Origin of the sequence: Streptomyces sp. NPDC029216 (assembly GCF_040648015.1) — a bacterium.
GTDB lineage: Bacteria > Actinomycetota > Actinomycetes > Streptomycetales > Streptomycetaceae > Streptomyces.
Genome location: NZ_JBEZWL010000030.1, coordinates 1 through 57,418 on the forward strand (window position 1 = coordinate 1; position 57,418 = coordinate 57,418).

General features: G+C 72.3%; 49 protein-coding genes and 2 pseudogenes (1 of these 51 cut by a window edge). 23 read left to right on the plus strand and 28 right to left on the minus strand.

Translation table 11 applies throughout. The features are described from left to right. The 4 genes and pseudogenes from AB0F18_RS14165 to AB0F18_RS14180 all read left to right on the plus strand — a co-directional run. Positions 1-438, plus strand: a pseudogene (locus AB0F18_RS14165) (2-oxoacid:ferredoxin oxidoreductase subunit beta); the annotation flags it as partial. A gap of 157 nt (positions 439-595) precedes the next feature. Next, positions 596-1,450, plus strand: coding sequence for an SDR family oxidoreductase (locus AB0F18_RS14170; protein ID WP_362059252.1), 855 nt, complete (start codon positions 596-598; stop codon positions 1,448-1,450). 147 nt (positions 1,451-1,597) lie between these two features. Next, positions 1,598-2,569, plus strand: a complete 972-nt coding sequence (gene rarD, locus AB0F18_RS14175; RefSeq protein ID WP_362059255.1) for an EamA family transporter RarD — start codon at positions 1,598-1,600, stop codon at positions 2,567-2,569. Positions 2,570-2,805: 236 nt separating this feature from the next. Further along, positions 2,806-4,143, plus strand: a complete 1,338-nt coding sequence (locus AB0F18_RS14180) for a M28 family metallopeptidase (protein ID WP_362059257.1) — start codon at positions 2,806-2,808, stop codon at positions 4,141-4,143. Here the strand turns inward: AB0F18_RS14180 and AB0F18_RS14185 are convergent. The 4 genes from AB0F18_RS14185 to AB0F18_RS14200 form a co-directional block, all read right to left on the minus strand. Continuing rightward, complete coding sequence (locus tag AB0F18_RS14185; RefSeq protein ID WP_362059260.1) at positions 4,133-4,522, minus strand: hypothetical protein; 390 nt, start codon at positions 4,520-4,522, stop codon at positions 4,133-4,135. The genes AB0F18_RS14180 and AB0F18_RS14185 overlap by 11 nt on opposite strands. Continuing rightward, positions 4,519-4,722 carry a ribbon-helix-helix domain-containing protein gene (locus tag AB0F18_RS14190; protein ID WP_344163314.1) on the minus strand — a complete coding sequence of 68 codons (204 nt, stop codon included), beginning with the start codon at positions 4,720-4,722 and terminating at the stop codon, positions 4,519-4,521. Before AB0F18_RS14190 ends, AB0F18_RS14185 begins: the two co-directional genes overlap by 4 nt. Positions 4,723-4,819: 97 nt before the next feature. Beyond that, complete coding sequence (locus AB0F18_RS14195) at positions 4,820-6,019, minus strand: DUF2092 domain-containing protein (protein WP_362059263.1); 1,200 nt, start codon at positions 6,017-6,019, stop codon at positions 4,820-4,822. A 227-nt stretch (positions 6,020-6,246) separates the two neighbouring features. Further along, a complete protein-coding gene (locus AB0F18_RS14200) occupies positions 6,247-7,257 on the minus strand; it encodes a polyprenyl synthetase family protein (RefSeq protein WP_362059266.1) in 1,011 nt (336 codons plus the stop codon). 299 nt (positions 7,258-7,556) lie between these two features. Here AB0F18_RS14200 and AB0F18_RS14205 point away from each other — a divergent pair, with 299 nt between their 5' ends. Continuing rightward, positions 7,557-9,557, plus strand: coding sequence for a CocE/NonD family hydrolase (locus AB0F18_RS14205; protein ID WP_362059269.1), 2,001 nt, complete (start codon positions 7,557-7,559; stop codon positions 9,555-9,557). Between the two features lie 143 nt (positions 9,558-9,700). On the opposite strand, the gene AB0F18_RS14210 is transcribed toward AB0F18_RS14205, so the two are convergent. Further along, on the minus strand, positions 9,701-10,507 hold the full coding sequence (locus tag AB0F18_RS14210; RefSeq protein ID WP_362059275.1) for an HAD family hydrolase: 807 nt from the start codon (positions 10,505-10,507) through the stop codon (positions 9,701-9,703). 159 nt (positions 10,508-10,666) lie between these two features. Here AB0F18_RS14210 and fahA point away from each other — a divergent pair, with 159 nt between their 5' ends. The 9 genes and pseudogenes from fahA to AB0F18_RS14255 all read left to right on the plus strand — a co-directional run bounded on the left by fahA (position 10,667) and on the right by AB0F18_RS14255 (position 20,997). Next, positions 10,667-11,893, plus strand: coding sequence for a fumarylacetoacetase (gene fahA, locus AB0F18_RS14215; protein ID WP_362059278.1), 1,227 nt, complete (start codon positions 10,667-10,669; stop codon positions 11,891-11,893). A 139-nt stretch (positions 11,894-12,032) separates the two neighbouring features. Then, entirely contained in the window at positions 12,033-12,803 is a 771-nt protein-coding gene (locus AB0F18_RS14220) for a GntR family transcriptional regulator (protein ID WP_362059281.1), read from the plus strand. A gap of 55 nt (positions 12,804-12,858) precedes the next feature. Beyond that, on the plus strand, positions 12,859-13,086 hold the full coding sequence (locus AB0F18_RS14225) for a ferredoxin family protein (protein WP_362059284.1): 228 nt from the start codon (positions 12,859-12,861) through the stop codon (positions 13,084-13,086). Between the two features lie 14 nt (positions 13,087-13,100). Continuing rightward, the gene (locus AB0F18_RS14230; protein WP_362059287.1) at positions 13,101-14,456 is read left to right on the plus strand and encodes an ABC transporter substrate-binding protein; all 1,356 of its coding nucleotides are present in this window, start codon (positions 13,101-13,103) and stop codon (positions 14,454-14,456) included. Continuing rightward, positions 14,453-15,223 (plus strand): annotated as a pseudogene (locus tag AB0F18_RS14235) (ABC transporter permease); the annotation flags it as partial. The gene AB0F18_RS14230 and the pseudogene AB0F18_RS14235, both read left to right, overlap by 4 nt. A 323-nt stretch (positions 15,224-15,546) precedes the next feature. Continuing rightward, entirely contained in the window at positions 15,547-16,359 is an 813-nt protein-coding gene (locus AB0F18_RS14240; RefSeq protein WP_362059290.1) for an ABC transporter ATP-binding protein, read from the plus strand. A 14-nt stretch (positions 16,360-16,373) separates the two neighbouring features. Next, positions 16,374-19,256: a fumarate reductase/succinate dehydrogenase flavoprotein subunit gene (locus AB0F18_RS14245; protein ID WP_362059292.1), complete on the plus strand. Its 2,883-nt coding sequence runs from the start codon at positions 16,374-16,376 to the stop codon at positions 19,254-19,256. Positions 19,257-19,676: 420 nt separating this feature from the next. Further along, the gene (locus AB0F18_RS14250) at positions 19,677-20,288 is read left to right on the plus strand and encodes a hypothetical protein (protein WP_362059295.1); all 612 of its coding nucleotides are present in this window, start codon (positions 19,677-19,679) and stop codon (positions 20,286-20,288) included. Positions 20,289-20,382: 94 nt separating this feature from the next. Further along, positions 20,383-20,997, plus strand: a complete 615-nt coding sequence (locus AB0F18_RS14255; protein ID WP_362059298.1) for a hypothetical protein — start codon at positions 20,383-20,385, stop codon at positions 20,995-20,997. Between the two features lie 63 nt (positions 20,998-21,060). On the opposite strand, the gene nuoN is transcribed toward AB0F18_RS14255, so the two are convergent. From nuoN to AB0F18_RS14325, 14 genes are read right to left on the minus strand one after another with little or no spacing between them, the layout of a single operon-like run. Next, positions 21,061-22,716 carry an NADH-quinone oxidoreductase subunit NuoN gene (gene nuoN / locus AB0F18_RS14260; protein WP_362059301.1) on the minus strand — a complete coding sequence of 552 codons (1,656 nt, stop codon included), beginning with the start codon at positions 22,714-22,716 and terminating at the stop codon, positions 21,061-21,063. Then, a complete protein-coding gene (locus AB0F18_RS14265) occupies positions 22,713-24,314 on the minus strand; it encodes an NADH-quinone oxidoreductase subunit M (RefSeq protein WP_362059304.1) in 1,602 nt (533 codons plus the stop codon). Before AB0F18_RS14265 ends, nuoN begins: the two co-directional genes overlap by 4 nt. Position 24,315: 1 nt before the next feature. Beyond that, on the minus strand, positions 24,316-26,256 hold the full coding sequence (gene nuoL, locus AB0F18_RS14270; RefSeq protein WP_362059307.1) for an NADH-quinone oxidoreductase subunit L: 1,941 nt from the start codon (positions 26,254-26,256) through the stop codon (positions 24,316-24,318). A 12-nt stretch (positions 26,257-26,268) separates the two neighbouring features. After that, complete coding sequence (gene nuoK / locus AB0F18_RS14275; protein ID WP_045946785.1) at positions 26,269-26,568, minus strand: NADH-quinone oxidoreductase subunit NuoK; 300 nt, start codon at positions 26,566-26,568, stop codon at positions 26,269-26,271. Next, the gene (locus AB0F18_RS14280) at positions 26,565-27,386 is read right to left on the minus strand and encodes an NADH-quinone oxidoreductase subunit J (protein ID WP_362059310.1); all 822 of its coding nucleotides are present in this window, start codon (positions 27,384-27,386) and stop codon (positions 26,565-26,567) included. The genes nuoK and AB0F18_RS14280 overlap by 4 nt, the downstream gene beginning before the upstream one ends. Beyond that, positions 27,383-28,003, minus strand: a complete 621-nt coding sequence (gene nuoI, locus AB0F18_RS14285; protein WP_362059313.1) for an NADH-quinone oxidoreductase subunit NuoI — start codon at positions 28,001-28,003, stop codon at positions 27,383-27,385. Before nuoI ends, AB0F18_RS14280 begins: the two co-directional genes overlap by 4 nt. A 3-nt stretch (positions 28,004-28,006) precedes the next feature. Then, positions 28,007-29,392, minus strand: coding sequence for an NADH-quinone oxidoreductase subunit NuoH (nuoH, locus tag AB0F18_RS14290; RefSeq protein ID WP_362059316.1), 1,386 nt, complete (start codon positions 29,390-29,392; stop codon positions 28,007-28,009). Then, positions 29,389-31,899, minus strand: a complete 2,511-nt coding sequence (locus tag AB0F18_RS14295) for an NADH-quinone oxidoreductase subunit G (RefSeq protein ID WP_362059319.1) — start codon at positions 31,897-31,899, stop codon at positions 29,389-29,391. The genes nuoH and AB0F18_RS14295 overlap by 4 nt, the downstream gene beginning before the upstream one ends. Next, the gene (gene nuoF, locus AB0F18_RS14300; RefSeq protein ID WP_362059322.1) at positions 31,896-33,260 is read right to left on the minus strand and encodes an NADH-quinone oxidoreductase subunit NuoF; all 1,365 of its coding nucleotides are present in this window, start codon (positions 33,258-33,260) and stop codon (positions 31,896-31,898) included. Before nuoF ends, AB0F18_RS14295 begins: the two co-directional genes overlap by 4 nt. Next, entirely contained in the window at positions 33,260-34,015 is a 756-nt protein-coding gene (gene nuoE / locus AB0F18_RS14305; protein ID WP_362059325.1) for an NADH-quinone oxidoreductase subunit NuoE, read from the minus strand. The genes nuoF and nuoE overlap by 1 nt, the downstream gene beginning before the upstream one ends. After that, complete coding sequence (locus tag AB0F18_RS14310; protein WP_362059328.1) at positions 34,012-35,349, minus strand: NADH-quinone oxidoreductase subunit D; 1,338 nt, start codon at positions 35,347-35,349, stop codon at positions 34,012-34,014. The genes nuoE and AB0F18_RS14310 overlap by 4 nt, the downstream gene beginning before the upstream one ends. Beyond that, positions 35,349-36,080, minus strand: a complete 732-nt coding sequence (locus AB0F18_RS14315; RefSeq protein ID WP_362059330.1) for an NADH-quinone oxidoreductase subunit C — start codon at positions 36,078-36,080, stop codon at positions 35,349-35,351. Before AB0F18_RS14315 ends, AB0F18_RS14310 begins: the two co-directional genes overlap by 1 nt. Continuing rightward, positions 36,077-36,631 (minus strand): NADH-quinone oxidoreductase subunit B, encoded by a 555-nt coding sequence (locus AB0F18_RS14320; RefSeq protein ID WP_045946776.1) that lies wholly within the window; start codon positions 36,629-36,631, stop codon positions 36,077-36,079. The genes AB0F18_RS14315 and AB0F18_RS14320 overlap by 4 nt, the downstream gene beginning before the upstream one ends. Before the next feature lie 15 nt (positions 36,632-36,646). Continuing rightward, complete coding sequence (locus AB0F18_RS14325) at positions 36,647-37,006, minus strand: NADH-quinone oxidoreductase subunit A (protein WP_045946775.1); 360 nt, start codon at positions 37,004-37,006, stop codon at positions 36,647-36,649. 708 nt (positions 37,007-37,714) lie between these two features. Here AB0F18_RS14325 and AB0F18_RS14330 point away from each other — a divergent pair. Together AB0F18_RS14330 and AB0F18_RS14335 are read left to right on the plus strand one after the other, a co-directional pair. Next, on the plus strand, positions 37,715-38,575 hold the full coding sequence (locus tag AB0F18_RS14330; protein WP_362059333.1) for an NlpC/P60 family protein: 861 nt from the start codon (positions 37,715-37,717) through the stop codon (positions 38,573-38,575). A 197-nt stretch (positions 38,576-38,772) separates the two neighbouring features. Further along, positions 38,773-39,033 carry a hypothetical protein gene (locus AB0F18_RS14335; RefSeq protein ID WP_362059336.1) on the plus strand — a complete coding sequence of 87 codons (261 nt, stop codon included), beginning with the start codon at positions 38,773-38,775 and terminating at the stop codon, positions 39,031-39,033. Positions 39,034-39,083: 50 nt separating this feature from the next. Here the strand turns inward: AB0F18_RS14335 and AB0F18_RS14340 are convergent, their stop codons facing one another. Then, positions 39,084-40,376: a geranylgeranyl reductase family protein gene (locus tag AB0F18_RS14340; protein ID WP_362059339.1), complete on the minus strand. Its 1,293-nt coding sequence runs from the start codon at positions 40,374-40,376 to the stop codon at positions 39,084-39,086. A 97-nt stretch (positions 40,377-40,473) separates the two neighbouring features. Between AB0F18_RS14340 and AB0F18_RS14345 the strand changes: the two genes are divergently transcribed. Further along, positions 40,474-41,010, plus strand: a complete 537-nt coding sequence (locus tag AB0F18_RS14345; RefSeq protein ID WP_362059341.1) for a GNAT family N-acetyltransferase — start codon at positions 40,474-40,476, stop codon at positions 41,008-41,010. 48 nt (positions 41,011-41,058) lie between these two features. Here AB0F18_RS14345 and AB0F18_RS14350 read toward each other — a convergent pair whose 3' ends face one another. The 6 genes from AB0F18_RS14350 to AB0F18_RS14375 all read right to left on the minus strand — a co-directional run bounded on the left by AB0F18_RS14350 (position 41,059) and on the right by AB0F18_RS14375 (position 47,822). Further along, a complete protein-coding gene (locus tag AB0F18_RS14350; protein ID WP_362059385.1) occupies positions 41,059-41,970 on the minus strand; it encodes a glutaminase in 912 nt (303 codons plus the stop codon). 24 nt (positions 41,971-41,994) lie between these two features. Beyond that, positions 41,995-42,690 (minus strand): demethylmenaquinone methyltransferase, encoded by a 696-nt coding sequence (locus tag AB0F18_RS14355; protein WP_362059344.1) that lies wholly within the window; start codon positions 42,688-42,690, stop codon positions 41,995-41,997. Between the two features lie 170 nt (positions 42,691-42,860). Then, positions 42,861-43,505, minus strand: a complete 645-nt coding sequence (locus AB0F18_RS14360) for a hypothetical protein (RefSeq protein WP_362059347.1) — start codon at positions 43,503-43,505, stop codon at positions 42,861-42,863. A gap of 25 nt (positions 43,506-43,530) precedes the next feature. Beyond that, the gene (gene mqnC, locus AB0F18_RS14365; protein WP_362059349.1) at positions 43,531-44,730 is read right to left on the minus strand and encodes a cyclic dehypoxanthinyl futalosine synthase; all 1,200 of its coding nucleotides are present in this window, start codon (positions 44,728-44,730) and stop codon (positions 43,531-43,533) included. A gap of 106 nt (positions 44,731-44,836) precedes the next feature. Further along, the gene (locus tag AB0F18_RS14370; protein ID WP_362059388.1) at positions 44,837-46,615 is read right to left on the minus strand and encodes a serine/threonine-protein kinase; all 1,779 of its coding nucleotides are present in this window, start codon (positions 46,613-46,615) and stop codon (positions 44,837-44,839) included. 343 nt (positions 46,616-46,958) lie between these two features. Next, positions 46,959-47,822: a menaquinone biosynthesis protein gene (locus AB0F18_RS14375; RefSeq protein WP_362059352.1), complete on the minus strand. Its 864-nt coding sequence runs from the start codon at positions 47,820-47,822 to the stop codon at positions 46,959-46,961. Between the two features lie 236 nt (positions 47,823-48,058). On the opposite strand from AB0F18_RS14375, the gene AB0F18_RS14380 reads away from it, so the two are divergent. Then, entirely contained in the window at positions 48,059-48,262 is a 204-nt protein-coding gene (locus tag AB0F18_RS14380; protein ID WP_007265804.1) for a cold-shock protein, read from the plus strand. Positions 48,263-48,515: 253 nt separating this feature from the next. Here the strand turns inward: AB0F18_RS14380 and AB0F18_RS14385 are convergent, their stop codons facing one another. Next, positions 48,516-50,207: a lytic transglycosylase domain-containing protein gene (locus tag AB0F18_RS14385; RefSeq protein WP_362059354.1), complete on the minus strand. Its 1,692-nt coding sequence runs from the start codon at positions 50,205-50,207 to the stop codon at positions 48,516-48,518. Positions 50,208-50,476: 269 nt separating this feature from the next. Between AB0F18_RS14385 and AB0F18_RS14390 the strand changes: the two genes are divergently transcribed. The 4 genes from AB0F18_RS14390 (at position 50,477) to AB0F18_RS14405 (ending at position 55,232) form a co-directional block, all read left to right on the plus strand. Continuing rightward, positions 50,477-50,713, plus strand: a complete 237-nt coding sequence (locus tag AB0F18_RS14390; protein ID WP_362059356.1) for a hypothetical protein — start codon at positions 50,477-50,479, stop codon at positions 50,711-50,713. Between the two features lie 276 nt (positions 50,714-50,989). Continuing rightward, complete coding sequence (locus AB0F18_RS14395) at positions 50,990-51,712, plus strand: hypothetical protein (protein WP_362059359.1); 723 nt, start codon at positions 50,990-50,992, stop codon at positions 51,710-51,712. A 102-nt stretch (positions 51,713-51,814) separates the two neighbouring features. Continuing rightward, a complete protein-coding gene (locus AB0F18_RS14400) occupies positions 51,815-52,600 on the plus strand; it encodes an SDR family oxidoreductase (protein WP_362059362.1) in 786 nt (261 codons plus the stop codon). 40 nt (positions 52,601-52,640) lie between these two features. Next, positions 52,641-55,232: a bifunctional FO biosynthesis protein CofGH gene (locus AB0F18_RS14405; RefSeq protein ID WP_362059365.1), complete on the plus strand. Its 2,592-nt coding sequence runs from the start codon at positions 52,641-52,643 to the stop codon at positions 55,230-55,232. A gap of 60 nt (positions 55,233-55,292) precedes the next feature. On the opposite strand, the gene AB0F18_RS14410 is transcribed toward AB0F18_RS14405, so the two are convergent. Then, positions 55,293-56,372 (minus strand): tyrosine-protein phosphatase, encoded by a 1,080-nt coding sequence (locus AB0F18_RS14410; RefSeq protein ID WP_362059368.1) that lies wholly within the window; start codon positions 56,370-56,372, stop codon positions 55,293-55,295. A 332-nt stretch (positions 56,373-56,704) separates the two neighbouring features. Between AB0F18_RS14410 and AB0F18_RS14415 the strand changes: the two genes are divergently transcribed. Then, a protein-coding gene (locus AB0F18_RS14415) for an ADP-ribosylglycohydrolase family protein (protein WP_362059391.1) crosses the window boundary here: on the plus strand, positions 56,705-57,418 show its 5' portion. It continues 381 nt past the right edge of the window; 714 of the gene's 1,095 nt are visible here — the first part of the coding sequence; its start codon is at positions 56,705-56,707; its stop codon lies beyond the right edge, outside the window.

The following is a 57,418-nucleotide window of genomic DNA, read 5'->3' on the forward strand; positions in this document are numbered from 1 at the left end:
CTCGTCGAGATCTACCAGAACTGCAACATCTTCAACGACGGCGCCTTCGAGGCACTGAAGGACAAGGACCAGGCCCAGGAAGCCGTCATCCGCCTGGAGCACGGGCAGCCGATCCGCTTCGGCACCGACAACACCAAGGGCGTCATCCGCAACGAGCGCACCGGAGACCTGGAGGTGGTCACCGTCACCGACGAGAACGCATCGCGGATCCTCGTCCACGACGCCCACGCCGCCACCCCCACCACCGCCTTCGCCCTCTCCCGCCTCGCGGACCCCGACACCCTGCACCGCACCCCCATCGGCGTCTTCCGCAACGTCGACCGCCCCGTCTACGACACCCTCATGGCCGAACAGCTGGAGACGGCGGTCGACCAGCGCGGCAAGGGGGACCTGGCGACGCTGCTCACCGGCAACGACACCTGGACCGTGGTGGGCTGAGCCGAAGCAGGCCGAAGCAGGCCGACGACAGTACCGAGCCCGGATCCCGTTCGACGGGGTCCGGGCTTCGCCGTACCCGCCCCCACCTAGTCACTTTCTAAAAGTTAGCGCTTTCTGTACGATAGTGGAGCACCCCCACCCACCACAGGAGCGCATCATGAGCATCGTCGTCACCGGAGCCACCGGAGCCCTCGGCCGCCTCGTCGTCGGGGAGCTGCTGGCCCGGGTCCCCGCCGCCGAGCTGGCCGTCGTCGTACGCAGCGAGGAGAAGGCCGCCGACCTGGCCGCGCGCGGCATCGAGGTACGGGTCGCCGACTACGACGACCCCGCGAGCCTGGCCGGCGCCTTCCGGGCCGGGGACCGGGTCCTGCTGATCTCCGGCAACGAGGTCGGGCGCCGGATCCCGCAGCACACCGCCGTGATCAAGGCGGCCGAGGCGGCCGGGGTCGCCCAGCTCGCCTACACCGGGATCCTCGGCGGACCCGAGGCGGACTTCGAGCTGGCCGCCGAGCACAAGGCCACCGAGCAGGCCGTCCTCGAATCCGGCCTCCCCTACACCTTCCTGCGCAACGGCTGGTACCACGAGAACTACACCGCCCAGCTCCCCGCCGTCCTGGAGCACGGGGCGGTCGTCGGCAGCGCGGGCGAGGGCCGAATCGCCTCCGCGGCACGGGCCGACTACGCGGCGGCCGCCGCCGCGGTGCTGACCGGCGAGGGCCACCTCAACCGGGTCTACGAGCTGTCCGGGGACACCGCCTGGAGCCTGGCGGAGTACGCCGCCGAGGTGGCGCAGCAGTCCGGGCGCGAGGTCGCGTACTCCGCGGTGCCGGGTGACGCCCACCTGACCGTACTGACCGGCGCCGGGGTGCCCGAGGGCTTCGCGGCGATCCTCGTCGACGTGGACGCGGCGATCTCCCGCGGCCGGCTGGCCGGGACCAGCGGCGACCTGGCCCGCCTGATCGGGCGGCCGACGACCCCGGTGGCCGAGGCCATCGCGACCGCCCTGGCCTGAGACCCGGCGGGCCGGTCCCGCACGGGACCCGCCCGCGCCGGCTGCGCAATGTCATGAGTATCTCCATCAAACGGGCATGACAGCGGCCTGCTCCGGCGATACCGTCGTGAGGTTGTGAGATTGGCCGGAAGTCGCACTGGAGGTCCCGTGAAGGCGGAGAACGAGCAGCGCACGGGTTTGCTGTACGGATTCGGCGCGTACGGGATGTGGGGGCTGGTGCCCCTGTTCTGGCCCCTGCTCATGCCTTCCGGGGCGATCGAGATCCTGGCCCACCGCATGGTCTGGTCGCTGGCCGCGGTCGGGATCGCGCTCCTCGCGCTGCGGCGCTGGCGCTGGATCGGCGAGCTGGTCCGCCAGCCGCGCAAGCTCGGGATGACCGCGCTGGCCGCGTCCGTGATCAGCGTGAACTGGGGCCTGTACATCTGGTCGGTCAACAACGGCCACGTCGTCGAGGCCAGCCTCGGCTACTTCATCAACCCGCTCGTCACCATCGGGCTCGGCGTGCTGGTGCTCGGCGAGCGGCTGCGCCGGGCCCAGTGGGCGGCCGTGGGGGTGGGTTTCGCCGCCGTGGTGGTGCTGGCCGTGGGCTACGGACGGCCGCCGTGGATCTCGCTGGTGCTGGCATGCTCCTTCGCCACGTACGGGCTGATCAAGAAGAAGCTCGACATGGGCGGCCTGGAGTCGCTGAGCGCCGAGACGGCCCTGCTGTTCCCGCCCGCCCTCGGCTACCTGCTCTGGCTGGGGGTGGAGGGCCGCTCCACCTTCGCCTCACAGGGGCTCGGGCACTCCGCGCTGCTGGCCTCGACGGGGCTGGTCACCGCGATCCCGCTGGTCTGCTTCGGCGCCGCCGCGATCCGGGTGCCGCTGTCCACGCTGGGGCTGCTCCAGTACCTGGCGCCGGTGTTCCAGTTCGCGCTCGGCGTCCTCTACTTCCACGAGGCCATGCCGGCCGAACGCTGGGTCGGCTTCGGCCTGGTCTGGGTCGCGCTGACCGTGCTGACCTGGGACGCGCTGCGGACCTCCCGCCGCTCCCGGGCCCGGCTGGCCGGTATCGAGGCCGCGGCGGCGGGCACCGCGGCTCCCGTTTCCGCACCGGCGCCGAGCCGCGAGCCCGCGTAACCGCTCCCCCGGCTCGGGCCCCGCGCCCCATACACCCCACGATCCCCGGTACGGACTTCCGTGCCGGGGATCGTCCGTATACCGAACCACTCTGACCGGATTGCGCTCTTGACGGTCAGTCACACTCTCGCTGAACATCGGGCTCGCACTGACGCACCAACGCTCACCTGCACGATTCCCACACGTTCCGTCCCATCCCCGACGGTTCATCCCCCACGGAATCCCGGAGCCCCCACATGAGCCTGTCCGTCTCCCGGCGCCTGACCGCCGTGGCCGCGATCGCGGTCGCCGGGCTGTTCGCCGCCACCGCCCCCGCCGCGCTCGCCGCGCCCTCGGGGGCCGCCGCGCCCGCCGCCGTCACGGCCGCATCGACGCCGCCCGACATCCCGCTGGCCAACGTCAAGGCGCACCTGTCGCAGTTCCAGTCGATCGCGGGCGCCAACGGCGGCAACCGCGCCCACGGCCGGGCCGGCTACAAGGCCTCGATCGACTACGTGAAGGCCAAGCTGGACGCGGCCGGCTTCACCACCACCCTCCAGACCTTCACCTCCAGCGGCGCCACCGGCTACAACCTGATCGCCGACTGGCCGGGCGGGGACCCCAACTCGGTCCTGATGACCGGGTCGCACCTGGACTCGGTGACCGAGGGCCCCGGCATCAACGACAACGGTTCCGGCTCGGCGGCCGTACTGGAGACGGCCCTGGCGGTCTCGCGCGCGCAGCTCCAGTCCACCAAGCACCTGCGCTTCGGCTGGTGGGGCGCGGAGGAGCTGGGCCTGGTCGGCTCGAAGTACTACGTCAACAGCCTGCCGGCGACCGAGAAGGCGAAGATCTCCGGCTACCTGAACTTCGACATGATCGGCTCGCCGAACCCGGGCTACTTCGTCTACGACGACGACCCGACCATCGAGCAGACCTTCAAGACGTACTTCGCGGGCCTGAACATACCCACGGAGATCGAGACCGAGGGCGACGGCCGCTCCGACCACGCCCCCTTCAAGAACGCGGGCATCCCGGTCGGCGGCCTGTTCTCCGGCGCCGACTACACCAAGACGTCGGCACAGGCCCAGAAGTGGGGCGGCACGGTCGGCAAGGCCTTCGACGCCTGCTACCACTCCTCCTGCGACACCGCGGCGAACATCGACGACACCGCCCTGGACCGCAACTCCGACGCCATCGCCTACGCCGTCTGGAACCTCGGGGCGGGCACCGTGGTCCCGCCGGGCCAGTCCTTCGAGAACACGGCGGACGTGAACATCCCGGACTCCCCCGGCGCCGCGGTGACCTCGCCGGTCACGGTCTCCGGCGTGACGGGCAACGCGCCGGCCACCACCAAGGTGGACGTGAACATCGTCCACACCTACCGCGGTGACCTGGTCATCGACCTGATCGCCCCGGACGGCACGGCGTACCGGCTGAAGAACTCCTCCAGCTCGGACTCCGCGGACAACGTGGTCGCGAGCTACACGGTCAACGCGTCCGGCGAGGTGGCCAACGGGGTGTGGAAGCTCCAGGTCAAGGACGTGGCGGCGCAGGACACCGGCTACATCAACAGCTGGAAGATCACCTTCTGACCGGTTCCTGGATGAGGGTGCGGAGCTGCTGCGCCACCGCGGACACGTCCGCGCGGCCCAGCTTCGCGTCCTCCACCAGGTCGCCGAGCTCCTCGGGCGAGGGCAGCTGCTTCGCGCCGGCCACCCGCAGGTACGAGCGGGTGGCTGCGGCCGCGTAGAACTCGTTCATCGGTGATTCCAGCGCCGGGCAGACGGCGAGGGTGTGCAGGAACGCCGCAGCCCGCCACGCGGTGTCGGGGGCGGGCTGTTCGGGCACCAGCACCAGGTCGTTCTGGTGCCGGGCGACGGCCGCGGCCACCCCGGAGGGGTCCCACACGGCGGGATCAGACGGCAGATGGTGGGCCAGTGCGGTCCAGGCCCACTCCATGGTGATCTTCAATTGCCGAACCGCTCCTGGAAGTAGCCCCAGTGATCCGCGAACTCCTCTATGCCGGACAGGAAGTTCTTCCGGTCCTCGTCGAGTTCGCGTTCCGTGACCTCGGTGATCAGTGCGGTGACCGTCGTCCCCAACGCCGCCGCGCGCGCCTTGAGGCGGTCGTGGAACTCTTCGTCCAGGCGGATGGTGACGTGTCTCGACATGTCCATCACGGTACAGCGGCCGCGCTGTACGCAGGAGGGGAACGGCACGAGGGTGGCCCGGAACACACGTCCCGGGCCACCCTCGTCCCCGCTGCGGCTACTTGGCGGAGTCGGCCGTCTTCACCAGCTGGTCCTTGGTGACCGCGCCGACGTAGACCTTGCCGTCGTCCGTGATCAGCGCGTTGACCAGGCGGGTCGACAGGACCCGGCCCTCGCCGAACTTCCCGTGGACCTTGTCCCCGAGGGAGTTCAGGAACTGCTTGGCCTCCTTGGGGGCGTTCTTGTCGTTCTCGATGTCCTTGAGGCCCTTGCCCGCGCCGGTGTCGATCCGGGCGACCGTCGACCAGCCCTCGCCGAGCACCTTCACGTCGCCCTGGCCGTGCTGCCCGCCGGCCAGGCCGCCGAAGCCCGGCAGGGACTCCAGTGCCTTGAACCGCTCGTCGTCCTTGCCGCCCTTGCCGTCCTTGGCCTTGTCGGCGCCCTCGGTCACCTTCGCGCCCTTGGGCGGCGTGAAGGTGAAGGCGTCGGCTGCCGGCTTGCCGAAGTCCACCTGGGTGAAGCCCGCTTCGACGATCGGCTTGCCGCCCTGGCTGGACAGCAGCTGGACCCGCAGCGGCACACCGTTCCTGGCGTCGACCGCGATCTGGACGGACCCGACCGTGGAGCCGCTCTGCTTGGGCTTCAGCACCAGCTGGTAGGCGTCGCGCCCGGCGATCTGCGCGGTCTCGCCCACGCCGATGTCGGTGGTCGGACCGGCCTCCTTGAGGATGTCCTGCGCGATCTGCTGCGGGGAGGCCGCGAGCCGGTCGGCGGTCTTGTGGTCCTGGCCGGAGCGGTCCGACGTGTCGTGGAAGGCCTCGTTGGACTTGCTGTCGTAGCCCCAGAGGTCCTTGCCGTTGTGGACGAGGGTGTACTCGTCCTTGCCGTCCAGGAAGGTGAGCTTCTGGCGGTCCGGGCCGTCCGCCGCGACGCGCACGGTGTGCGTGCCGTTCGCCAGCTGGGCGATCTTGTCCTCCGGGTTGGCGGAACCGCCCGTCACCCCGCCGCCGCCCAGCAGCCCGGAGGCCAGGGTGGGCAGGCCCAGGTCGGTGGTGATCTTGGCGCTGCCGGAGAGCGTCTGCACGTCGGAGGCCGCGACCTTCTCGATCAGCTGCTGCGCGGTCACCTTGGGCAGGTCCGGACCGCCGGCGGTGGCGAAGGCCGGGACCATCGCGGCGGTTGCCGCTGCGACCCCCGCCACCGCGACCGGTACGGCGTACCGCGCGGCCTTGCGCGAGGTCTTCGTTTTCGCTGCCATGTCTGAGCCCTGCCCTCTTGTCCAGGGCGGCGAACCGTGTCGCCGCACTCACCCGATCCGGTGGGGTTTCGATGGATCCATCTGACCAAAACGGCGGGCTCGGGGCGTCAGCCCCCGGAATCAACTCCGCGTACGACCGTGGGATGACACGGGAAGGGCCCCTCTCCCCCGACCCGTAGGGGGCGCGGAGGCGGAGGGGCCCGTTCCGTAAGCGGGGTTGCGGGGGCTCAGCCGGCGCGGTGGACCACCGCGTCGCACAGCTCCTCCAGGGCCGACTTCGCGAAGCAGTCCGGCAGCGGGGCGAGCATGGCGCGCGCGCCCTGCGCGTACTGGACGGTGTCGCGGCGGGCCTGCTCCAGCGCGGGGTGCACCCGCAGCCGGGAGAGCACCTCGGCGTGCCGGGCGTCGTCCGACAGGTCCCCGTCCAGCAGGCGCACGAGCTCCAGGTCCTCCTCGCGCCCCTCCCGCTCGGCCGTCTCCCGCAGCCGCAGCACGGGCAGCGTCGGGATGCCCTCGCGCAGGTCCGTGCCCGGGGTCTTGCCCGACTCGTGCGAGTCGGAGGCGATGTCGAGGACGTCGTCGGCCAGCTGGAAGGCGGTGCCGAGGCGCTCGCCGTACTGGGTCAGGATGTCGACGACCGACTCCTCGGCCCCGGACATCAGCGCGCCGAAGCGGCCGGAGACGGCGATCAGCGAGCCGGTCTTGCCGGCGATGACGTCGAGGTAGTGCGCGACCGGGTCGCGGCCGTCGCGCGGACCGGCCGTCTCCAGGATCTGGCCCGTCACCAGCCGCTCGAAGGCCTCCGCCTGGATGCGTACGGCTTCCGGCCCGAGGTCCGCGAGGATGTGCGACGCACGGGCGAACAGGAAGTCACCCGTCAGGACCGCCACCGAGTTGCCCCAGCGGGCGTTCGCGCTCTCCACCCCGCGGCGGACGTCAGCCTCGTCCATGACGTCGTCGTGGTAGAGCGTGGCCAGGTGCGTCAGCTCCACGACCACCGCGGAGGGCACGATACCGGGCGCGTACGGGTCACCGAACTGCGCCGCCAGCATCACCAGCAGCGGCCGGAACCGCTTGCCACCGGCGCGCACCAGGTGCTGCGCGGCCTCGGTGATGAAGGGGACTTCGCTCTTGGTGGCCTCCAGCAGACCCGCTTCGACAGCGGCCAGTCCGGCCTGGACATCGGCCTCAAGAGCCTGGTCCCGCACGCTCAGTCCGAACGGCCCGACGACGGTCACGAGGGGTACTCCTGTCTGCTGACGATCCGATGACGATCACATGGATTGTCAATGTGTCGCTGCCATCACTCAAGCCAGCGTATCGGGTCTGTTTTCGATCACGCAGAGCACCTGCCCGGCAGCCGTCCGGCGGACCTCCGGCGGACGGGCGCGCACCGCCCGATGCGCACCGGTATGTTCGGTGAGAGCCGAAACAACCGGAGAGCGCGTTTTGTCCAGAATGACGACCGCTAGAGACGAGCCGAGGGCCCCGGAGGCAGCCGCCCGGCCGCCCACCGAGGGAGCGTGACCGAACCCCCATGATCATCCGAACCGAGTTCCCGTACGCGACCACCCACGAGGATGTCCGGATCCCGATGCCCGACGGGGTCGGGCTGTACGCCCGCATCTGGCGCCCGGTGACCGACGAGCCCGTCCCGGCCCTGCTGGAGTACCTCCCGTACCGGCTGACCGACTGGACCGCCCCGCGCGACTGGCAGCGCCACCCCTGGTACGCCGGGCACGGCTACGCCTCCGTACGGGTGGACGTGCGCGGCCACGGCTGCAGCGGGGGCCGCCCCGGCGACGAGTACGACGCCCGGGAACTGGCCGACGGGGTCGCGGTGGTGGAGTGGCTGGCGGCGCAGCCCTGGTGCACGGGCGCGGTCGGCATGTTCGGGATCTCCTGGGGCGGCTCCAACGGCCTCCAGATCGCCGCCCTCGCCCCGGAGGCCCTCAAAGCGGTGGTCACCGTCTGCTCCACCGACGACCGCTTCGACAACGACGTCCACTACATGGGCGGCTCGGTCCTGGCCGTCGACATGCACGCCTGGTCGGCCACCATGCTCGCCTTCGCCGCCCGCCCCCCGGACCCGCTCCACGCCGGCGACGGCTGGCGCGCGCAGTGGCTGGACCGGCTGGAGGGCCTGGAACCGCTGGTCCACACCTGGCTCTCGCACCAGACCCGCGACGCCTACTGGCGCCACGGCAGCGTCCGCGAGGACTACGGGGCGGTCCGCGCGGCGGTCCTCGCCGTGGGCGGCTGGCACGACCCCTACCGGGACGCCGTGCTGCGCCTGGCCTCCGCCCTGCCCGCCGGCCGGTTCCGGGGCCTGATCGGCCCGTGGTCGCACCAGTACCCGGACCGCGGGCTGCCGCCCGGGCCGGCGATCGGCTTCCTCCAGGAAACCCTGCGCTGGTGGGACCACTGGCTCAAGGGCACGGACACCGGGGTCATGGACGAACCGCTCCTGCGCGCCTGGATCAGCGACTCGCACCCCCCGGCCACCACCTACGAGGAACTGCCGGGCCGCTGGACCGCCGAGAAGACCTGGCCCTCCCCGTCCGTCGTCCCCGTCTCGTACGGCCTCCAGGGCGCCCCGGTGGCCGTCGCCTCACCCCAGCACACCGGACTGGACGCCGGCCGCTTCGTCCCCTTCGGCAACGAAGCCGACCTCCCGCCGGACCAGCGGGAGGAGGACGCCAAGTCGGCCTGCTTCGAGTTCCCGGTCACGGCCGAGCCGGTGGAGATCCTGGGCCGCCCCTCGGTCACCCTGCGGCTGCGCATGGACGTCCCGTACGGCCAGGTCGTGGCCCGGCTCTGCGACGTCGCCCAGGACGGCGCCTCGACCCTCGTGACCCGGGGCGCACTGAACCTCTCGGCCCGCCACGGCCGGGACCGGGCCGTCCCCTGGCCCGCGGGGGCGTGGGAGGACGTCACCTTCGACCTGAACGCCATCGGCCACCGCTTCCCCGCGGGCCACCGCATCCGCCTCTCCCTCTCCTCGGCCTACTGGCCCTGGATCTGGCCACGGGCCGGCTCGGAGGCGGGCTGGACCCTCGACCCCGCGGGCAGCACCCTGGAACTCCCGATCCGCGCGGCCTCCGCCTCGACCGAGGGGATCGTCTTCGAAGCCCCGGAACAGTCCGCACCCCTGGGCGTCTCCTTCCCCGCCACCCTGGACGATCCCCGCCCGGAACGCCTGGTCGTACGGGACGTCGCGCGCGGCACCTGGCGCCTGGAGGTGGACCCCCGGTACGGCGGCACCCGCGTGTACCCGGACGGGCTGGAGTACGAGGAGGACGCGCAGGAGGTGTACGAGATCCAGCAGTCGGACCCCCTCTCCGCCCGCACCCGCTCCGACTGGCGCATCCGGCTCCACCGGCCGGAACTGGGCTGGGACGTACAGGTGGAGACCCACTCGACCATCTCGTGCGACGAGGGCGGCTTCGTGACGTCGAACGAGGTCGTATGCCGCGAGGCGGACGAAATCCTCTACCACCGCACCTGGCAACGCCGCCTGCCACGTGCGGCGGGGTGAGGCGTAGCGATCCGGGGCGGGCCCTGGCCCCGAACCACCGCCGCCGCACTGTGCCAGTCGCCCGCGCCCCGGTCCGGGCAGGCGGGCGGGCAGTCACCGCCCCGCCCCCTCCCCTCGCAGGGGCGATGGCGAGCCCGCGCCCCTCACCCGTACAACCGCTCCAGAACCACCGCGATCCCGTCCGCCTCGTTCGACAGGGTCACCTCGTCCGCCACCGCCACCAGTTCCCGGTGGGCGTTCGCCATCGCCACCCCGTAGGCCGCCCAGCCGAACATGGGGACGTCGTTCGGCATGTCGCCGAAGGCGATCGTCGACGAGGCCGGCACCCCCAGCGCCTCCGCCGCCCGTGCCAGCCCGCTCGCCTTGTCGATGCCCGGCGGCTGGAGTTCCACCGTGTGCTCGCCCGCCATCGTGACGTTCACCAGATCACCCACCACCGACCGCGCCACCCGCGTCAGCTCGTCGTCGTCCAGCCGCGGGTGCTGGAGCAGCACCTTCGTGATGGGAGCCGACCACAAGTCGCCCCTCTTCGGCACCCGGACGGTCGGAAGGTGCGGGTGCCACATCCGGTAGCCCGGCCCTATCAGCATCTCCGCGTCCAGGCCCTCCTGGTTGACCGCCGTGTACACCTCCCCGATCTCCGCCTCGATCTTGCCGAGGGCCACCTCGGCCAGCCCCCGGTCCATGGAGACGGAGTGCAGCAGCAGTCCGCGCGCCGCGTCGTACACCTGCGCGCCCTGCCCGCACACCGCGAGCCCCGTATACCCAAGGTCGTCCAGGACGTGCCGGATCTGGGGGACCGGGCGGCCGGTGACGACGATGTGCCGGGCGCCGGCCGCGCGCGCCGTCGCGAGCGCCGCGCACGAGCGGGCGGAGACGGTGTCACCGGCGCGCAGCAGAGTCCCGTCCAGGTCGGTGGCGATCAAGGTATAGGGGAGGGCGGAAGTCACGGCGCCAAGGATACGGACCCCCTTGGACAAGTCCTACAAATAGCGCCCGAATCCGGCCTCCCACAGACCCCACCCGCCCCGTAACGTGTCAACCAGCCCCCAGGCCCCCCAGGACACCCGGGTCACCCCCGGACCGCGTCGAAAGCGAGGCAGTACCCCATGCCGCAGCAGAGCCCCCTCGATGTCCCCGAGGGCGACCCGTTCGGGCCGCACAACCTCCCGTACGGCGTCTTCTCCACCCCGGAGGAGCCGCAGCGCCGCCGGGTCGGTGTCCGGATCGGCGGGTACGTGCTCGACGCGGGGGCCGTGGCCGTCGCGCTCGGCTCCCCGTACGCCGGCCTGCTCGCCCAGGGTTCGCTCAACCCGCTGCTGGCCGCGGGCCGCACCGCCTGGCGCGACGTGCGCCGTGCGCTGACCGCCTGGGTCACCGACCCCGGCCACCGCGAGACGGTCGAGCCGCACCTGCTGCCGCTGGACGGGGTCGAGCTGCACCTTCCGTACGAGGTCGCCGACTACGTCGACTTCTACGCGAGCGAGCACCACGCCACCAACGTCGGCCGCATCTTCCGCCCGGACGGGGACGCGCTCACCCCCAACTGGAAGCACCTGCCCATCGGTTACCACGGCCGCTCGGGCACGATCGTCGTCTCCGGCACGGACGTCGTACGCCCCTCCGGCCAGCGCAAGGCGCCCACCGACCCGGCGCCCGTCTTCGGCCCGTCCGTCAAGCTCGACATCGAGGCCGAGGTCGGCTTCGTCGTCGGCACCCCGTCCGAGCTGGGCAGCCCGGTCGCCCTCGCCGACTTCGAGGACCACGTCTTCGGCCTGTTCCTCCTCAACGACTGGTCGGCCCGCGACATCCAGGCCTGGGAGTACGTGCCGCTGGGCCCCTTCCTCGGCAAGTCCTTCGCCACCTCCGTCTCCGCCTGGGTGACCCCCCTGGAGGCCCTGGACGCGGCCCGTGTGGCCCCGCCCGCCCGGGACTTCCCGCTCCTGCCGTACCTCGACGACTCCGCCACCGACCGCCCCGGCGGCTTCGACCTGCACATCACCGTGTCCATCAACGGGCAGGAGGTGGCCCGGCCGCCGTTCGCCTCCATGTACTGGACCGCCGCCCAGCAGCTGGCCCACATGACCGTCAACGGCGCCTCCCTGCGCACCGGTGACGTGTTCGGCTCCGGCACCGTCAGCGGTCCGGAGGTCGACCAGCGCGGCTCCCTGCTGGAGCTCACCTGGAACGGCCGCGACGCCGTCGAGCTCGCCGACGGCAAGCGCACCTTCCTGGAGGACGGCGACACCGTCACCCTCACCGCCTGGGCCCCCGGCGCCGACGGCACCCGCGTCGGCCTCGGCGAGGTCACCGGCCGCATCGTGGGCACCCGCTAGTCCACCCCGTGAACGGCGGGGTGGCGGATCTTCCCGCCACCCCGCCGAAACCGCAGGTCACAGCCCTGCCGCCGAAGTCTTCAGTGGCGCAATACCGCCGCAACACGATTCACCGCGCACCGCCGGTACGTTCCCTGCCATGCCAGCCGAACGGACCTCCCCGCACACCGCCCCGGTCGCCGCCGCGCGCCGCCGGCGGCTGCGCGCGGACCAGGCGCGCCAGCTCGCCGACCTGCTGCGCCACCAGATCCTGACCGGCGGCTACCCCGGCGGGACCCTCCCCCTGGAGGACGTCCTCGCCGCCGACTACGGCGCCGGCCGCAACACCGTCCGCCAGGCCCTCGACCTGCTGCGCGGCGAACGCCTCGTGGAGCGCCGCCCCGGGGTCGGGACCGTCGTGGTCTGCGAGAAGTACCCGCACGGCCTGGACCGGCTCCAGGGCCTGGCCGAAACCCTGCACGAGCACGGCGAGGTCACCAACGAGGTGCGCACGGCGGGCCCCGTCCGCGCCCCCGCCCCCGTCGCCCGCCGTCTGGGCCTGCCCGAGCACGCCGACGTCCTCTACATCGAGCGGCTGCGCCGGCTGAACGGCCTGCCGCTCTCCCTCGACCTCACCTACGTCCCCCTGGACATCGGCGCCGGGCTGCTCGGCTGCGACCTGGAGCACACCGACGTCTTCCGGCTGCTGGAGCGGCTCAGCGGGCAGCCCCTCGGCCATGCCGAGATCACCGTGGAGGCCGTCAACGCCGACGCGCACTCCGCCGCCGTCCTCCACGCCCCGCGCGGGGCCGCCGTCCTGATGCTGGAGCGGCTCACCCACCTCGCCGACGGACGGCCCGTGGACCTGGAGTTCATCCGCTTCCGCGGCGACCGGATCACCATGAGCGGCCTGCTGCACCGCGCCGTCTGAACCCCACCGCGCCCTCCCCCTCCCCCCTTTCCCTCCCCCCTTTCCGGAGACAGCCATGCCCGTGGTCCCCCAGCGCGCCGACGTGCCCGTCACCATCGACGAATCCCTGTGCATCCAGGGCTGCACCCTCTGCGTCGACATGTGCCCCCTCGACTCCCTCGCGATCCGCGAGAGCGACGGCACGGCGTACATGCACGTCGACGAGTGCTGGTACTGCGGCCCCTGCGCCGCGCGCTGCCCCACGGGCGCGGTGACCGTCAACATGCCCTACCTGCTCCGGTGAAAGGCCCCCAGCCCATGCGCGCCCCCCTCACGCCCGCGCTCGCCCTGCTGCTCCTCACTCCGCTCGCCACGGCCTGCGGCGCCGAGGCCTCCGGCGCCGACGGCGGCTCCGCGAAGACGGTCACCGTGAACGTCGGCTACCAGTCCAAGACCATCAACACCGTCACCGCCGGCACCCTGCTGCGCTCCCTCGGCTACTTCGAGGAGGAACTGGCGGCGCGCGGCAAACGCGACGGGGTCACCTACAAGGTGGACTGGCAGGACTACGCCACGGGAGCCCCGATCACCGCCCAGATGACCGCCGGGAAGATCGACATCGGCTCGATGGGCGACTTCCCGCTCCTCATCAACGCGGCCCGCGGCAAGGAACTGCGCCAGCCCACCCGGCTGGTCTCCGTCACCGGCTACAACCTGCGCGGCGGCCTCAACACCGTGGTCACCGCCCCCGATTCGAAGCTGGAGTCCCTCGCGGACCTGCGCGGCAAGAAGGTGTCCACCAGTGTGGGTTCCGCCGCCGACGGCACCCTCGTACGGGCCCTCCAGCGTGCCGGGATCGACCCCGACCAGGGCATCCAGAAGCTCAACCAGCAGCCCAGCGTGGGCGCTTCGGCCCTCCAGGCGGGCAGCGCGGACGCCCTCTCGCAGTTCGTGGCCTGGCCGGGGCAGCTGGCCTTCGAGGGCAAGGCCAAGGCCCTGTACGACGGGGCGGAGCTGAACCTTCCGACCTTCCACGGGGTCACCGTGCGGGAGAAGTTCGCCGCCGGGCGGCCCGGGGTGCTGGACGACTTCCTGCGCGCCCAGCGCCGGGCGACGGAGTACCTGCGCAGCCGGCCGGTGGCCGCCGCGGAGTCGGTGGCCAAGGAGACCGGCCTGCCGGCGGAGGTCGTCTACCTCTACAACGGCGCGGGCGGCATCGCCACCTTCGACCCGGCGCTGCGCCCGGAGCTGATCGAGGCGCTGAAGCAGGACCTGCCCGTGCTGAAGGACGCCAAGCTGGTCGGGGACGTGGACGTGGACGCGTTCGTGGACCCCGAGCCGCTCGGGCGCCTCGCGGCGGCGGGCGGGCCGGCGTACCCGGCCGCGACGGCGGCCCGGCCGGAGCTGTGGCTCAAGGGGGAGGCGGCCACGAAGACGTACGACTCCCCGCGCGAGCTGCTCCGGGCGGTGCGCGGGGCGCAGGTCCGGGCGGCGTACGTACCGGACGCGGTGACGGGCACGCTCTGGTTCGCCGACCGGGCCGTGTGGGTCGCGGAGGGCACGGAGCTGCGGGCGTTCGTCACGGCGGCGGGAGCGCGGGCGTACGCCGGGCAGCACCAGGGGTCCGGGGCACGGATCGTGAGCTGGGCCGAGGCCACCGGGATCGCCGGATGACCCCCGGCCGGCGGGCGCTGCGCGCGGGCTCGCTCGTGGCGGCACTGCTGCTGTGGCAGGCGCTGACCTCGCTGGACGTGAACCTCTGGCTGCGGTTCGAGCAGTTCCCGACGGCCGGGGAGGTGGCGGCCGAGCTGGTCCGGCGGGCCCAGCGGGGCACCTACTGGACGGACCTGGCGGACAGCCTGCGCCGCATCGTGACGGGGTTCGCGCTGGCGGCCGTCCTGGGCGTGGCCGCGGGCACGGCGATCGCGCGCTCGCGGCTCGTGTCGGACCTGCTGGGGCCGGTGCTGGAGGTGCTCCGCCCGGTCCCGGCGATCGCACTCGTGCCGGTGGCGATCCTGCTCTTCCCCTCGAACGAGCAGGGGATCGTCTTCATCACCTGCGCGGCGGCGTTCTTCCCGGTGCTGGTCTCGACGCGGCACGCGGTGGTGGCGCTGTCCCCGGTGTGGGAGGAGGCCGTGCTGACGATGGGCGGCGGGCGGTGGCGGGTGCTGCTGTCGGTCGTCCTGCCGGGGGCCCTGCCGGGCGTGTTCGGGGGGCTGTCGGTGGGGATCGGGGTGTCGTGGATCTGCGTGATCTCGGCCGAGATGATCTCCGGGGAGTACGGGGTCGGGTACCGGACCTGGCAGGACTACACGGTGGTGGACTACCCCGGGGTCTTCGTCGGCATGGCCACGATCGGGGCACTGGGCTGGCTGACGGCGACGGCCGTCGAACGCCTGGGCCACCACCTCACGTCATGGCTCCCCCGCCCGCCCTCGGCCCCACCGGCCCGCCCGGCCGGGGCGGGGGCGGCCAGGCCCCGGGCTGCCCGCCGGGCCTCGACCCGAGCTGCCCGCCGCACCCCGACCCCGCGACCCGCCCCGGCCACCGCTGGGGGTGCCCCCAGCGCCCCAAGCGCCGGCGGGGCTGAGGATTCGCTGCGCGCGTCCCAGCCCGCGCGGCGATTGAGCGCACCCGGCGCCGCCGACCCCACAGCCCGCCCGGCGCTTGAGGGCAGCGGGGTCCGGGGCGGAGCCCCGGGGAACGGGCGAAGGGCGGGTAGGGGAACCGCCCCGCAGGGCACCACCAGCGAAGGGACCACGACATGAGCACCCCGCCCACCCCGAACGGGCACGGCACCACCGTCGCCCCACCCGGAGCCCACCCCGGACACGGCACCACCCTGGCCCCACCCCGAGCCCCCCTCGGGCACGGCGCCGCCCTCGCCCTGCGCGGAGCCCGGCTCGGGCACCCCGTCGGGGGTGCGGTCCTCGACGGGGTCGAGCTCAGCGTCGAGCCCGGTGAGGTGCTGGCCGTCGTCGGCCCCTCCGGCTGCGGGAAGTCGACGCTGCTGCGGACCCTCGCCGGCCTGCTGCCCCCGCTCGCGGGCGAGGTGACCCAGGACGGCCGGCCCGTCACCGGCCCCGGCGCAGACCGGGCGCTGGTGTTCCAGGACGACGCCCTGCTCCCCTGGCGGACCGTCCGCGCCAACGTCGAACTGCCCCTGCAGATCAAGAAAGTGCCGCGCACCGAACGGCGCCGGACCGCCACCGGCTGGCTGGAGCGCGTCGGGCTCGCAGAGCACGCGCACAAGCTCCCGCACCAGCTCTCCGGCGGCCAGCGCCAGCGCGTCCAGCTGGCCCGGGCCCTCGCCCCGCGCCCCCGGGCCGTCCTGATGGACGAACCCTTCGGCGCGCTCGACGCCCACACCCGCGCCGGCATGCAGGACCTCCTCGTGGACGTCCTGGCCGGCACCGGCGCCACCGTCGTCTTCGTCACGCACGACGTGGACGAGGCCCTCCACCTGGCCGACCGGGTCGCCCTGCCGGCCACCGGCGAGGTGCTCCCCGTACCCGCCCCGCGCGACCGCGCCGCCGCCCACCCGGAGCTGCGCGCGCACATCCTCGCTTCCCTCTAGAAAGGCACCACACCGTGGACATCCCCGCGATCGGCGACGCCGAGGAACTCTCCTGCGACGTCCTCGTCATCGGCGGCGGCACCGCCGGCACGATGGCCGCGCTGACCGCCGCCGAGCGCGGGGCCCGCGTCCTGCTGCTGGAGAAGGCCCACGTACGCCACTCCGGCGCCCTCGCCATGGGCATGGACGGGGTCAACAACGCCGTCGTGCCCGGCCGCGCCGAACCGGACGACTACGTCGCCGAGATCACCCGCGCCAACGACGGGATCGTCGACCAGTCCACCGTCCGCCAGACCGCCACCCGCGGCTTCGCGATGGTGCAGCGGCTGGAGTCGTACGGGGTGAAGTTCGAGAAGGACGAGCACGGCGAGTACGCGGTGCGCCGGGTCCACCGCTCGGGCTCGTACGTCCTGCCCATGCCGGAGGGCAAGGACGTCAAGAAGGTGCTCTACCGGCAGCTGCGCCGCCGCGAGATGCGGGAGCGGATCCGCATCGAGAACCGGGTGATGCCGGTCCGGGTCCTCACCTCGCCGGAGGACGGCCGGGCGATCGGGGCCGCGGGCTTCCACACCCGTACCGGCGCCTTCGTGACCGTCCGGGCGGGCGCGGTGATCCTGGCGACCGGCCCCTGCGGCCGGCTCGGGCTGCCGGCGTCGGGGTACCTGTACGGGACGTACGAGAACCCGACCAACGCCGGGGACGGGTACGCGATGGCGTACCACGCGGGCGCGGCGCTGACCGGGATCGAGTGCTTCCAGATCAACCCGCTGATCAAGGACTACAACGGCCCGGCGTGCGCGTACGTCGCCAACCCCTTCGGCGGCTACCAGGTCAACCGGCACGGCGAGCGCTTCGTGGACTCCGACTACTGGTCGGGGCAGATGATGGCGGAGTTCGCGGCCGAACTCGCCTCGGACCGGGGGCCGGTGTACCTGAAGCTCAGCCACCTCCCCGAGGAGTCGGTGGCCGCGCTGGAGTCGATCCTGCACACGACGGAGCGGCCGACGCGCGGCACCTTCCACGCGGGGCGCGGCCACGACTACCGCACGCACGACATCGAGATGCACATCTCGGAGATCGGGCTGTGCGGGGGGCACTCGGCGTCCGGCGTACGGGTGGACGACCACGCCCGCACCACCGTGCCCCGGCTGTACGCGGCCGGGGACCTGGCCTCCGTACCGCACAACTACATGATCGGGGCGTTCGTCTTCGGCGATCTGGCGGGCGCGGACGCCGCGCGGTACACGGCGTACGAGGGCGAGCTGCCGGCGGAGCAGCTGGCGGCGGCCCACGAGCTGGTCTACCGGCCGCTGCGCAACCCGGACGGGCCGCCGCAGCCGCAGGTGGAGTACAAGCTGCGGCGGTTCGTCAACGACTACGTGGCGCCGCCGAAGACGGGCGCGCGGCTGTCGCTGGCGGTGGAGGCCTTCGGCCGTATGGAGGCGGAGATCGCGGGGATGGGGGCGACCACCGCCCACGAGCTGATGCGCTGCGCGGAGGTGTCGTTCATCCGGGACTGCGCGGAGATGGCGGCACGGGCCTCGCTGGCGCGGACGGAGTCCCGCTGGGGGCTCTACCACGAGCGGCTGGACCATCCGGAGCGGTCGGACACGGACTGGCTGTACCACCTGGACCTGCGCAAGTCGGCTTCGGGCGCGATGGAGTTCACGGCCCGGCCGGTGGAACCGTACGTGGTCCCGGTCCCGGAATTCACCCCGCCGGGCGGCCCGTCACGGCCCCTGGGCGAGGTCACCCTGACCAGCGTGGCCAAGGCGGGCCCGTCCCGACCCGGCGCCGCCCCGGCCCTGCCCCGCACCGCCGGAGCCGAAGCCGCCCGGCCCGGCACGGGTCCCGGGACGGCACCCCCCGCCCCGAGCACCCCCCTCCCGGCCCCCCGGGCGACAGACCCCGCAGCGGCCGAGCCCACGGCAGCCGGACCCACGGCGGCCAGCCCCGCGGCGGCCGGGCCCGATCCGGTGGCCGAGGCCCCGGCGGCCGGGGACGGGGGCGGGGCCTCGCCGCGGATCCTGGAGTTGCTCGGGCTCGTCGAGGAGGCGCCCGAGCTGGGGGTGTTGCGGGGTTATCTCGCCGACCCGGATCCCGCCGTGCGGAGTGCCGCCGTCGCCGTCGTCGGGGAGACCGTGCCCGCCGGGGCGGGGCCCGCGCTGGCCGAGCGGCTGCGGGACGCCGACCCCGGCGTGCGGGCCGCCGCCGCGGGGGCGCTGCGGGAGCTGCTGGAGGTGCTGCCGGGTGACCCGGGCCTGGACGCCGGGCTGCGGGAGGCCCTGGCGGTGGCCGACCGGGTGGTACGGGCGGCCGCCCTGGAGGGGCTGCGCGCGCTGCGGCTGGGGGATGCCCCGCTGTACGCGCGGTTCCTGGCCGACCCGGATACGGAGGTCCGGGTGCACGCCGTGCGGGCGTTGGTCTCGGTGGACGCGCTCGCGGAGCTGGCGACGGCCGCCGGGGACGGGGCCCGCGAGGTACGGGTGGCCGTCGCTAAGGGGCTCGCGGCGGTCGCCGCCCCGGGGGCCGGGGTGCGGTCCGCGCTGGGGCCGCTGCTCGGGGACCCGGACCCGCTGGTGCGCGCGGCCGCACTGGGGGCCCTCGCTTCCACCGGCTGCCCGCCCCCGTACGCGGACACCGCCGCGGCGGCGCTGGCGGATCCCGCCTGGCAGGTCCGCGCGGGAGCGGCGGCCGCGCTGTCGGCGGCCGACGCGGGGGCCGCCGTACCGGCGCTGGCGGCCACCCTGGCCGCCGACCCCGAGGCGGACGTCCGCAAGGCGGCGGTCCTGGCGCTACTGGCCCACCGGGACGCCCCCGGGGCCCGCAAGGCCCTGGCCTCCGCCGTAACCGACCCGGACGCCGACGTCCGCGCCTACGCCACCCGCGCCGCCTGACCCCGTGGTCAGGTCCGCCAACGGCGGCCGGCCAGGGCCGGGGCAGCAGGCCGGTCACGTGCCGGCCCCGGGCCCGCCGCCTCGGTCGGGCGCAGGAGTCCGAAGGCTGGGTTCCGCTGCGCCCAGAGCGGGGCCGCGCCGGCTGACCGTCAGGCCGGTCGGTTGCCCCCGGCGGCGACCGACCGGGCCCCGGGGGCCGGCCACGCCGCAAGGAACGGCCGCGCCACCGCCACCCACCCGGCCCGCCCGGGCGCCCACACACCACCCACCCCGCCCGCCCGGGCCGCAGCCGCCCCGGCGCCGGGGCCGGCGGTGCGACGGAGCCCGGGTCGGAGGCGGCCCCCCGTCCGGGAGGAGTAGCCGTACGCCGCTCGCGCCGCCTGAGTGGCGGGGCCCGGGGGGTGAGGTGACGCTGCCTGCATGGCCCCTCGTACCGGCAGAATCGCCCCCCTCGCCCTCGCGGCCGCCGCGACCCTGGCGGTCGCGCCGTCGGCCCCGGCGGTGGCCGCCGCGCCCTCGCCCCGGCTCGCGCCCTCCGCCCAACTGGCCCTCGCCTACACGGCGACCGCCAAGTACCACCGGCACGCCACCGCCGTAGCCGCCGGGTACGTGCCCGACCAGTACTGCGTCGTGGACCCGAACGGCGGGCCCGGGGCGCTGGGTTACCCGCACTTCAACCACGCCTACGACGGCTCCGTCGACCCGAAGAAGCCCACCGCCCTGCTCTACGAGGGCGACGGCAAGGGCCACTGGCGTCTGGCGGGGCTCGAATGGATGGTCGTCGACAAGGACGGCCGGCTGGACACCGACGACGACCGCCCCTCCCTCTTCGGCGAGCCCTTCCGGGGGCCGCTGCCCGCCCGCTACAAGGGCCAGAAGGTGCACTACTCGCTGCACCTGTGGCTGTGGAAGGCCAACCCGGCCGGCCGCTTCGAGCCCTTCAACCCGAGGGTCGCCTGCCGTCCCGGCACCACCCGCCCCCGCCCGGTGGCCCCGGCGACGACCCCCTCCCCCGCCGTCACGTCCCCGTAGCGACCCCCGTTCGGCGGCCCGCCGCGTGCACGGCCCGCGCACCGCCGGGATGGTGGACGAAAGCCCCTCCGGGACCCGAACACCAGGAGCTCCCATGCCCGTATCCCGCGGCCTCAAGTCCCTGTCCGCGTGTGCCGTCGCCGCCGCGTCCATCACACTGGCCGCCCTCCCCCCGGCCCACGCCGTGGACGGTCCGGCACCCGACCCGCACGACGCGAAGGCGATGCGCGACATGGCCACGGCGATCGCGGTGACCGCCAAGTACGTGGACGAACGCGAGGCGATCAAGGACGGGTACGTCCCGCACGGCCGGCAGTGCATGACCAACCCCTTCGGGGTGGGGGCCATGGGCTACCACTACGTCAAGGAGGCCAACTGGGGTTCGACGGACCCCGCCAGGCCGACCGCGCTCCTCTACAGCACGGAAAAGGACCGCAACGGCCGCCGCAAGCTCCAGACGGTGGAGTGGATGTCCGCGGACCGGGACCAGGACCTGAAGACCACCGACGACCGGCCGACCATGTTCGGCCTGCCCTTCGACGGGCCCATGCCCGGCCACTGGGAGGGCATGCCCAAGCACTACGACCTGCACATGTGGGCGTACAAGGACAACCCGGCGGGCCGCTTCCACAACTGGAACACGGCCCTCAAGTGCCCCGGCACCACCGCCTCCACCGCGCCCGACCCGAAGCACGCCGCCCACGGTTAGCACCCCGACGCAACGCGGGCCCGGCTCCCCCGAGGGGAGCCGGGCCCGCGGCCTGTGACGGGGTCAGCGCACGAACGTGCTCGCGTGTCCGGCCAGGTCCAGGAAGTACTGCGGCGCCAGGCCCAGTACCAGGGTGACGGCGACGCCGACCGCGATGGTCGTCATCGTCAGCGGCGAGGGCACCGCCACCGTCGGGCCGTCGGCCTTCGGCTCGCTGAAGAACATCAGCACGATCACCCGGATGTAGAAGAACGCGGCGATCGCCGACGAGATGACACCGACGACGACCAGCGCCCCGGCACCGCCCTCCGCGGCCGCCTTGAACACGGCGAACTTCCCGGCGAAGCCGGAGGTCAGCGGGATACCGGCGAAGGCCAGCAGGAACACCGCGAAGACGGCCGCGGTGAGCGGCGAACGCCGCCCCAGGCCCGCCCACTTCGACAGGTGGGTGGCCTCGCCGCCCGCGTCGCGCACCAGCGTGACCACCGCGAACGCGCCGATCGTCACGAAGGAGTAGGCGCCCAGGTAGAAGAGGACGGACTTGACGCCCTCCGCCGACGTGGCGATCACACCGGCCAGGATGAACCCGGCGTGCGCGATCGAGGAGTACGCCAGCAGCCGCTTCACGTCGGTCTGGGTCACGGCGATCACCGCGCCCGCGAGCATCGTGACGATCGCGACGCCCCACATCACCGGCCGCCAGTCCCAGCGCAGCCCGGGCAGGACCACGTAGAGCAGGCGCAGCAGGGCGCCGAAGGCGGCCACCTTGGTCGCGGCGGCCATGAAGCCGGTCACGGGGGTGGGGGCGCCCTGGTAGACGTCCGGGGTCCACATGTGGAAGGGGACCGCGCCGACCTTGAAGAGCAGGCCCATCAGGATGAGTGCGCCGCCGATCAGCAGCAGCGCGTCGTTGCCCATGGTGGCGGCCAGCGCCGGGTCGATGTCGGCGACCGTGCCGTCCACCACGTCCGCGATCGCGGCGTACGAGACGGAGCCCGCGTAGCCGTAGAGCAGGGCGATGCCGAAGAGCAGGAACGCCGAGGAGAAGGCGCCGAGCAGGAAGTACTTGACCGCCGCCTCCTGCGACATCAGCCGCTGGCGGCGGGCGACGGCGCAGAGCAGGTACAGCGGGAGGGAGAAGACCTCCAGGGCGATGAACAGGGTCAGCAGGTCGTCGGCCGCCGGGAAGATCAGCATTCCGGAGATGGCGAACAGGGCCAGCGGGAACACCTCGGTGGTGGTGAACCCGGCCTTGACGGCGGCCTTCTCGCTGTCGCTGCCCGGTACGGACGCGGCCTGGGCGGCGAAGGAGTCCACCCGGTTGCCGTGCGCCTTCGGGTCGAGGCGGCGCTCGGCGAAGGTGAACACGGCCACGATCGAGGCCAGCAGGATGGTGCCCTGGAGGAACAGCGCCGGGCCGTCGACGGCGAGGGCGCCCATCGCCGCGATGTGCGCCTTGGTGCTCCCGTACCCGCCGGCCGCGAGGGCGACGACCGCCGCGAAGGCCGCGGCGAGGGAGGCGACGGCGAGGAACACCTGGACGTAGTAGCGGGAGCGGCGCGGGACGAAGGCCTCGACGAGGACGCCGAGGACGGCCGCCCCCACCACGATCAGCGTGGGCGCGAGCTGCGCGTACTCGATGTGCGGGGCCGGGATCTTGTCGGCCGGTCCGTTGGCCGCCAGCGTCAGCAGGCCCTGGGCAGCAGTCGCGGCGCTCACTTGACCGCCGCCTTCTTGTCGATGTGCTCGGCTTCCACGGCCACCTCAGGCTTGGGGTCCGTCTTCTTCACGTCCGACAGCGTGTGCTGCACCGACGGGTTGACGATGTCGGTGAGCACCTTCGGGTAGACGCCCAGTCCGATCAGCAGCGCGATCAGCGGGGCGACCACCAGCAGCTCCCGCGGGCGCAGGTCCGGCAGGGAGCGGACCTCCTCCTTCACGGGGCCGGTCATGGTCCGCTGGTAGAGGACCAGGGTGTACAGCGCGGCCAGCACGATGCCGATGGTGGCGATGATGCCGACGACCGGGTACCGGGCGAAGGTGCCGACCAGGACCAGGAACTCGCTGACGAAGGGCGCCAGTCCGGGCAGGGACAGGGTGGCGAGGCCGCCGATCAGGAAGGTGCCGGCGAGTACGGGGGCGACCTTCTGGACGCCGCCGTAGTCGGCGATGAGCCGCGAACCGCGCCGGGAGATCAGGAAGCCGGCGACCAGCATCAGCGCCGCCGTCGAGATCCCGTGGTTGACCATGTACAGCGTGGCGCCCGACTGGCCCTGGGAGGTCATCGCGAAGATGCCCAGGATGATGAAGCCGAAGTGCGAGATCGACGCGTACGCGACCAGCCGCTTGATGTCCCGCTGTCCGACCGCGAGCAGCGCGCCGTAGACGATGCTGATCAGGGCCAGGACGAGGATGACCGGGGTGGCCCACTTGCTGGCCTCGGGGAAGAGGCCGAGGCAGAAGCGGAGCATCGCGAAGGTGCCGACCTTGTCGACGACCGCGGTGATCAGGACGGCGACCGGGGCGGTGGCCTCGCCCATGGCGTTGGGCAGCCAGGTGTGCAGCGGCCACAGCGGGGCCTTGACCGCGAAGGCGAAGAAGAAGCCGAGGAAGAGCAGCCGCTCGGTGTTGGCCGCCATGTCGAGGGTGCCCGCGGCGCGGGCGGCGGCGATCTCCTGGAGGGAGAAGTTCCCGGCGACCACGTACAGCCCGATGACGGCGGCCAGCATGATCAGGCCGCCGACCAGGTTGTAGAGGAGGAACTTGACCGCCGCGTACGAGCGCTGGGCGGCGGCGTTCTCGTCGGAGCCCGCGTGAGCCCGGTCCCCGAAGCCGCCGATGAGGAAGTACATCGGGATGAGCATGGCTTCGAAGAAGATGTAGAAGAGGAAGACGTCGGTGGCCTCGAAGGAGATCACCACCATCGCCTCGACCAGCAGGATCAGGGCGAAGAAGCCCTGGGTGGGACGCCAGCGGGAGGAGTTGGTCTCCAGGGGGTCGGCGTCGTTCCAGCCGGCCCCGATCACGAAGGGGATCAGCAGGGCGGTGAGCGCGATGAGCGCCACCCCGATGCCGTCCACGCCCAGTTCGTAGCGGACGCCGAAGTCGGCGATCCAGGCGTGGGACTCGGTGAGCTGGTAGCGGGCGCCGCCGGGTTCGAAGCGGACCGCGACGAGCACGGCCAGGGCGAGCGTCGCCAGCGAGAACAGCAGCGCGAGCCATTTGGCGGCGGTGCGCTGCTTGGCCGGGACGGCGGCGGTGAGGACCGCGCCGACCGCGGGGAGCGCGGCCGTCACCGTCAGAAGCGGGAAGGTCATGTCACACCGCCCTCATCAGCAGGGTCGCGGCGATCAGGATCGCCGTGCCCCCGAACATCGAGACCGCGTAGCTGCGGGCGTAGCCGTTCTGCAGCTTGCGCAGCCGGCCCGAGAGCCCGCCGACCGAGGCGGCCGTGCCGTTGACCACTCCGTCGACCAGGCTGTGGTCGACGTACACGAGCGAGCGGGTCAGGTGCTCTCCGCCGCGCACGAGCACGACGTGGTTGAAGTCGTCCTGGAACAGGTCCCGGCGGGCCGCCCTGGTGAGGAACGAGCCGCGCGGGGCGACGACCGGGACGGGCTTCCTGCCGTACATCGACCAGGCGATGGCGACGCCGACGGCGAGGACCGCCATGGTGGACAGGGTGACCGTCAGGGCGCCGATCGGCGGGTTGCCGTGCTCGTGCCCGGTGACCGGCTCCAGCCAGTTCAGGAAGCGGTCGCCGATCCCGAAGAAGCCGCCCGCGAAGACCGAGCCGAAGGCCAGCACGATCATCGGGATGGTCATGGACTTCGGGGATTCGTGCGGGTGCGGCATCCGACCGGCCTGGTGCTCGGCGGCCGGCTCGGCGCTGGGCGTCTCGTCGGCGTCGGGGGCCGGCTGCCAGCGCTTCTCGCCGAAGAAGGTGAGGAGCATGACGCGGGTCATGTAGAAGGCGGTGATGCCCGCGCCCAGCAAGGCCGCTCCGCCGAGGATCCAGCCCTCGGTGCCGCCCTTCGCGAAGGCCGCCTCGATGATCTTGTCCTTGGAGAAGAAGCCCGACAGGCCCGGGAAGCCGATGATGGCGAGGTAGCCGAGGCCGAAGGTGACGAAGGTGACCGGCATGTAGGTGCGCAGGCCGCCGTACTTGCGCATGTCCACCTCGTCGTTCATCCCGTGCATGACGGAACCCGCGCCGAGGAAGAGGCCGGCCTTGAAGAAGCCGTGCGTCACCAGGTGCATGATCGCGAAGACGTAGCCGATCGGGCCCAGGCCCGCGGCGAGGACCATGTAGCCGATCTGCGACATCGTCGACCCGGCGAGGGCCTTCTTGATGTCGTCCTTGGCGCAACCGACGATCGCACCGAACAGCAGCGTGACCGCGCCGACGACCGTGACCGCCAGCTGGGCGTCGGGCGCCGCGTTGAAGATCGCGCCCGAGCGGACGATCAGGTAGACGCCGGCGGTGACCATGGTCGCCGCGTGGATCAGGGCCGAGACCGGGGTCGGGCCCTCCATCGCGTCACCGAGCCAGGACTGCAGCGGCACCTGGGCCGACTTGCCGCAGGCCGCCAGCAGCAGCATCAGGCCGATCGCCGTCAGCGTGCCCTCCGACGTCTTGCCGACATTGGCCAGGACCGGACCGAAGGCGAAGGTCCCGAAGGTGGTGAACATGATCATGATGGCGATCGACAGGCCCATGTCGCCGACCCGGTTGACCAGGAAGGCCTTCTTCGCGGCGGTGGCCGCGCTGGGCTTGTGCTGCCAGAAGCCGATCAGGAGGTACGAGGCGAGGCCGACGCCCTCCCAGCCGAAGTACAGCAGCAGGTAGTTGTCGGCGAGGACGAGCAGCAGCATCGCCGCGACGAACAGGTTGAGGTAGCCGAAGAAGCGGCGGCGGCGCTCGTCGTGCTCCATGTACCCGATCGAGTACACGTGGATGAGCGTGCCCACCCCGGAGATCAGCAGGACGAAGGTCATCGACAGCTGGTCGAGCTGGAAGGCGAGGTCCGCCTGGAAGCCCTCCACCGGCACCCAGCTGAACAGGTGCTGGTGCAGGGTGCGGTCCTCGGCGCCGCGCCCCAGCAGGCCGGCGAAGAGGACCACGCCGATCCCGAAGGAGACCGCGGCGAGCAGGGTCCCGAGCCAGTGGCCGGCCTTGTCGAGGCGCCGGCCGCCGCACAGCAGCACCGCCGCCCCGAGCAGGGGCGCCGCCACCAGCAGCGCAATCAGATTCTCCACTGTGAAGGCCCCTTACAGCTTCATCAGGCTGGCGTCGTCGACCGAGGCCGAGTGGCGGGTACGGAACAGCGACACGATGATCGCGAGGCCCACCACGACCTCCGCGGCGGCGACGACCATCGTGAAGAACGCGATGATCTGGCCGTCGAGGTTGCCGTGCATCCGGGAGAAGGCCACGAACGCGAGGTTGCAGGCGTTGAGCATCAGCTCGACGCACATGAACAGCACGATCGCGTTCCGCCGGATGAGCACGCCGGCCGCGCCGATGGTGAACAGCAGGGCGGCCAGGTACAGGTAGTTGACCGGATTCACTTCGAGGCCTCCTCACGGGAGTCGCGGCCGAGGCGCTCCGAGGAGCGCTGCTCCAGCGCCTTGAGGTCGTCCAGGGCCTCGCTGGACACGTCGCGGATCTGACCGCGGGCGCGCAGCGTCTTGTTGACGGTCAGCTCGGACGGGGTGCCGTCGGGGAGCAGCCCGGCGACGTCCACGGCGTTGTGCCGGGCGTAGACGCCGGGGGCCGGCAGCGGCGGGACCTGGACGCCCTCGCGGACGCGCTTCTCGGCGAGCTCGCGCTGGGTGGCGGCCCGCTCGGTGCGCTCGCGGTGGGTGAGCACCATCGCGCCGACGGCCGCCGTGATCAGCAGGGCGCCGGTGATCTCGAAGGCGAAGATGTAACGGGTGAAGATCAGCTGGGCCAGGCCCTCGACGTGCCCGGCGGAGTTGACCCGGCCGAGGCCGTTGAAGTGGGTCAGCTTCGCGTTGGCCAGGCCGGCGATCAGCAGGATGCCGAAGCCGAGCCCGCACAGGGCGGCCAGCCAGCGCTGTCCCTTGATGGTCTCCTTCAGCGAGTCCGCCGCCGTGACGCCGACGAGCATGACCACGAAGAGGAACAGCATCATGATGGCGCCGGTGTAGACGACGACCTGGACCACGCCCAGGAAGTACGCCCCGTTGGCGAGGTAGAAGACAGCGAGGACGATCATCGTCCCGGCCAGGCACAGGGCGCTGTGCACGGCCTTCTTCATCAGGATCGTGCACAGCGCGCCGACGACGGCGACCGTGCCCAGCACCCAGAACTGGAGGGCCTCGCCGGTGGAGGTCGTGGTGGCGGCGGCCGCGATGGCGCTCATGCCCCGACCCCCTCGGCCGAAGCGCCGTTGTCCGCGCCGTTCCCGGCCGGGACCTCGCCCTTGGAGACCGCCACCTGCCGCTCGGTCCCGGGCGCGGCGCCCGTCACCAGGCCCCGGTAGTAGTCCTGCTCGTCCATGCCCGGGAAGATCGAGTGCGGGGAGTCGACCATGCCCTCGGTCAGCCCCGCGAGGAGCTGCTCCTTGGTGTAGATCAGCGACTCACGGCTGGCGTCGGCGAGTTCGAACTCGTTCGTCATCGTCAGCGCCCGGGTGGGGCAGGCCTCGATGCAGAGCCCGCACAGGATGCAGCGGGCGTAGTTGATCTGGTAGACCCGCCCGTACCGCTCGCCCGGGGAGTAGCGCTCCTCCTCGGTGTTGTCCGCGCCCTCCACGTAGATCGCGTCGGCGGGACAGGCCCAGGCGCACAGCTCGCACCCGATGCACTTCTCCAGACCGTCGGGGTGCCGGTTGAGCTGGTGCCGGCCGTGGAAGCGCGGAGCGGTGGTCTTCTGCTGCTCCGGGTACTGCTCGGTGAGGCGCTTCTTGAACATGGCCTTGAAGGTCACGCCGAAGCCGGCCACCGGGTTCTGCCACTTTTCGGACTTCTCGTCAGACACGTCTCAACCCTCCTCTCGGTCACTGTCAGTATTCGTCCCGCCACTGACAATCAGCTCCCGCTCCGCGCGGGGCCGCCTGCGCGGTACGGGTGCCAGGTGCTGGCCGGGCTTGGGCGGTACGGGGAAACCGCCCGCCATCGGGTCGAAGGGCTCGGCGGCCGCGGCCTTCCCGGCCTGCTCGGCCGCCGTCTTCTCCCGCTTGTCGCGGAAGTGGTCGGCGACGGAGGTCAGCAGCAGGATCGTCACGACGGCACCGCCGACGTAGAGCACGATCTCGGAGAAGTCGTAGCGCTCGTTGCGCAGCGCCCGGACGGTGGCGACCAGCATCAGCCAGACCACGGAGACCGGGATCAGCACCTTCCAGCCGAGCTTCATCAGCTGGTCGTAGCGCACGCGCGGCAGCGTGCCGCGCAGCCAGATGAAGAAGAACAGCAGCAGCTGCACCTTGATGACGAACCAGAGCATCGGCCACCAGCCGTGGTTCGCGCCCTCCCAGTACGTGGAGATCGGCGCCGGCGCCCGCCAGCCGCCCAGGAAGAGGGTGACCGAGACCGCCGAGACGGTGACCATGTTGACGTACTCGGCCAGCATGAACAGCGCGAACTTGATGGAGGAGTACTCGGTGTTGAAGCCGCCGACGAGGTCGCCCTCGGACTCCGGCATGTCGAAGGGGGCGCGGTTGGTCTCGCCGACCATCGTGATCACGTAGATGATGAACGACACCGGCAGCAGCACGATGTACCAGCGGTCCGCCTGCGCCTCCACGATCGCCGAGGTCGACATCGACCCGGAGTAGAGGAAGACCGAGGCGAAGGCCGCGCCCATCGCGATCTCGTACGAGATCATCTGCGCGCAGGAGCGCAGGCCGCCGAGGAGCGGGTACGTGGAGCCGGAGGACCAGCCCGCGAGCACGATCCCGTAGATGCCGACCGAGGCCACCGCGAGGACGTACAGCATCGCGATGGGCAGGTCGGTCAGCTGCATCGTGGTGCGCTGGCCGAAGATGGAGACCTCGTTGCCGGACGGGCCGAACGGGATCACCGCGATGGCCATGAACGCCGGGATCGCCGCGATGATCGGCGCCAGGACGTACACCACCTTGTCGGCCCGCTTGACGATGACGTCTTCCTTCAGCATCAGCTTCACGCCGTCGGCGAGCGACTGGAGCATGCCCCAGGGCCCGTGCCGGTTGGGGCCGATGCGCAGCTGCATCCAGGCGACGACCTTGCGCTCCCACACGATGGAGAACAGCACGGTCACCATCAGGAAGGCGAAGCAGAACACCGCCTTCAGCAGGACGAGCCACCAGACGTCCCTGCCGAACAGGGACAGGTCCTCTGCGGCGAGGACGTGCGGCTGCTGCGCCGCGATGTGGGCGAGGCTGGTCACGCCAGCACCTCCTTGGCGGGGGCGGCCGGAGCCGGCGCCGGTCCGATGCGGACGAGGGTGCCGGGCAGGGCGCCGGTGTCGGCGAGGACGCCGGAGCCGGTGGAGTTCAGGGGGAGCCACACGACCCGGTCGGGCATCTCGGTGATCCGCAGCGGGAGTTCCACCGAGCCGGCCGGACCGGTGACGGCGAGGACGTCGCCGTCCTTGACGCCGGTCTCGGAGGCCGTCGCCGCCGAGAGGCGGGCCGCGGCCTCGTGCCGGGTCCCGGCCAGGGCCTCGTCGCCCTCCTGGAGCCGGCCCAGGTCCAGCAGCAGCCGGTGCCCGGCGAGTACGGCCTCGCCCGCGCCGGGCCGGGGCAGCGCCACCGTGTCGGTGGACCGCTCGGGGGCGAGGTCGCCCTCCCACGGGCCGAGCCGCTCCAGCTCCCGCCGTACGGCGTGCACGTCGGGCAGGCCGATCGGCCGGCCGGCGGCGTCGGCCAGCATGTGCAGCACGCGGGCGTCGGCCGGGGCGAGCCGGCGGGTCATCTGGTCGGGCTTGAGGGCGGCCTCGAACGGCCGGACCCGGCCCTCCCAGTTGATGAACGTGCCCGCCTTCTCCGCGACGGCCGCGACCGGCAGGACCACGTCCGCGTGGTCGGTGACCTCGCCGGGCCGCAGCTCCAGGGAGACCACGAAGGCCTCCTTGAGCGCGGTACGGGCCCGCGCCGGGTCCGGCAGGTCGCCGACCTCGACGCCCGCGACCAGCAGCGCGGCCAGCTCGCTGGTCGCCGCGGCCTCGACGATCTGCCCGGTGTCGCGGCCGTAGCGGTGCGGCAGCGCCTCCAGCCCCCAGGCGGCGGAGACCTCGTCGCGGGCCCGCGGGTCGGTGGCCGGGCGGCCGCCCGGCAGCAGCGACGGCAGCGCGCCCGCTTCGATCGCGGCCCGCTCCCCGGCCCGGCGCGGGATCCACACCAGCCGGGCCCCGGTCGCGGTGGCCGCCCGTACGGCGGCGGTCAGCGCGCCGGGCACCCCGGCGAGCCGCTCCCCGACCACGATCACGGCGCCCGGCCTGCGCAGCGCCTCGGCGGCGTCGGAGCCGCCCGCCTCCAGCCCGGTGCGGGAGGCGAGGGCGTCCAGCCACTCGGGCTCGGTGCCGGGGGCGGCCGCCAGCAGGGTGCCGCCCGCCTTGGTCAGGCCCCGGGTGGCGAACGGTGCGAGCGCGTACGTCTTCTGGCCCCGCTTGCGGTGGGCCTTGCGCAGCCGCAGGAAGACCCCGGGGGCCTCCTCCTCGGCCTCGATGCCCACCAGCAGGACGGCCGGGGCCGCCTCCAGGGAGGCGTACGTGACGCCCGTGCCGTCGAGGTCCTTGCCGGTGCCGGCCACCGAGGCGGCCAGGAACTCGGTCTCCTCCGCGCTGTGCACCCGGGCCCGGAAGTCGATGTCGTTGGTGTCGAGCACCACCCGGGCGAACTTGGCGTACGCGTAGGCGTCCTCGACGGTCAGCCTTCCGCCGGTCAGGACCCCGGCCCGGCCGCGCGCGGCGGTGAGCCCGGCGGCCGCGGCCTCCAGGGCCTCGGGCCAGCTCGCGGGTGCGAGGACCCCGTCCGCCCCGCGCACCAGCGGGGTGGTCAGCCGGTCCGGGCGCTGCGCGTAACGGAACGCGAAGCGGCCCTTGTCGCAGATCCACTCCTCGTTGACCTCGGGGTCCTCGGCGGCGAGCCGGCGCATCACCTTGCCGCGCCGGTGGTCGGTCCGGGTCGCGCAGCCGCCCGCGCAGTGCTCGCACACGCTCGGGGAGGAGACCAGGTCGAAGGGGCGGGAGCGGAACCGGTAGGCGGCCGAGGTGAGGGCGCCGACGGGGCAGATCTGGATGGTGTTGCCGGAGAAGTACGACTCGAACGGGTCGCCCTCGCCGGTGCCGACCTGCTGGAGCGCGCCGCGCTCGACCAGTTCGATCATCGGGTCGCCGGCGACCTGGTTGGAGAAGCGGGTGCAGCGCGCGCACAGCACGCACCGCTCGCGGTCCAGCAGCACCTGCGTGGAGATCGCGACGGGCTTCTCGTACGTCCGCTTGTGTCCCTCGAACCGGGATTCGGCGTTGCCGTGCGACATCGCCTGGTTCTGCAGCGGGCACTCGCCGCCCTTGTCGCAGACGGGGCAGTCCAGCGGGTGGTTGATGAGCAGCAGCTCCATCACCCCGCGCTGGGCCTTGTCGGCGACCTCGGAGGTCAGCTGGGTGCGGACGACCATGCCGTCGGTGCAGGTGATGGTGCAGGAGGCCATCGGCTTGCGCTGGCCCTCGACCTCGACGATGCACTGGCGGCAGGCGCCGGCCGGGTCGAGGAGGGGGTGGTCGCAGAACCGGGGGATCTCGATGCCGAGCTGTTCGGCGGCCCGGATGACGAGGGTTCCCTTGGGCACGGAGAGTTCGGCGCCGTCGATGGTCAGGGAGACCAGGTCGTCGGCGGGCCGTGCCGGCTTCGCCGCCTCGCCGCCGCCCGCCGGGGCGTTGGTGCTGACGGTCATGCGTTCACCTCGGAGTTCTCGATGGGACCGTCAGCCCAGAGGGTCGACTTCCTCGGGTCGAAGGGACAGCCCTTTCCGGTGATGTGCTGCTCGTACTCAGCGCGGAAGTACTTGAGCGAGGAGAAGATCGGGCTGGCCGCGCCGTCGCCGAGCGCGCAGAAGGACTTGCCGTTGATGTTGTCGGCGATGTCGTTCAGCTTGTCGAGGTCCGCCATGACGCCCTTGCCGGCCTCGATGTCGCGCAGCAGCTGGACCAGCCAGTACGTGCCCTCGCGGCAGGGGGTGCACTTGCCGCAGGACTCGTGGGCGTAGAACTCGGTCCAGCGGGTGACGGCGCGCACCACGCAGGTGGTCTCGTCGAAGCACTGGAGGGCCTTGGTGCCGAGCATGGAGCCGGCCGCGCCGACGCCCTCGTAGTCGAGCGGGACGTCGAGGTGCTCGTCGGTGAACATGGGGGTGGAGGAGCCGCCGGGGGTCCAGAACTTCAGCCGGTGCCCGGGGCGCATGCCGCCGCTCATGTCGAGGAGCTGGCGCAGGGTGATGCCGAGGGGGGCCTCGTACTGGCCGGGGCCGGCGACGTGCCCGGAGAGGGAGTAGAGGGTGAAGCCGGGGGACTTCTCCGTCCCCATCGCCTTGAACCAGTCCTTGCCCTTGTTGAGGATCGCGGGAACCGAGGCGATGGACTCGACGTTGTTGACGACAGTGGGGCAGGCGTAGAGGCCCTCGACGGCGGGGAAGGGGGGACGCAGCCGGGGCTGACCGCGCCGGCCTTCGAGGGAGTCGAGCAGTGCCGTCTCCTCGCCGCAGATGTACGCGCCCGCTCCCGCGTGCACGGTGATGTCGAGGTTGCGTCCGCTGCCGTCGATGTCCTTGCCGAGGTATCCGGCCGCGTACGCCTCGCGCACGGCCTCGTGCAGGCGCCGCAGTACGGGGACCGTCTCGCCGCGCAGGTAGATGAAGGCGTGCTCCGAACGGATCGCGTAGCAGGCGATGATCATTCCCTCGATGAGGGAGTGCGGGTTGGCGAAGAGAAGGGGGATGTCCTTGCAGGTTCCCGGTTCCGACTCGTCCGCGTTCACGACGAGGTAGTGCGGCTTGCCGTCGCCCTGGGGGATGAACTGCCACTTCATTCCGGTGGGGAAGCCCGCGCCGCCGCGTCCGCGCAGTCCCGAGTCCTTGACGTAGGCGATCACCTCGTCCGGGGTCATCGCGAGTGCCTTGCGCAGGCCCTCGTAGCCGTCGTGGCGCCGGTAGGTCTCCAGCGTCCACGACTCGGGCTCGTCCCAGAACGCCGACAGGACGGGTGCGAGCAGCTTCTCCGGGCTCGTGCCGTTCTTTTCGAGTTCCGTCGACACTGACATCACTCCCCTCCCTCGGTACCGGTCTCGGCGCGCGGGCGGACGACCGGGGCGTGCGGGGATTCGCCGCGGGCGATGCGCAGGCCGATCAGTGAGGCGGGGCCCGCTCCGCCGCTCGCCTCGACGGCGCCCTCGCGCTCGTCGGGGAAGCCCGCCAGGATCCGGGCGGTCTCCTTGTACGTGCACAGCGGCGCGCCCCGGGTCGGCTCGACGGGGCGGCCGGCGAGCAGGTCGTCGACGAGGGCCTTGGCGGATTCGGGGGTCTGGTTGTCGAAGAACTCCCAGTTGACCATCACCACGGGGGCGTAGTCGCAGGCCGCGTTGCACTCGATGTGCTCCAGCGTCACCTTGCCGTCGGGGGTGGTCTCGTTGTTGCCGACCCCGAGGTGCTGCTTGAGCTCGTCGAAGATGGCGTCGCCGCCCATCACCGCGCACAGGGTGTTGGTGCAGACGCCGACCTGGTAGTCGCCGGAGGGCTTGCGCCGGTACATCGTGTAGAAGGTGGCGACGGCGGTGACCTCGGCGGTGGTCAGGCCGAGCACCTCGGCGCAGAAGCGGATGCCGGTGCGGGAGACGTAGCCCTCCTCGGACTGCGTCAGGTGCAGCAGCGGCAGCAGCGCGGAGCGGCTGTCGGGGTAGCGGGCGATGACCTCCTGTGCGTCCGCTTCCAGCCGGGCGCGTACCTCGGCGGGGAAGTCGGGGGCGGGGAGCTGCGGCATCCCGAGGCTGACGCCCGTATTCACTGCATCGGCCGTCATCGGTCGACGCCTCCCATCACGGGGTCGATGGAGGCGACGGCGACGATGACGTCGGCGACCTGGCCGCCCTCGCACATCGCCGCCATGGCCTGCAGGTTGGTGAAGGACGGGTCGCGGAAGTGGACCCGGTAGGGGCGGGTGCCGCCGTCGGAGACCACGTGGACGCCGAGCTCTCCCTTGGGGGACTCGACGGCCGCGTACGCCTGCCCGGCGGGGACCCGGAAGCCCTCGGTCACCAGCTTGAAGTGGTGGATGAGGGCCTCCATGGAGGTGCCCATGATGTTCTTGATGTGGTCGAGGGAGTTGCCGAGGCCGTCGGGGCCCAGAGCGAGCTGCGCCGGCCAGGCGATCTTCTTGTCGGCGACCATCACCGGGCCCGGCTCCAGCCGGTCCAGGCACTGCTCGACGATCCGCAGCGACTGGCGCATCTCCTCCAGGCGGATCAGGAACCGCCCGTAGGAGTCGCAGCTCTCGGTGGTGGGGACGTCGAACTCGTAGGTGTCGTAGCCGCAGTACGGGTCGGTCTTGCGCAGGTCGTGCGGCAGGCCGGCCGAGCGCAGGATCGGTCCTGTGGCGCCGAGGGCCATGCAGCCGGCGAGGTCGAGGTAGCCGACGTCCTGCATGCGGGCCTTGAAGATGGGGTTGCCGGTGGCGAGCTTGTCGTACTCCGGCAGGTTCTTCTTCATCGTCTTGACGAACTCGCGCAGCTGGTCGACCGCGCCGGGGGGCAGGTCCTGGGCGAGGCCGCCGGGGCGGACGAAGGCGTGGTTCATGCGCAGGCCGGTGATCAGCTCGAAGACGTCGAGGATGAGCTCGCGGTCCCGGAAGCCGTAGATCATGATCGTGGTCGCGCCGAGTTCCATGCCGCCGGTGGCGATGCACACCAGGTGGGAGGAGAGCCGGTTGAGCTCCATCAGCAGGACGCGGATGACGGTGGCCCGGTCGGGGATCTGGTCGGTGATGCCGAGGAGCTTCTCCACACCGAGGCAGTACGCCGTCTCGTTGAAGAACGGCGTCAGGTAGTCCATGCGCGTGACGAAGGTGGTGCCCTGCGTCCAGTTGCGGAATTCGAGGTTCTTCTCGATGCCGGTGTGCAGGTAGCCGATGCCGCAGCGGGCCTCGGTGACCGTCTCGCCGTCGATCTCCAGGATCAGGCGGAGCACCCCGTGGGTGGAGGGGTGCTGGGGTCCCATGTTGACGACGATGCGCTCGTCGTCCGCCTTGGCCGCGGACTGGACGATCTCGTCCCAGTCGCCGCCGGTGACGGTGTAGACGGTGCCTTCGGTGGTCTCGCGGGAGGCCGCGGGGTCGGCGGCGTTCGGGGTGTGGGACATCAGCTGTACGACCTCCGCTGGTCGGGAGCCGGGATCTGGGCGCCCTTGTACTCGATGGGGATGCCGCCGAGCGGGTAGTCCTTGCGCTGCGGGAAGCCCTGCCAGTCGTCCGGCATCATGATCCGCGTGAGGGCCGGGTGGCCGTCGAAGACCAGGCCGAAGAAGTCGTACGCCTCGCGCTCGTGCCAGTCGTTCGTCGGGTAGACGGAGACGAGCGAGGGCAGGTGCGGGTCGCCGTCGGGCACCGACACCTCCAGCCGGATGATCCGGCCGTGGGTGAGGGAGCGCAGGTGGTAGACGGCGTGCAGCTCGCGGCCCTTGTCGTCGGGGAAGTGCACCCCCGAGACGCCGGTGCAGAGCTCGAAGCGCAGCGCCGGGTCGTCGCGCAGGGTGGAGGCCACCCGCAGGAGGTGCTCGCGCGCGATGTGGAGGGTCATCTCGCCCCGGTCGACGACGACCTTCTCGATCGCGTTCTCCGGGAGCAGGTCCTGCTCCTCCAGGGCGCCCTCCAGCTCGTCGGCGACCTCGTCGAAGTAGGAACCGTAGGGGCGGGAGCTGGCGCCGGGCAGGGCCACGGTGCGGACCAGGCCGCCGTAGCCGCTGGTGTCGCCGCCGTTCCGGGCGCCGAACATGCCCTTGCGCACGCCGATCACCTCGGGCCCGGTGGCGGCCGCCCGGGGTGCGGGGACGTTGTTGCCGTTGCCGTTCTCCACGGCGGGTTCGTCGCTCACCGCAGGAGCCCCTTCATCTCGATGGTGGGGAGGGCCTTGAGGGCCGCCTCCTCCGCCTCGCGCGCCGCTTCTTCCCGGTTCACGCCGAGCTTGGAGCCCTGGATCTTCTGGTGGAGCTTGAGGATCGCGTCCATCAGCATCTCGGGGCGGGGCGGGCAGCCGGGGAGGTAGATGTCCACCGGGACGATGTGGTCGACGCCCTGGACGATCGCGTAGTTGTTGAACATTCCGCCCGAAGAGGCGCATACCCCCATGGAGATGACCCACTTGGGAGCGGGCATCTGGTCGTACACCTGCCGCAGCACCGGCGCCATCTTCTGGCTGACCCGGCCGGCCACGATCATCAGGTCGGCCTGGCGCGGGGAGCCGCGGAAGACCTCCATGCCGAAGCGGGCGAGGTCGTAGCGGCCGGCGCCGGTGGTCATCATCTCGATGGCGCAGCACGCGAGGCCGAAGGTGGCCGGGAAGACGGATGCCTTGCGCACCCAGCCCGCGGCCTGTTCGACGGTGGTCAGCAGGAAGCCGCTCGGCAGCTTCTCTTCCAGTCCCATGGAAAATTCAGCCCCTCAGTCCCATTCCAGGCCGCCCCGGCGCCAGACGTATGCGTAGGCGACGAAGACGGTGAGCACGAAGAGCAGCATCTCGACGAGCCCGAAGATCCCCAGGGAGTCGAAGGTGACGGCCCAGGGGTAGAGGAAGACGATCTCGATGTCGAAGACGATGAAGAGCATCGCCGTGAGGTAGTACTTGATGGGGAAGCGACCGCCGCCGGCGGGCATGGGGGTGGGCTCGATGCCGCACTCGTACGCCTCAAGCTTCGCCCGGTTGTACCTTTTTGGGCCGATCAGCGTGGCCATGACCACGGAGAAGATCGCAAACCCTGCGCCGATGGCGCCGAGCACGAGGATGGGTGCGTAGGCATTCACGCTCCTCGCTCCTTCCAGTCGTCCTTGACCGTCAGTCGCATGTGAGGCAGTTCACAAGCCAGACTGGTGCGCATCTTATGCCTGCCGGTCTGTGATCTGCGACACGGGTAACAAGACCGAGTTTGTGATCTCCACCACCCGACGAACGATCATGAAGTCCGATGAGTGGTGATCTTCGCACGCAAGGCATCCACATGATCACCAAAGGTGACATCCGACCTCGTCGCCGCAGGTGAAAGCTGGCTTGCACTATCAAAGAGTGGGCCCTACAGGCAAATTGGCTACAGGGCGGCCCGGGTGATAAAGGAACCCGCCTCCCCCGTCCGAGGGGTCCGGCGAGACGAAAGTGGACGGCGCGCTCCGCGCCGGGGGGATGTGCATCCGTTCACGAACCGCACGACTGGTTCACGGTCGGATCACGGACCGGCCACAGCGCCCCCACAGCGGCAGGTAACTGTGACCTGCGACACACTGGATGGGGCCCGCCAAAAGGGGGCTTGGCCATCTGTGCGGGTCGATGGTAGGCGGTGGATCAATTCGGACTTATTACTGAAACCCCATGATCACAGCCTTGTGAAGGGGTGTCCGTTTCGCCCGTTACGGCGTCAATAAGAGGCGCGGCGCGCCCGGTTGCCAGCGTTTTTCCGCAACTGTGGCGCAGACCACGTTTCTTGAAGGAGACCCTGCACCCCTGATAGCGGTTGTCCCATGTCCCACACCGCTCACATACCCAGCCACCGGAAGCCCCGCCGCAGCGCCTCGAAGCTCGCGGTCCGCGCCGGAGTTGCCGGTGGCGTCCTCAGCACCCTGGCGATGGCCGGCACCGCGAGCGCGACCCCGTCCACCGAGCCGGTGGCCGAGACGACGCTGGAGATGCCGGTCCTCAGCCTGGACCTCGGCACCGAGGTCTCCAACGCGGTCAACACGGCCGCCGAGAACACCCGCGTCGCCGCCGTCGAGGCCGCCGTCACCGGCGAGCTGAACGCCCAGGAGGAGAGCGCCCGCACGGGTGCCGCCGCCGAGGCGAAGCAGGCGAAGGAAGACGCCCAGAAGGTCGCCGAGCAGAAGGCGAAGCAGGAGGCCGACCGCAAGGCCGAGGCCGAGCGCGCCACCCGCAGCTCCGGCCGCTCCTCCCTGACCAGCGCCTCCGCCTCCGACGACGGCAGCGGTGCCACCGTCAAGAGCGGCTCCACCAGCGGCCGCTCCTCCGCGACCGGCTCCGCCGCGGCCATCATCAACTTCGCCTACGCCCAGATCGGCAAGGCGTACGTGCTGGGTGCCTCCGGCCCCAACGCGTGGGACTGTTCGAGCCTGGTGCAGGCCGCCTACCGCCAGGCCGGCATCAGCCTGGACCGCGTCTCGCAGGACCAGTCCGCGTCGGGCACCCCGGTCTCGCTGAGCAACCTCCAGCCGGGCGACGTCCTCTACTGGGGCTCCCGCGGCAGCGCGTACCACGTCGCCATCTACGTGGGCGGCGGCAAGTTCGTCGGCGCGCAGAACCCCAGCACGGGCATCGTCGAGCGCCCGATGAGCTACGACATGCCGACCGGCGCCGTCCGCTTCCTCTGACCCACCCGGTCCCCGCGAGGTCCGGTACTCCCCCTCCCCCAGCTACCGCTGGGAGGTGCCCCCAGGGGGCGGAGTACCGGACCTTCGGCATGCCCGGAATCCCGCCCGCCGGACGGCCCGTGCGGAACGCTCCGGAGCCCTGCGAAGATGGACGGCGTACCCGTGCGACCGCAGCGATTCCTGGAGGTGGTGATCCCGTGAGCGGAACCTCGTGCGAGGAGCCCGGCGCCGGCGCGGACACCGCCCTCCCCGCAGCGCTCGGCCTCGGCCTGCTGTCGGTCGGCGGCTGGCTGCTGACCACCGCCCGCCCCTGGCACAAACCCGGCAGCCCCCTGACCCTGGGCCTCGGCTGGACCGTCTCCGGCGCCCTCCTGCTCGCCGGACTCGGCCTGCTGGCCCGCTGCGTGCGCACCGTCCACGGAGCGCCCGAAGGGGCCGAGGAGCCCGCGGACGGCTGAGCCGCCCACCGGAAAGGCCCGGGGGCGGCTCAGGGACGTCCTGGCCCGGCTCAGGCCTTCGGGGCCACCTTCGACAGGCCGTTGATGATGCGGTCCATCGCGTCACCGCCCGTCGGGTCCGTCAGGTTCGCCAGCATCTTCAGCGTGAAGCGCATCAGCACCGGGTGCGTCAGGCCGCGCTGCGTGGCGATCTTCATGACCTTCGGGTTGCCGATCAGCTTCACGAAGGCGCGGCCCAGCGAGTAGTAGCCGCCGTAGGTCTCCTTCAGCACCTTCGGGTAGTTGTGCAGCGCCAGCTCGCGCTGCGCCGGGGTGGCGCGCGCGTGGGCCTGCACGATGACGTCCGCCGCGATCTGGCCGGACTCCATCGCGTAGGCGATGCCCTCGCCGTTGAACGGGTTGACGAGCCCGCCCGCGTCACCGACCAGCAGCAGGCCCTTGGTGTAGTGCGGCTGCCGGTTGAAGGCCATCGGCAGGGCCGCGCCGCGGATCGGCTGCGTCATGTTCTCGGGCGTGTAGCCCCAGTCCTCCGGCATGGACGCGCACCAGGCCTTGAGGACCTCGCGCCAGTCCAGCTCCTTGAACGCGGAGGAGGAGTTGAGGATGCCGAGGCCGACGTTGGACGTGCCGTCGCCCATGCCGAAGATCCAGCCGTAGCCGGGCAGCAGCCGGTCCTGCGGACCGCGCCGGTCCCACAGCTCCAGCCAGGACTCCAGGTAGTCGTCGTCGTGCCGGGGCGAGGTGAAGTACGTGCGCACCGCCACGCCCATCGGGCGGTCCTCGCGCCGGTGCAGGCCCATCGCGAGGGAGAGCCGCGAGGAGTTGCCGTCGGCCGCGACGACGAGCGGGGCGTGGAAGGTGACCGGGGTCTTCTCCTCGCCGAGCTTCGCCTGCACCCCGGTGATGTGCCCGGTGCGCGGGTCCCGGACGGGCTCGCCGACGTTGCAGCGCTCGTACAGGCGGGCGCCGGCCTTCTGCGCCTGGCGGGCCAGGGTCTCGTCGAAGTCGTCGCGCTTGCGGACGAGTCCGTAGTCCGGGAACGAGGCGAGTTCCGGCCAGTCCAGCTGGAGCCGCTGGCCGCCGCCGATGATGCGCAGGCCCTTGTTGCGCAGCCAGCCGGCCTCTTCGGAGATGTCGATGCCCATCGCCACCAGCTGCTTGGTGGCGCGCGGGGTCAGACCGTCACCGCAGACCTTCTCGCGCGGGAACGCCGTCTTCTCCAGGAGCAGGACGTCGAGTCCGGCCTTCGCGAGGTAGTAGGCGGTCGTCGAGCCGGCGGGCCCGGCCCCGACGACGATCACGTCAGCGCGGTGTTCGGAGAGGGGCTCGGTGGGCTCGGTCACTGCGGGGTCTCCCGAAGGCTCGATAAGGGGTGCCCAACGGCACAGGACATGACGCAGTCTAAGCAGCGAGAGAGATCGCGATCCGAAGGGCTGCCCGATGACGACCTCGCCGACGACCCGGCCACCGATGCCGCCACTGCCCGCGGTCCGGCTCCGCGTACCGATCGACGAGGACGCGGCCGCCTGGCACCGCGTCTTCGACGACGCGGACGTGATGGAGTTCCTCGGCGGGCCCGCGGAACCGTCCGTGTACGAGGAGTTCACGGCCCGGCAGCGGATGCACGACGCCCAGCTGGGGCACTGCCTGTGGACGCTGCTGGACGAGGAGGGCGAGGTCATCGGCTTCACGGGCGCACAGCCGTGGCCGGCGGACAAGCCGTGGGGGCCCGTGGGGCGGATCGAGATCGGGTGGCGGCTGGGGCGCGCGGCGTGGGGGAAGGGGTACGCGTACGCGGCTGCGCTGGCCGCGCTCGATCGGCTGCGGGGGGTGGGGGTGGAGGGGGTGTGTGCGGTGATCGATGCCCGTAACGTCCGTTCGGTGGCGGTTGCGGAGCGGTTGGGCATGACGCCGGGGGAGGAACTCACGACCCCGGGCGGCCGCCCGGCCCGCGTGTACGAGCTCGCGCTCACCTGACGTGGCCGGCGGGGCTGGATTTCGCGCAGCGGTGCACGCCCCCTCGGGTCAGAAGATGCTGAGGCCCGTCAGGGTGGTGAAGCGGTCCAGGGCGGTCACGCCTGCTACCGAGTTGCCCTGGGCGTCGAGGCCCGGGCTCCACACCGCGAGGGTGCACCGGCCCGGGACCACCGCGATGATGCCCCCGCCGACCCCGCTCTTGCCCGGCAGTCCCACCCGGTACGCGAACTCCCCCGCCGCGTCGTACGTCCCGCAGGTCAGCATCACCGCGTTGACCTGCTTCGCCTCGCTGCGCGTCAGGAGGCGGGAGCCGTCCGCCCGCAGGCCGTGGCGGGCCAGGAAACGGCCCGCCAGGGCCAGGTCCGCGCAGGTCATCTCGATCGAGCACTGCCAGAAGTAGTGGTCCAGCAGCGCCGGCACGGGGTTGTCGATGTTGCCGTACGAGGCCATGAAGTGCGCCACGGCCGCGTTCCGGTCCCCGTGTTCGTGCTCGGACGCGGCCACCTCCGCGTCGAAGCCGATGTCCGGGTTCCCGCTCTCCTGCCGCAGGAAGTCCAGCAGTTCGCTGCTGGCGTCGCCCGTCAGGGTCTGCAGCCGGTCGGTGACGACGAGCGCGCCCGCGTTGATGAACGGGTTGCGCGGGATGCCGTTCTCGTACTCCAGCTGCACCAGGGAGTTGAACGGGTTGCCGGACGGCTCCCGCCCCACCCGCTCCCACAGGCTGTCCCCGCCCTCCGCGAGGGCGAGGGCCAGCGCGAAGACCTTCGTGATCGACTGGGTGGAGAAGGGGACCCGCCAGTCACCGGTGCCGAAGACGTTGCCGTCGAGGTCGGCGACCGCCATCCCGAACTGCCGCGGGTCCACGCCCGCCAGCGCCGGGATGTACTCGGCCGGGGTGCCGCTGCCGATGAGCGGGGCGACGTCCTCCGCGATCTGCTCCAGGAGGTGCTGGTAGTCCATGGGTGTCACAGGTACCAACGGACGTTACCGGGCCTTGACGCCGCGGTGCAGGGCCACGATGCCGCCGCTCAGGTTGCGCCACGCGACCTTGTCCCAGCCCGCCTTCCGCAGCAGCCCGGCCAGCGCCGGCTGGTCCGGCCACTCGCGGATGGACTCGGCGAGGTACACGTACGCGTCGGGGTTGGAGGACACCGCGCGGGCCACCGGCGGCAGGGCGCGCATCAGGTACTCGGTGTAGACGGTGCGGAACGGCGCCCACGTCGGCTGCGAGAACTCGCTGATGACGACCTGCCCGCCCGGCTTGGTCACCCGGTACAGCTCGCGCAGCGCGGCGTCCGTGTCCTGGACGTTGCGCAGCCCGAAGGAGATCGTCACCGTGTCGAAGACGTCGTCCTTGAACGGGAGCCGGGTCGCGTCGCCCGCCGTCAGCGGGAGCCACGGGTTGCGCTTCTTGCCCTCCCGCAGCATGCCGAGGGAGAAGTCGCAGGGGACGACGTAGGCGCCGGTCGCGGCGTACGGGAGGGACGAGGTCGCGGTGCCGGCGGCCAGGTCGAGCACCTTCTGGCCGGGGCGGGCGGCGACCGCCTTGGCGGCCTCCTTGCGCCACAGGCGCGCCTGCCCGAGGGAGAGGACGTCGTTGGTGAGGTCGTACTTGGCCGCCACGCCGTCGAACATGGAGGCGACTTCGTGCGGCTGCTTGTCCAGGGAAGCCCTTGTCACTGGCGGTGGCCCCTCGGTGCTCGATGTGTCTGCCGGTCGGGTCGGTCGGCTCGTACGGGCCCATCCTCTCAGGCCCCCGGCCCCGGCGGCGCGGTGCCCTCGCCCGGGGCCAGGGGGTGTCCGGCGGATCAGGGGCCCGGCCATGATCCGCCGGACACCCCCTGAACGGCCTAGCGCCGCCGGTGCAGCAGCCGGCCTCCGATGACGGTGGCCACGCAGGTCGTCGCCCCGCGTTCCAGCAGCTCGGCCTCGTCCGCCACCGCGAACACCGCGAACCGGGCCGCGGCACCCGCCTCCAGCACCCCGTGGAAGGCCTGCCCGGCGCTCTCCAGCCCGGTCAGCGGGTCCAGCGCGGGCGTGCCCCCGTAAGGGGCGGGCGGGACGACGGCCAGGCCCGAGCGGGCCACCGCCGTGCGCACCGCCGGGATCGTGAACCGCCCCGCCACCGCCACCACCCCGCGCGCCAGCAGCTTCTGCGTGCCGCGCCGGGCGCTGTTGCCCCGGCGGGACTCGGTCAGCTTCAGGGCTTCGAGGGCCTCGGCGCCGGTGATCGGGTCGGCGCCGAGCTCGGTGACCTCGTACGGGTCGTCCGGGTAGTACGTCCCCTCCAGCAGCACGTCCGCCCCGCGCGCCAGCAGCCCCGGGGTCAGCACCCCGGGCCAGCGCCGCACGCGGGCGTGCGGCGCTGCCGCGCCGACCTCCTCGTACGGGCCGGTGCGGACGATCCGGTCGCCCTCCACCAGGACCGCGCCGGCCTCCAGCGGGGTCGCGCCGGGGCCGGTGACGAGGAGTTCGGCGGTGTGCAGCGTCAGCATCGGGGATCGTCCGCGTTCGTTCGCGTCAGTTCGTGGAGACGAGCTTCAGCTCGGGGTGCGCGGTGCCCCCCTCGATGGCGGTCGAGGAGATGTGCGAGACGACGCGGTCGTCGACGGGGTCGTTCGCCGGGTCGTCGTGCACGACGAGGTGCTCGTACGTCGTGGCACGCTGCGCCGGGACGCGGCCCGCCTTGCGGATCAGGTCGATGATCTCCTGGCGGTTCGAGCGGTGCTTGGCACCGGCGGAGGAGACCACGTTCTCCTCCAGCATGATCGAACCGAGGTCGTCGGCGCCGTAGTGCAGGGAGAGCTGGCCCGCCTCCTTGCCGACGGTCAGCCAGGAGCCCTGGATGTGCGCGACGTTGTCGAGGAAGAGCCGCGCGATCGCGATCATGCGCAGGTACTCGAAGACGGTCGCCTGGGTCCGGCCCTTGAGGTGGTTGTTCTCGGGCTGGTACGTGTACGGGATGAAGGCGCGGAAGCCGCCGGTGCGGTCCTGCGTGTCGCGGATCATCGCGATGTGCTCGATGCGCTCGGCGTTGGTCTCGCCGGTGCCCATCAGCATGGTGGAGGTGGACTCCACGCCCAGCTTGTGGGCGATCTCCATGATCTCCAGCCAGCGTTCGCCGGACTCCTTCAGCGGGGCGATCGCCTTGCGCGGCCGCTCCGGCAGGAGTTCGGCGCCGGCGCCGGCGAAGGAGTCGAGGCCGGCCGCGTGGATGCGCTTGATGGCCTCCTCCGCCGAGACCCCCGAGATACGGGCCATGTGGTCGACCTCGGACGCGCCGAGGGAGTGGATGACCAGCTGCGGGAAGGCCTTCTTGATGGCGGAGAAGTGCTCCTCGTAGTACTCCACGCCGTAGTCCGGGTGGTGCCCGCCCTGGAACATCACCTGCGTGCCGCCGAGCTCGACGGTCTCCGCGCAGCGGCGCAGGATGTCGTCGAGGTCGCGGCTCCAGCCCTTCTTCGTGTCCTTGGGGGCCGCGTAGAAGGCGCAGAACTTGCAGGCCGTGACGCACACGTTGGTGTAGTTGATGTTGCGCTCGATGATGTACGTCGCGATGTGCTCGGTACCCGCGTAGCGGCGGCGGCGCACCGCGTCGGCGGCCTGGCCGAGGGCGTGCAGCGGGGCGTGCCGGTAGAGGTCGAGCGCCTCTTCCTTGGTGATCCGGCCCCCCTCGGCGGCGCGGTCGAGGACGGACTGGAGTGCGGCCAGGTCGGTCACCGGTGGGTCACCTTTCGGCGGTGTGTCAAGGGTCCGGACCGATCCAGCCTACGCCAGGGCCCGTGCCCGGCTCCTCCAGGGGGCCGGGGCGGAACGGGGCGCCGCGTCAGGGGCTGCGGGTGAGGTCCCCCTCGGGGTTGCCGGCCCCCCTGTCGCCCGACCTGTAGTGCAGCGAGCCACCGGGGTTGAGGGTGAAGCGTTCGTCGGCGGAGCCGCCCGCGCAGATGCCCGGGGCGGGGTTGGGGCCGCCGGAGCTGTCCAGGACCAGGGAGCCGTCGGTGGCGGAGGAGAGCTTCCAGTCGCCGCTGCAGTCGGTGCCGAGGAGGGGCAGGACCGACTTGTCCCGGCCGACGACCTCGCCGACCTTTCCGGCCTTGATGGTGATCTCGAACTCGGCAGTGGCCCCGAGGTTGGTGGTGACGGTGCCCTTCCAGGTGCCGATGAGCTCCTTGGGGACGTCGCCGCGGGTCCCCTTGGGCGGGGCGGACGCCGACGCGGACGGGGACGCCGGCGCGGATGGAGCTCCGGACGAGCCGCCGCCCGGGGTGGAGGCGGCCGTCGGGGGGTGCCCCACCGCAGCGTCCCGGCTGCCCTGCCCGGGCAGCAGGCCCATCCCGTACAGCCCGCCGGACAGTGCCGCCAGGACGGCGGCCGCGCCGAGCACGAGGGTGCAGCTGAAGCGGCGGCCGGCCGCGCTGAGGGTGACCCGGCCGCCCTCGGCGCCGGAAGCGGTCCGCGGCTGCGGCACGCCGGCGCGCCCGGCCGTCTCGGTGGGCGCCCCGTACACGCCGCCGCCGAAGCTGCCGGGGCCGTAGGACCCCGCGCCGCCGGCGTACCCCGAGGGGGTCCCGTACGAGGGGTCCGGCGTCCCGAACCCGACCCCGACGGGCCCGCCGAACGACCCCTGCGTGAACGGCACCGGCCCGGACGCCGACGCGGATCCCGCGCCGAACCCGGCCCCGGAGCCGGCGCCGGGGCCGACCCCGCCCTCGGAGGAATCGGCGTCCAGGTCCAGCAGGGCCACCGCCGCCCGGCTCGCCTCCTCCACCAGCGGCGCCGGCAGCCAGCCCGGGGCCCCCAGGGCACCGCCCAGCGCCGCCGCCAGGGCCTGCGGCGTCGGCCGCTCGGCCGCCGCCTTGGCCAGGCAGGACGCGACGAGCTCGCGCAGCCCCCCGGCGGGGATCGCGTCCAGCTCCGGCGGCTCGTGCACCACCTTGTAGAGAAGGGTCGCGGAGTTGTCCCCGCTGAACGGCGGCCGGCCGGTCGCCGCGAAGGCCAGGACCGCGCCCAGGGAGAACACGTCCGAGGCGCCCGTGACGCCCTTGCCGAGGATCTGCTCCGGCGACATGTAGCCGGGCGAGCCGATGGACACCCCGGTGGAGGTCAGCGAGGCGGTGCCGTCCGTGGCCCGGGCGATCCCGAAGTCGATCAGCCGCGGCCCGTCGAGGGTCAGCATCACGTTCGACGGCTTCACGTCCCGGTGGACGAGGCCCAGCCCGTGCACCGCCACCAGCGCCCGCGCCAGCCCCGCGCCCACGGCCCGTACCGAGGCCTCCGGCAGCGGGCCGTGCCCGGCGACCGCCCGGTCCAGCGAGGGCCCCGCCACGTACCCGGTCGCCACCCACGGCACGGCCGCCTCCGGGTCGGCGTCGAGCACGGGCGCGGTCCACTCCCCGCCCACCCGCCGCGCGGCCTCCACCTCGCGGCGGAAGCGGGCGCGGAACTCGGTGTCGGAGGCGAAGTGCGGGTGCACGACCTTCACCGCGACGGTCCGGCCGCCCGCACTGCGGCCCAGGTAGACCCGGCCCATACCGCCCGCGCCGAGCCGGCCGAGCAGCCGGTACGCGCCGATCGTCCGCGGCTCACCGGCTTCGAGCGGCTGCATCGCGTCCCCCCTGTCCCCGGGCTCCGTGGTCACCCGGACAGCAGCACCTTAGGGGGTGGGGCGGGGTCGGCGCCGGTGCGCGCGGCGCAGCACCTGCCGCCGTGAACCGGGGGTTCTCGTCCCGGTGCGCCGGACCCGCCGGATCAAAGGGTTCCGCCGTCGTCTTCCGCCGAATGCCGTCCGCTTCCCCGCACCGCGGCCCGTATTCCCCGGAAGACATCTTCTTCCGCTTCACCGGACGTGTGCGACGGGAATGCGAAAGGCGAACGAATTACCGGCAAACGGAACATTCCCGTTCCGTGAAGCGGAAGATCCCCCTTGAAGATCTCCGGGGTATTGGCGATCAGCGTTCCGGGGCCGCCACCTTCAGCAACTCCACGTCCACATCCGCCGCGTAGCCCGTGTCGGCTCCCGTGCGGCGGGCGAATTCCCTTACCCCGGCGAGTTGTTCCGGACCGAAGCGGAAGTCGAGGGTGGTGAAGTAGCGCTGGAGCAGCCCGGCGTCGAAGGCCTCCCAGCGCGCCGCCTGCTCGGCGACCTTCACGACCTCCTCCAGGGAGAGGTCCCGGGAGGCGAGGAAGGACTCGTGGACCTCCCGGACGATCCCGGGTTCTCGGGCCAGGTAGTCCTTGCGGGCGGCCCAGACGGCGAAGACGAACGGCAGCCCCGTCCACTCCTTCCACATCAGACCCAGGTCGTGCACGGTCAGGCCCAGCCGGGGGGCGTCGTGCAGCGAGGCGCGCAGCGCGGCGTCGCCGATCAGCACCGCCGCATCGGCCTCCTGCATCATCAGCCCCAGGTCAGGGGGGCAGGTGTAGTAGTCGGGCCGCACTCCGTACTGCTCGGCGAGCAGCAGCTGGGCGAGGCGGACGGAGGTGCGGGAGGTCGAGCCGAGGGCCACCCGGGCCCCGTCCAGCTGCTCCAGCGGGACCTGCGAGACGATCACGCAGGACATGACGGGGCCGTCGCAGCCGACGGCGATGTCCTGGAGGGCGACGAGCTGGTCGGCGTTGCGGAGGAACTCCACGAGGGTGATCGGGGCGATGTCCAGCTCGCCCCGGACGAGGCGCTCGCTGAGCTTCTCGGGGGTGTCCTTGGTCAGCTCCATGTCCAGCAGCGTGCCGGTGCGCGCGAGTCCCCAGTAGAGGGGCAGGCAGTTCAGGAACTGGATGTGGCCGACCCTGGGCCGGCTGCGATAGACGTCCACATCGCGAGACTAGCCCCGGTTCTCCGTCAGCGATCGAGCGGGTCTCAAACGTCCGAGTGACGTGATCTTTCCCTCTGGTCTCGCCCCGAGGGTGCGTGCTAGGCTCGACGCAAGTTGCAGTTTGGTTTCCCTTGCAGTACGAGGCCTGCGGAGCATGTAACCCGCAGGCTTTTGTAGTTTTCAGACTTCTTAGCAGGTTCTGGAGCAGGGCGACCCTTTGGCCCATAGGAGGGCTCATGGCTACCGGAACCGTGAAGTGGTTCAACGCTGAAAAGGGCTTCGGCTTCATCGCCCAGGACGGCGGCGGCCCGGATGTCTTCGTCCACTACTCCGCGATCAACGCCTCTGGCTTCCGCTCCCTGGAGGAGAACCAGCAGGTGAACTTCGACGTCACGCAGGGTCCGAAGGGCCCGCAGGCGGAGAACGTCACCCCGGCCTAAGTCGCCAGGCCGACCGGATCGCGGTCGGATAACGCAGTACCCAAGGAGCCCTGCCCCCTTCCGTGCGAACGGAAGGGGGCGGGGCTCCTGCCTTTTTGCTCCGGAGCGGGCACCCGCCGCCGGCCGCCGTTCGGGCGAATCCTGGCTCCCCTGAGTGATGCCCCCTCGCACTGTGTGCACATGGACGACGGCACGGCCGGTCGCGCTGGGCGACCGGCCGTGCCGTCGTGTGTGCGGTGCCTGCGGGCCCGGGTCAGGCGGTGGGCGCCGCCTTGGGGGCGGTGACCGTGAGGTCCAGGACCAGCTCGGTGCCGTCCGCCGTGGTCAGCCGCAGGTGGTAGGTGCCGGCGGGCACGTCCGCGGTCAGCAGGTCCGGCAGGGCGATCTTCCCGTCGGCCTTGGTCTTGGGCAGCGCCAGGGTGAACAGCTTCTGGCCGTCCGCCGCGCCCTTGAAGTACGGGCCCTTGGCCGTCTGCGGGTCCACCGGGACCCAGGCCCCGGGCTTGCCCGTGACCAGCTCGGCGGTGACCTGGACGCCCGCCTCGGGCGTGTCGCCGCGGGCCGCCAGGAAGGCCAGGCCCTGGACCGGGGCGCCGGCCGCGACCTCGACGGCCTTGGAGCCGTCGGTACGGGTCAGCGCCAGCGGCTTCTCGGCGGGCTTCTCGGTGACCTTGCCGTCCAGGGCCACGGTGAACTGGCCCTTGGCGTCGTAGGCCGTGGCCCGCAGGGTGAAGGTGCCCGCCTTCGGGCCCGCCTTGAGGCGCGGGGCGGTGGCGATGCCCTCGGCGTCGGTACGGACGACCACGCTCGACTCGTCGCCGAAGACGAAGCCCGTGCCGCCGGTGGTGTCCTGCTCGACCGCGACGACCACGGCCTGGCCGGCCGCCGGCTTGCCGTCGCTCAGCACCGCCTTGAAGCGGGCGCCCTCCGCGAACGTGCTGCCGGCCTCCGCCTCCAGCTTCGCGTCGCCGACCCGCTCCAGCTTGGCCAGGGTGGCGGGCGCCGGGGTCGGCTTGGACGGGTCCGGCGTCGGGGTGGGCTTCGGGTCCGGCTTGGGCGTCGGCTTGGGGTCCGGCGTCGGCGCCGGCTTCGACCCGGACGGGTTCGGGGACGGGACGTGCGGCGGGGTGGGCACGGTCGGCGTCGGCGGGGTCGGGTAGGTGCCCATGGGCGGGTTCGGGATCCCGGCGGTGCCGTCCTGCTGGTACTGGCGCATGTAGCCGAGCACGCTGTTCACGTACTCGCGCGAGTCGTTGTAGCCGAGGATCGCCCTGTCGAGGTCGGCCGGGTTCGAGAGGTCCTTGCCGCCCGAGCAGAGGTAGAGGCCCGCGCCCAGCGCCGCGTCGTAGATGTTGTTCGCGTCGCGCTTGCCGTCCCCGTTGCCGTCGGCCTTCCAGGTGGCCCAGGTGGAGGGGATGAACTGGAGCGGGCCGAAGGCGCGGTCGTACTCGGTGTCGCCGTCGAACTCGCCCTTGTCGGTGTCGAGGATCTTCGCGAAGCCGTTGCCGTCGAGGCGCGGGCCGCGGATGGGCCGCTCGGTGGTGCCGTCGTCCTTGAGTCCGTAGCCGGAGGCGTGCACGGACTCGACGCGGCCTATGCCCGCGACGAGCTGCCAGGGCAGCTTGCACGTGGGGAGGGCGGCGGCGACGGCGACCTCGGCGCGCTTGTAGGCGTCGAGGGCGGTCGCGGGGATGCCGGCGGCGCCTTCGGCGGCCGTTCCCCCCGCTGCGGGCGGGACGACCGGGTCGGCGAGCTGGCCCGGAAGGTCGAGGCGGGCGTCACCGCGGTCGGTGGCCTGCGGGCTGTCCGGGGTGGGTTCGGCCTCGCCCGCGCCCGCGACCGGGGTGTTGGTCACGACGGCGGCGGTGGTGAGACTCGCCGCGAGCGCAGCCGTGCACAGAACCTTGCGCGAGGTGTTGACTACATGACGGTGAAGCGGCTTCACGGTGCGGCGATCCCCCCAAGGCGGCCGGCGAAGTCAGGTGCACGGCCGGTCGGGCCGTGATTGTTCTGTCTATCAGGTATTCGGATACGACTCGCCGTCGCCCCCGCAGATATGACGCACCATTCGTCTCGGCTTCACCCGTCTGTGGCCCAGGACGTCCAGCCCGGCTCCTGCGGCCCTCCGGCCCGCCCCGAACGGGACCTCCCGCCCTGCCCGGAACATCCCAAAGACCCCTCCTGGCAGGCCTCATGGGAATTTAGCCTGTTTTCATGGCGAGTGGCGGCAAGAAGGACCAGCGGCGGGCAGCCCGCGAACGGCTCCTGACGGAAGGGGAGGAGCGGGAGGAGCGGGCCCGGCAGGCCCGGCGGCGCGGGCGGCTGCTCGTCGGCGGGGCGCTGGCCGCCGTCCTCGCGGTCGCGGCCGGGGTGGGCATCTACGCCTCCCGGTCGGCGGGTTCGGGGGAGAGCGGGGCGGGCGGCAGGACGGCAAGGGGGTGGACGTGCTGACGGGCGAGGGCCTGGAGACGATCACCCCGGGGGCCTTCGGGCAGCTGGTCGCGGCGAACCGGAAGCGGTGACCGCGGCCGCGGCCCCCGGCATGACCGGGGAACAGAGCAACTCCTGATACTTTCAGGCCAGACGAGAGCACTGGTGTACGACGCCTCCTCCTTCCGTGAACGCGTCCGGAAGGAGGAGCGGGCCGTGGTCCAGGCCGTTCGCCGCCCTGCCTCCGCCCGCCGGCCGCCGCTCTCCTGCCCGCGCCGCCGATCCCGAAGGCCTGCCATGACCACTCCGCCGCCGCAGCAGCCCGCGCCGAATCCCTACTCGGGCGCCCCGGTCCCGCCGAACCCGTACGCGGGCGCCGCCGCCCAGCAGCCGAACCCGTACACCCAGCAGCCCGCCGGCCAGCCCGGCCAGCCGCCCGCCGCGCACCCCGGCCAGCCCGGCCAGCCCGGCCAGCCCGGCCAGCCGCCCGTCGGCTACCCGACCAACCCGGGCGCCGGCTACCCGCCGCAGCCCGCCACCGGCTTCCCGACCCAGCAGGGCGGCCCCGGCGCCCTGCCGCACGACCCCGCGTACGCGCCCCCGTACGGCCACGCGCCCGCGCCCGGCTGCCGCAACTGCGGGGCCCCGGAGGCGGCGAACTTCGCGGTCCGCGCCCACGTCGGCGTGCTGATCCTGATGCGCTTCCACACCCTCAACGGCCCCTTCTGCCGCCAGTGCGGCCGGGCGCTGGTCCGGATCATGACCACCAAGACCCTGTGCCAGGGCTGGTGGGGCCCCCTGTCCCTGGTGATCTTCACGCCGTTCACGCTGCTCTGGAACCTGATCGCCTCGATCAAGTTCGGCAAGCTCCCGAACCCCACCCCCGCGCCGGGCCGCCAGCCGCTGGAGGAGGGCCCGCCGGTGCACGCCCGGCCGCTCGCCTACGTGGCGATCATCCCGCTGCTGTGGTTCACCTGGGTCCTCGTGAACATCTACCTGGACGCCACCGGGCGCCGCTGAACCCCGGCACCCGACCCGCGCCCCCGCACCCCTTCACACTGCAGCCACGCCCCCTTACCCTGACGCACCGTCAGAAAGCATCCGAGTCGCCGGGAGCGCGTCATGCTGCTGCGAGGGAAGACCGTCGTCGTCTCCGGTGTGGGGGCCGGGCTCGGCCACCAGGTGGCCGCCGCCGTGGTCCGCGACGGCGGGAACGCCGTGCTCGGCGCGCGCACCGAGGCCAACCTGGCCAAATCCGCCGCCGAGATCGACCCCGACGGCGCGCACACCGCGTACCTGCCCACCGACATCACCGACGAGCGGCAGTGCGAGGCCCTCGCCGCGCTCGCGTCCGAGCGCTTCGGCGGCATCGACGCCGTCGTGCACGTCGCCGCCTGGGACTCCTACTTCGGGGGCCTGGAGGACGCCGACTTCGGCACCTGGCAGCAGATCCTCGACGTCAACCTCCTCGGCACCCTGCGCATGACCCGCGCCTGCCTGCCCGCCCTCAAGACCCGGGGCGGCGGTTCCGTCGTCCTCATCGGCACCCAGTCCGCCGTCGCCGCCCCGAACGAGGTCCGCCAGGCCGCGTACGCCGCCTCCAAGGGCGCGCTGACCTCCGCCATGTACTCCCTGGCCCGCGAGCTCGGCCCGCACCGGATCCGCGTCAACACCGTGCTGCCCGGCTGGATGTGGGGCCCGCCCGTCCAGGCCTTCGTCACCTTCACCGCCCACACCGAGGGCGTCCCCGAGGCCGAGGTCCACGCCCGCCTCACCGACCGGATGGCCCTGCCGGACCTCGCCACCGACGGGGACGTGGCGGACGCCGCCGTGTTCCTCGCCTCCGACCGGGCGCGGGCGATAACCGGCCAGTCCCTGCTGGTCAACGCCGGTGAGCTGATGCGATGACGCCCTCCAACGGCCCCCGGGCGGATCGTATGCTCGCCGTATGACCACTCCGAGTGACGCTCCGACCGACAACGCGATGCGCCGCGCGCTCCGGCGGGCCCGCGACGGCGTCGCGCTCGACGCGACCGAGGCGGCCGTGCTGCTCCAGGCCCGCGGCACGGCCCTGGAAGACCTGGCCGCCTCGGCCGCCCGGGTCCGCGACGCGGGCCTGGCGGCCGCCGGCCGCGCGGGCATGATCACGTACTCGAAGAGCGTGTTCATCCCCCTCACCCGGCTGTGCCGCGACAAGTGCCACTACTGCACCTTCGCCACCGTCCCCGGCAAGCTGCGGCGTGCGGGCCACGGGATGTTCATGTCCCCGGACGAGGTCCTCGACATCGCCCGCCGGGGCGCCGCCCTCGGCTGCAAGGAAGCGCTCATCACCCTCGGGGACAAGCCCGAGGACCGCTGGCCCGAGGCCCGCGAGTGGCTGGAGGCGGAGGGCTACGACGACACGATCTCCTACGTCCGCGCCATCTCCGTCCGCATCCTGGAGGAGACCGGGCTGCTGCCCCACCTCAACCCCGGGGTGATGTCCTGGGCGGACTTCCAGCGCCTCAAGCCGGTCGCGCCGTCCATGGGCATGATGCTGGAGACCACCGCCACCCGCCTGTGGTCCGAGCCCGGCGGCCCGCACCACGGCTCCCCCGACAAGGAGCCGGCCGTCCGGCTGCGGGTCCTGGAGGACGCCGGCCGTTCCTCCGTCCCCTTCACCTCCGGGCTGCTGATCGGCATCGGGGAGACGTACGAGGAGCGCGCCGAGTCGCTGTTCGCGCTGCGCCGGATCTCCCGCGCCTACCACGGCATCCAGGAGCTGATCATCCAGAACTTCCGCGCCAAGCCGGACACGGCGATGCGCGGGATGCCGGACGCCGAACTGGACGACCTGGTCGCCACGATCGCCGTCGCCCGGCACATCATGGGCCCCTCGGCCTGCCTCCAGGCCCCGCCCAACCTGGTCGACGGCGAGTACGCCCGCCTGATCGGCGCCGGCATCGACGACTGGGGCGGGGTCTCCCCGCTCACCCCGGACCACGTCAACCCCGAGCGGCCCTGGCCCCAGATCGACCTGCTGGCCGAGCGGTCGGCGGCGGCCGGGTTCGAGCTCCGCGAACGGCTCTGCGTGTACCCGGAGTTCGTGCGCCGGGGCGAGCCCTGGCTGGACCCCCGCCTGCTGCCCCACGTGCGGGCGCTGGCCGACCCGGAGACCGGCCTGGCCCTCCCGGACGCCACCGTCGAGGGGCACCCCTGGCAGGAGCCGGAGGAGGCGTTCACCGCCGCCGGGCGCACCGACCTGCACACCGCCATCGACACCGAGGGCCGCACGGGCGACCGCCGCGAGGACTTCGACCACGTCTACGGCGACTGGGAGGCCCTGCGCGAGGCCGCCGCCCCCGGCATGGTCCCCGAGCGCATCGACACCGACGTACGGGCCGCGCTCGCGCAGGCCGCCGACGACCCGGAGGGGCTCGGCGACGACCAGGCCCTGGCCCTGCTGCACGCGGACGGCCCCGCGCTGGACGCCCTGTGCCGGATCGCGGACGACCTGCGCCGGTCGGTGGTGGGCGAGGACGTCACGTACATCGTCACGCGGAACATCAACTTCACCAACGTCTGCTACACCGGCTGCCGTTTCTGCGCCTTCGCTCAGCGGCGCACCGACGCCGACGCGTACACCCTCTCCCTGGAGCAGGTCGCCGACCGGGCCGCCCAGGCCTGGGAGGTGGGCGCCGTCGAGGTGTGCATGCAGGGCGGGATCCACCCGGACCTGCCCGGGACGGCGTACTTCGACATCGCGCGAGCGGTCAAGCAGCGGGTTCCGGGCATGCACGTGCACGCCTTCTCCCCGATGGAGGTCGTCAACGGCGCCACCCGCACCGGGATGTCGGTACGGGACTGGCTGGCGGCCGCCAAGGAGGCCGGGCTGGACTCGATCCCGGGCACGGCGGCGGAGATCCTGGACGACGAGGTCCGCTGGGTGCTCACCAAGGGCAAGCTGCCCACGGCCGACTGGACCGAGGTCATCACCACCGCGCACGAGCTGGGCATCCGCTCCTCGTCCACGATGATGTACGGGCACGTGGACCAGCCCCGGCACTGGCTCGGCCACTTCCGCACCCTGGCCCGCATCCAGGAGAGCGCGCTCGCCAAGGGCGTGGAGGGGTTCACGGAGTTCGTGACGCTCCCCTTCATCCACACCAACGCCCCCGTCTACCTGGCGGGCATCGCCCGGCCCGGCCCGACGGTCCGCGACAACCGGGCGGTGACGGCGATGGCCCGGCTGCTGCTGCACCCGCACATCCCCAACATCCAGACGAGCTGGGTGAAGCTGGGCACGGAGGGCGCGGCCGAGATGCTCCGGTCCGGGGCCAACGACCTGGGCGGGACGCTGATGGAGGAGACCATCTCCCGTATGGCGGGGTCCTCGTACGGCTCGTACAAGTCGGTCCGGGACCTGGTCGCGGTCGCCGAGGCCGCGGGCCGGCCGGCGAGGGCCCGTACGACCCTGTACGGGGAGGTCCCGCAGGAGCGGCAGGACGCGGCCCGCGCCTCGGACGGGCACCTGCCGCAGCTGCTGCCGGTCCTGGACTGAGCGCAGGGGAGCGGGGCCCGTCCCACGGACCCCGCTCCCGTCCTGCTCGCGATGCGGTGGTCAGCCGACGAGCAGGTCCCGCTTCAGCTCGCGCAGCTCCCGGGCGTCGATGCCGAGGCCGTCCTTCAGGTAGCGGTCGAAGGTGCCGTACCTGGCCTTGACCTCGTCGTAGCCCGCGTTCAGGTACTCGGGGCGCACGTCGAGCATCGGCTTGTAGACGGCGGCCTGCGGGGCCGGCAGGCGGGAGAGGATCGCGTCGTTGGCGGCCTTGCGGTAGTCGTTGCTGGCCAGGTAGTCGGCCATCACGGTCTCCTGCGGGACGCCGAGGGCGGTCAGCAGCGTGGCGTCCGCCCAGCCGGTGCGGTCCTTGCCGGCGGTGCAGTGGAAGAGGACGGCGTGGGCGCGGTCGTCGCGGAGCCCGTCGAGCACCTGCGCGTAGGCCTTCTTGCCGCCCTCGCCGCCGACCATGCTCCGCTCGGCGCCGATCATGGCCTGGACGGCCTCGTCGGGGGACTTGGGCAGGGTCTGGAAGGCGCCGGAGCCAGCGAAGACGTCGGCGACGGCGTAGTGGGCGCCGGCCGGGACCCGGTCGGCGTCCTTGGTGCGCTCGTCCTGCGTGCGCAGGTCGAAGACGGTCTTCACGCGCAGCCGCTGGAGCGTGGCCAGGTCGTCGGCGGTGAGCTTGTCGAGGGCGTCCGAGCGGTAGACCTCGCCCATCTTGACCCAGTGGCCGTCGGCGGTGCGGTGGCCGCCGACGTCACGGAAGTTGACCGCGCCCTCCAGCCTGATCCGCCGGTCGGCGAGGTGCAGGCCCTGGCCGTGGTCGGCCTTGAAGTCGAACCACTGGCGGTCGGCGGCGGGCAGCCCCTTGACCGTGGCCCGGCCCTGGGCGCCGCCCCGGGCGACGACCTTGCCGTTCGCCTTGATCTCGACGTGCCGGGTGCCCTTGGCGTTCCACTCCAGCGCGAACGAGCCGTCGGCGGAGGCGGTGACGGCGGCCTCGGTGAAGGGGATGGAGGTGCGGTCGTGGTGGCGGCCGGGCCATTCCCAGCCGGAGGCGGAGGCGGCGGGGGCCACGACCAGGGAGGCGGCGAGAGCGGAGGCAGCGACGGCGGTCGCGGCGAGGAGAGCCTTCTTCATGGGGTCGAGGCTCGGGGCCCGCGGAGAACCGGGGATGAACAGGACATGGCTGGATCCAGCCCCCGGAAAGGCAAGTGACAAAACGTGCCACTGATCATTCTCACCCCCTGGACCACCCAGGCTGACCGATCTGACCGGAACGGCTCGCATTCCGGCCGTTCTCCGCTCACTTATGGGCGACCTGACCGACGTCTTCCGAATCCGACCGAAGTCGTCCACTACAGTGCGCGCCAGACTCTGGGGGGAACGACATGGACACGACGACGACGGCGGCCGCCGAAACGGTGACACCCACGGGGGCGGAAGCCGCGCCGCCCCCCTCGGCCCTCACCCTGTGGGGCCGCACCGAACAGCAGGACTTCCGCAGCCGGGTGCGCGGCACCCTGCTCGGCTCCGCCATCGGCGACGCCCTCGGCGCCCCCGTCGGCGGCCTCTCCCTGGTGGGCATCCGCGAGGCCCACGGCCCGGCCGGCCTCACCGAACCCGCCCCCGCCCACGGCCGCCGCGGCACCGTCACCGCGTCCACCCAGCTCACCCTGTTCACCGTCGACGGCCTGATACGGGCCCACGTGCGCCGGGACACCGGCGGCTGGCACCCCCCGACCGACGTCCACCGCGCCTACCTCCGCTGGGCCGCCACCCAGCACGACTGGGGCCCCGACGAGCGCCGCGAGAACGACGGCTGGCTCGCCCGCGAGGAGTGGCTCTACGCCCGCCGCGACCCCGACCGGGCCTGCCTGACCGGCTTCGCCGACGACACCCTCGGCACCCTGGACCAGCCCAAGAACCCCACCGCCCGCGACGCCGCCGCCACCGTACGGTCGTCCCCGTTCGGGCTCCTCGTCGGCTGGGACCCCGCCCTCGTCCTCCAGCTCGCCGTCGAGTGCGCCGCCCAGAGCCACGGCCACCCCACCGCGTACCTGTCGGCCGGGGCCCTCGCCGTCATCGTCCACGGCCTCACCCGGGGCGAGACCCTCGACACCTCCGTCCGGCGCGCCCTCGCCCTCCTCGCCGCCCGCCCCGGCCACCAGCCCGTCACCGACGCC

Bases quoted from the DNA above. Each gene is read 5' to 3' on its own strand.
- AB0F18_RS14170 (WP_362059252.1), top strand. From the start codon at position 596: ATGAGCATCGTCGTCACCGGAGCCACCGGAGCCCTCGGCCGCCTCGTC.
- AB0F18_RS14180 (WP_362059257.1), top strand. From the start codon at position 2,806: ATGAGCCTGTCCGTCTCCCGGCGCCTGACCGCCGTGGCCGCGATCGCG.
- AB0F18_RS14190 (WP_344163314.1), bottom strand. From the start codon at position 4,722: ATGTCGAGACACGTCACCATCCGCCTGGACGAAGAGTTCCACGACCGC.
- AB0F18_RS14195 (WP_362059263.1), bottom strand. From the start codon at position 6,019: ATGGCAGCGAAAACGAAGACCTCGCGCAAGGCCGCGCGGTACGCCGTA.
- AB0F18_RS14205 (WP_362059269.1), top strand. From the start codon at position 7,557: ATGATCATCCGAACCGAGTTCCCGTACGCGACCACCCACGAGGATGTC.
- fahA (WP_362059278.1), top strand. From the start codon at position 10,667: ATGCCGCAGCAGAGCCCCCTCGATGTCCCCGAGGGCGACCCGTTCGGG.
- AB0F18_RS14220 (WP_362059281.1), top strand. From the start codon at position 12,033: ATGCCAGCCGAACGGACCTCCCCGCACACCGCCCCGGTCGCCGCCGCG.
- AB0F18_RS14225 (WP_362059284.1), top strand. From the start codon at position 12,859: ATGCCCGTGGTCCCCCAGCGCGCCGACGTGCCCGTCACCATCGACGAA.
- AB0F18_RS14230 (WP_362059287.1), top strand. From the start codon at position 13,101: ATGCGCGCCCCCCTCACGCCCGCGCTCGCCCTGCTGCTCCTCACTCCG.
- AB0F18_RS14240 (WP_362059290.1), top strand. From the start codon at position 15,547: ATGAGCACCCCGCCCACCCCGAACGGGCACGGCACCACCGTCGCCCCA.
- AB0F18_RS14250 (WP_362059295.1), top strand. From the start codon at position 19,677: ATGGCCCCTCGTACCGGCAGAATCGCCCCCCTCGCCCTCGCGGCCGCC.
- AB0F18_RS14255 (WP_362059298.1), top strand. From the start codon at position 20,383: ATGCCCGTATCCCGCGGCCTCAAGTCCCTGTCCGCGTGTGCCGTCGCC.
- AB0F18_RS14265 (WP_362059304.1), bottom strand. From the start codon at position 24,314: ATGACCTTCCCGCTTCTGACGGTGACGGCCGCGCTCCCCGCGGTCGGC.
- AB0F18_RS14280 (WP_362059310.1), bottom strand. From the start codon at position 27,386: ATGAGCGCCATCGCGGCCGCCGCCACCACGACCTCCACCGGCGAGGCC.
- AB0F18_RS14295 (WP_362059319.1), bottom strand. From the start codon at position 31,899: ATGACCGTCAGCACCAACGCCCCGGCGGGCGGCGGCGAGGCGGCGAAG.
- nuoF (WP_362059322.1), bottom strand. From the start codon at position 33,260: ATGTCAGTGTCGACGGAACTCGAAAAGAACGGCACGAGCCCGGAGAAG.
- nuoE (WP_362059325.1), bottom strand. From the start codon at position 34,015: ATGACGGCCGATGCAGTGAATACGGGCGTCAGCCTCGGGATGCCGCAG.
- AB0F18_RS14310 (WP_362059328.1), bottom strand. From the start codon at position 35,349: ATGTCCCACACCCCGAACGCCGCCGACCCCGCGGCCTCCCGCGAGACC.
- AB0F18_RS14320 (WP_045946776.1), bottom strand. From the start codon at position 36,631: ATGGGACTGGAAGAGAAGCTGCCGAGCGGCTTCCTGCTGACCACCGTC.
- AB0F18_RS14330 (WP_362059333.1), top strand. From the start codon at position 37,715: ATGTCCCACACCGCTCACATACCCAGCCACCGGAAGCCCCGCCGCAGC.
- AB0F18_RS14345 (WP_362059341.1), top strand. From the start codon at position 40,474: ATGACGACCTCGCCGACGACCCGGCCACCGATGCCGCCACTGCCCGCG.
- AB0F18_RS14350 (WP_362059385.1), bottom strand. From the start codon at position 41,970: ATGGACTACCAGCACCTCCTGGAGCAGATCGCGGAGGACGTCGCCCCG.
- AB0F18_RS14360 (WP_362059347.1), bottom strand. From the start codon at position 43,505: ATGCTGACGCTGCACACCGCCGAACTCCTCGTCACCGGCCCCGGCGCG.
- AB0F18_RS14370 (WP_362059388.1), bottom strand. From the start codon at position 46,615: ATGCAGCCGCTCGAAGCCGGTGAGCCGCGGACGATCGGCGCGTACCGG.
- AB0F18_RS14380 (WP_007265804.1), top strand. From the start codon at position 48,059: ATGGCTACCGGAACCGTGAAGTGGTTCAACGCTGAAAAGGGCTTCGGC.
- AB0F18_RS14390 (WP_362059356.1), top strand. From the start codon at position 50,477: ATGGCGAGTGGCGGCAAGAAGGACCAGCGGCGGGCAGCCCGCGAACGG.
- AB0F18_RS14395 (WP_362059359.1), top strand. From the start codon at position 50,990: ATGACCACTCCGCCGCCGCAGCAGCCCGCGCCGAATCCCTACTCGGGC.
- AB0F18_RS14400 (WP_362059362.1), top strand. From the start codon at position 51,815: ATGCTGCTGCGAGGGAAGACCGTCGTCGTCTCCGGTGTGGGGGCCGGG.
- AB0F18_RS14405 (WP_362059365.1), top strand. From the start codon at position 52,641: ATGACCACTCCGAGTGACGCTCCGACCGACAACGCGATGCGCCGCGCG.
- AB0F18_RS14410 (WP_362059368.1), bottom strand. From the start codon at position 56,372: ATGAAGAAGGCTCTCCTCGCCGCGACCGCCGTCGCTGCCTCCGCTCTC.